The following is a 57,671-nucleotide window of genomic DNA, read 5'->3' as shown; positions in this document are numbered from 1 at the left end:
AGGCGCGCATAATAGTCGCCGCGTGATGCCCCGACCAGCGGTTTTCGATCAGAGGCTTTGCATTCCGAGCGATGAGGGGTTAACATCCGCAACCCTTAAAAACCGACGTCTTCAAGTGCTCTTTTGCCGCGAGGATGTTGACCCCGGTAATGAATGAAGGTAGCTCTGGATGCCAGCCGTCAAAGTTAAAGAGAACGAACCCTTCGACGTAGCTCTGCGTCGTTTCAAGCGCTCCTGCGAAAAAGCCGGTGTACTGGCTGAAGTTCGTAGCCGCGAATTTTACGAGAAGCCAACTTCTGAGCGTAAGCGCAAAGCAGCAGCCGCTGTTAAGCGTCACGCCAAGAAAGTTCAGCGCGAACAGCGCCGCGCCGTTCGTCTGTACTAATACACAGACGTTCGTAGCAAGCTTCTTGCCTAAGCCCGGCTCTCAGCCGGGCTAATGGCATTTGCGTAAAACGCTTGATGCTTCACCGTCGAAGCCGCACACGCGACCGAGACAAATCTGCTTCACGCGTCAGACCTGGCTCTTTTGCCAGCGGTGCACGTCTTTTCTGACGAGCCTTTCAAGGCTACTGACGAGCACACCCACTGATTCCTCTTACGACGATCAGCCCAAGGCACCTGCATGCGTGCCCGCTTTATTGAGCTATCCGAGGCCCTTTATCGGCCGCCAGCGGATTCAGCGCAACACTTTCAAATAGTCGAAGACTGATTGGTACTAACGTCAGTGGATTTTCGGCAGATACACTTCCCGACAGCGATTACGCAGACGACACCGGTCGAGCCGCATATTTTGCGTGCCTACAGTAACGACCCGCGTCCGAATGCCCTTCGTATCGGACCATTTACAGCGCAGACGATGAGAACGCCATGGCCGGGCTGATACCCCAGAGCTTCATTGACGACCTGCTGAACCGCACCGACATCGTCGACGTGGTCAGCTCGCGCGTGCAATTGAAGAAGGCCGGCAAGAACTACACCGCCTGCTGCCCGTTCCACAAAGAGAAAACCCCGTCATTCAGCGTCAGCCCCGACAAGCAGTTCTACTACTGCTTCGGCTGCGGCGCCGGCGGCAATGCCCTCGGTTTTCTCATGGATCACGACAACCTGGATTTCCCCCAGGCTGTTGAAGATCTGGCCAAAGCCGCCGGCATGGAAATTCCCCGCGAAGAAAGCGGCCGCGAGCGCAAGCCACGGCAACCGACCGATTCGCCGCTCTACCCGCTGCTCAACGCCGCCGCTGACTTTTACAAGCAGGCGCTCAAGAGCCATCCCGCCCGCAAGGCTGCCGTGGATTACCTCAAGGGCCGCGGCCTGACCGGCGAAATCGCCCGCGACTTCGGTCTCGGCTTCGCGCCGCCGGGCTGGGACAACCTGTTCAAACACTTGAGCAGCGACACACTTCAGCAAAAAGCCATGATCGACGCCGGCCTGCTGATCGAGAACGCCGAAACCGGCAAACGCTATGACCGCTTCCGCGATCGCGTGATGTTCCCGATCCGCGATACCCGTGGGCGGATAATCGCTTTCGGCGGCCGCGTACTCGGCGACGACAAGCCGAAGTACCTGAACTCACCGGAAACCCCGGTCTTCCATAAAGGCCAGGAGCTCTACGGCCTTTATGAAGCGCGCAAGAACAACCGCAACCTCGACGAAATCATTGTCGTCGAAGGGTATATGGACGTCATCGCCCTCGCCCAGCAAGGCCTGAAGAATGCCGTCGCGACGCTGGGCACCGCGACCAGCGAAGAACATTTGAAGCGTCTGTTCCGCGTCGTACCGAACGTATTGTTCTGTTTCGACGGCGACCAGGCCGGCCGTAACGCCGCATGGCGAGCTTTGGAAGCAACGCTGTCGAGCCTGCAGGATGGGCGCCGGGCGCGATTCCTGTTCCTGCCGGAAGGCGAAGACCCGGATACCCTGGTGCGCGCCGAAGGCACTGACGCCTTCAAGGCCCGGATCAATCAGCACGCGCAACCGCTGGCGGATTATTTCTTCCAGCAACTGACCGAAGAGGCCGACCCGCGCTCGCTCGAAGGCAAGGCCCATATGGCTACCCTCGCCGCACCGTTGATCGACAAAGTGCCGGGCGCCAACCTGCGTATCCTGATGCGTCAGCGCCTGACCGAAATCACCGGCCTGAGCAGCGAAACTGTCAGCCAGCTCGCACAAAATGCGCCGCAGGAAGCGCCGCCCGCCTACGATCCTGGCATCGATTACGACGCAATGCCGGACTACAGCGACTACCATCAGCCGCAGGCACAAGACATGTATGTGCCGCAGCAGGAGTGGACGCCAAAGAAACCCGGCGCCGGCGGCAAGAAGTGGGACAAGAAGCCCTGGGACAAAAACGGCAAGCGTGGCGGCGATCGTGACCAACAACGCCCGCGCACGCCGATCGGCGTCGAATCGCCGACCCTGACCGCCCTGCGCACCTTGCTGCATCACCCGCAATTGGCCGAGCGCGTTGAAGACGCCGGACACATTGCGGACGAAAATCAGACCAACGCCCAGTTGCTTGTGGCGCTGCTCGAAGCCGTACAGAAGAATCCCAAGCTAAACTCATTTCAGTTGATCGCGCGATGGCACGGCACTGAACAGGGTCGCCTGCTCAAGGCACTGGCAGAAAAGGAATGGCTGATTGACGGAGATAACCTTGAACAACAGTTTTTCGACACCATTACTAGCTTGTCAGCCCGCCAACGCGAGCGAAATCTGGAACAGTTGCTCAGGAAAGCGCGTCAAAGCGAACTGAGCATTGAAGAGAAAAACCAACTGCGCGACCTATTAAGTCGCAATGTTTCCGCATCAAACCCGACCTCAACTGGCGCGTGAGGTCATAGCTCAGGTATAATCCTCGGCTTGTTTTTTGCCCGCCAAGACCTTCAGTGGATAGGGTGTTATGTCCGGAAAAGCGCAACAGCAGTCTCGTATTATTGAGTTGATCAAACTGGGTCGTGAGCAGAAGTATCTGACTTACGCCGAGGTCAACGACCACCTGCCCGAGGATATTTCAGATCCTGAGCAGGTGGAAGACATCATCCGCATGATTAACGACATGGGGATCCCCGTACACGAGAGTGCTCCGGATGCGGACGCCCTTATGTTGGCCGACGCCGATACCGACGAGGCCGCTGCGGAAGAAGCAGCCGCCGCGTTGGCAGCGGTGGAGACCGATATCGGTCGCACCACTGACCCAGTGCGCATGTACATGCGTGAAATGGGTACGGTCGAGCTTCTGACTCGTGAAGGCGAAATCGAAATCGCCAAGCGTATCGAAGAGGGCATCCGTGAAGTGATGAGCGCAATCGCGCACTTCCCTGGCACGGTTGACCACATTCTCTCCGAGTACACTCGCGTCACCACCGAAGGTGGTCGCCTGTCCGACGTTCTGAGCGGTTATATCGACCCGGACGACGGCATTGCGCCGCCTGCCGAAGTGCCGCCGCCTGTCGAAGCGAAAGTGGCGAAAGCCGACGACGAGACCGACGACGATGAAGCCGAATCTTCCGATGACGAAGAAGAAGCCGAAAGCGGTCCCGATCCGGTCATCGCTGCCCAGCGCTTTGGCGCCGTGGCTGACCAGATGGAAATCACCCGCAAGGCCCTGAAAAAGCACGGTCGCAACAACAAGGCAGCGATTGCCGAGTTGCTTGTACTGGCCGAGCTGTTCATGCCGATCAAACTGGTACCGAAGCAATTCGAAGGCCTGGTCGAGCGTGTTCGCGGCGCCTTGGATCGTCTGCGTCAGCAAGAGCGTGCGATCATGCAACTGTGTGTACGTGATGCACGTATGCCACGCGCCGATTTCCTGCGTCAGTTCCCGAGCAACGAAGTCGACGAAAGCTGGTCCGACGCCCTGGCCAAAGGCAAGAGCAAGTACGCCGAAGCCATCGGTCGCGTGCAGCCGGACATCATTCGTTGCCAGCAGAAACTGATCGCGCTGGAAACCGAAACCGGTCTGACCATCGCAGAAATCAAGGACATCAACCGTCGCATGTCGATCGGTGAGGCCAAGGCCCGCCGCGCGAAGAAAGAGATGGTTGAAGCCAACTTGCGTCTGGTGATCTCGATCGCCAAGAAGTACACCAACCGCGGCCTGCAATTCCTCGATCTGATCCAGGAAGGCAACATCGGTCTGATGAAAGCGGTGGACAAGTTCGAATACCGTCGTGGTTACAAGTTCTCGACGTATGCCACCTGGTGGATCCGTCAGGCGATCACTCGCTCGATCGCCGACCAGGCCCGCACCATCCGTATTCCGGTGCACATGATCGAGACGATCAACAAGCTCAACCGCATTTCCCGGCAGATGTTGCAGGAAATGGGTCGCGAACCGACCCCGGAAGAGCTGGGCGAACGCATGGAAATGCCTGAGGACAAGATCCGCAAGGTATTGAAGATCGCTAAAGAGCCGATCTCCATGGAAACGCCGATCGGTGATGACGAAGACTCCCATCTGGGTGACTTCATCGAAGACTCGACCATGCAGTCGCCAATCGATGTCGCCACTGTTGAGAGCCTGAAAGAAGCGACTCGCGAAGTACTGTCCGGCCTCACTGCCCGTGAAGCCAAAGTACTGCGCATGCGTTTCGGTATCGACATGAACACCGACCATACGCTCGAAGAAGTGGGCAAACAGTTTGACGTAACGCGTGAGCGGATCCGTCAGATCGAAGCCAAGGCGTTGCGCAAGCTGCGCCACCCGACGCGAAGCGAGCATCTGCGCTCCTTCCTCGACGAGTGATACCAGAACCCCCGGCCCAGGCCGGGGGTTTTGTTTATATGGCAGATTAAATCCTTCGCAACACCCCTCCCCCGCATACCCCGTCTACACTCGAAACAATCATCCCCGAGCCATAACGAGAGCGTTATGCCCAGATTGGCGTCCGTGCTTTTTTTGCTGTCACTGATGACCTGGACCGCAACGGCTGACGCGCTGACTCTGACCGATGAAGAACGTAGCTGGCTGGCGGCTCACCCGGACTTGCGCCTCGGCGTGGACGCGTCGTGGCCGCCGTTTGAGTTTCGTGACGATCAAAACCGTTATCAAGGGCTGGCGTCCGATTACATTGATGTCATTCGCCAACGCCTGGCAATCAAGCTCACCCCTATTGAGCCGGTGAGCTGGACGGTTGTGCTGGAACAGGTGAAACAGGGCAAGATCGACCTGTTGCCGGGGATCATGTCCACACCGGAGCGCCAGACCTATCTGTCATTCACCCGCCCTTATCTCGACTTCCCGATTGTCATCCTCGCTCACATCGGCGGTGTACAACCGCGCAAGCTCGATGATCTGTACGGTCTGAAGATCGCCGTGGTGGAAAACTACGCGCCTCACGAATTGCTGCGTACCCACCATCCGGATCTGAATCTGGTCGCCATGCCCAACGTCAGTTCAGCATTGCAGGCACTGGCGACCGATGAAGTGGATGCCGTGGTCGGCGACCTTGCATCCAGCGTCTGGAGCTTGCGCCAGTTGAAACTTGACGGCTTGTACGTCAGCGGTGAAACCCCGTATCGCTACCAACTGGCAATGGGCGTGCCCCGTGACAACAAAATGCTGGTGGGGATTCTGGACAAAGTCCTGGCCGATATGACCCCGGCTGAAATCAGCAGCATTCAAGAGCACTGGGTGGGCAACGTCCTCGATCATCGGACATTCTGGTCTGATCTTCTGATTTACGGCTTGCCCGGTCTGGTATTGCTAGTCATCATTCTGGCGGTGGTGATCCGTATCAATCGCCGCCTGAGCTCGGAGATCGCCCGACGCATTGACCTCGAACAGGAACTGCGCAGCAGCGAATATCACTATCGCGGCCTGGTGGAGAGCCTGTCAGCCATTGCATGGGAAGCGCGAATGAGCGACTTCACCTACAGCTATGTTTCGCCGCACGCCGAAGACCTGCTCGGCTATCCGCTGGCGCATTGGCTGATTCCAGGGTTCTGGCGCAACATCATCCATCCGGCGGACCTTACCCGCGCCCAAAGCTTTTGCGATCACGAAGTATTGGCCGGGCGTGATCACAGCCTCGATTACCGAGTGATCACAGCCGATGGTCGCTGCCTGTGGGTGCGCGACATCGTCAGCCTGATCGAACACGGCCACGAACCGGTGATGCGCGGGTTGATGATCGACATCAGCGAAACCAAGCGCACCGAAGAAGCCCTGCGTCTGTCGGAGCAGAAATTCGCCTCGGTGTTCCAGCAATGCCCGGACATTCTGGTGATTGCGCGACTCTCCGACGGCTGCTTGCTGGAAGTCAACGAGGCGTTCGAGGAGCAGATCGGACTGAAAGCCGAGGACGTCATCGGCCAAACTGCTACTGACTTGAATATCTGGGGCATTCCCGGCGTTGGGCCCGGGCTGTTGCAGCGCTTGCAGGCTGGCAGCATCCGCAACCTGGAAATGCCCTTCCGGCGCAACAATGGTCAAGTGTTCACCGGACTGATCTCCGCCGAACCGTTCGACCTCGACACCACACCAGCGCTGGTTGTAGTGGTGCGCGACATCTCCCAACTCAAGGAAACCCAACAGCAACTGCAGACGTCGGAAGAGAAGTTTGCCAAGGCATTCCATGCGTCGCCGGACGGCCTGCTGCTGTCGCGTCAAAGCGACGGACTGCTGCTGGAAGTCAACGAAGGTTTCAGCCGCATCACCGGCTTCAACAGCGCGATGTCGGTGGATCGCTCGGCACTGGACCTGGGAATCTGGGTCAACCTCAACGAACGCAAGCAGATGCTCGACCTGCTGCATCGCGACGGCTTTGTCCGTGATTTCAGCTGTCATATCCGCCGCAGTGACGGGCAGATCCGCCTCTGCGAAGTGTCCGCCCGTCCGCTACCGATCGGTGACGAAGACTGCATGCTGACCATCGCCCGGGACATTACTGAACGCCATCTGATGCAGGAAAAGTTGCAACAGGCCGCGACTGTATTCGAAAGCACAGCCGAAGGTGTATTGATCACCGATACCCAACAGCACATCAGCGCAGTCAACCGGGCTTTCACCGAGATCACCGGCTACAGCGAAAGCGAAGCACTCGGCCACACACCGCGCCTGCTCGCTTCAGGCCTGCACGACAGCGCGTTTTATGCGGCGATGTGGCACCAGTTGACCGACGAAGGTCACTGGCAAGGCGAGATCTCCAACCGGCGAAAAAACGGCGAGTTGTACCCCAGTTGGCTGACCATCAGCGCCGTACGTAACCGCGACAGATTCATCACCCACTTTGTCGCAGTATTTGCCGATATCTCCAGCCTCAAGCATGCACAGGCCAAACTCGATTATCAGGCTCACCACGACCCGCTCACCGGCCTGCCGAACCGTACGTTGTTCGAAAGCCGCTTGCTGATGGCACTGAACAGTCAGCAAGAAAACGGCGGTCAGGGCGCGGTACTGTTCCTTGATCTTGACCGCTTCAAACACATCAACGACAGCCTCGGCCATCCGGTCGGCGATCTGCTGCTCAAGGGCATCGCCGTGCGCCTGAAAGAACAGCTGCGCGACATCGACACCGTTGCCCGCCTGGGCGGTGACGAATTCATCATTCTGCTCCCCGGGCTGCAGCAAGCCAGTGACGCCGACAATCTCGCCACGAAACTGCTCAACTGCTTCGGTGCGCCGTTCCAGGCCGGCGAACACGAGTTTTTCATCAGCGCCAGCATCGGCACCAGCCTCTATCCGCGCGACGGTTGCGACGTGGCCACTCTGGTCAAAAACGCCGATGCGGCGATGTACCGCTCCAAAGCCAAAGGTCGCAATCGCGTCGAGAGCTACACCCGCGATCTGACAGCGCAAGCCATCGAACGCGTGGCACTGGAGCACGAATTGCGCCGCGCCATCGAGCGTGATGAGCTGTTCCTCTACTACCAACCGAAAATAAGCCTCGAAGATCACAGCCTGGTCGGCGCCGAAGCGCTGATTCGCTGGCGTCATCCGACCTTTGGCGAAGTGCCGCCAGAGCATTTCATTCCTTTGGCCGAAGAGAACGGGATGATCCTGCAGATCGGCGACTGGGTGCTGGAGACTGCCTGCCGGCAGATGTTCGAATGGAACCAGATCTACGACAGCCTCGGGCCACTGTCAGTCAACCTCGCTGGTGCGCAACTACGCCAGCCCAATCTGCTTGGGCGCATTGAACAACTGCTTAAGGAAAACCGCCTCAGACCAGATTTACTGCAACTGGAAATTACCGAAAATTTCATCATGAGTCAGGCTGAAGAGGCATTGTCGGTGCTGCATCAACTCAAGCACCTGGGCGTACAACTGGCAATCGACGACTTCGGCACCGGCTACTCCTCACTCAGTTACCTGAAACGCCTGCCGTTGGACATCCTCAAAATCGACCAGTCCTTCGTCCGCGGGCTGCCCGACGACCCCCACGATGCGGCGATTGTCCGAGCCATCATCGCCCTGGGCCGCAGCATGCAATTCACCGTGATCGCAGAAGGTGTGGAAACCCAGGCGCAACAACAATTCCTCGCGGCCGAGGGCTGCGAACAGATCCAGGGCTATATCGTCAGCCTGCCCCTGCCACCTGAAGAATTCGCTGCAACGTTTCTTCGTATTGCCGTATCGGATTTTTCGGATAGCACAGCCGAGAAACCGTCGCTATAATCCGCGACCTACTGAGGGCCTATAGCTCAGTTGGTTAGAGCAGAGGACTCATAATCCTTTGGTCCACGGTTCAAGTCCGTGTGGGCCCACCAAACCTGAAAGCCGCGCAAATGCGCGGCTTTCGTCGTTTCTGGGGCCTGAAAGAAATACGCGGATGAACTGTTCCCGTGTCCGTGCTTGCGTCTGTGTCGCGTAAATTTCAGAATGCCGGCAAAGGATGCCAGTCGGCTTCAGGGACGAATAATCGTGTACAAACTTTCCTCGCTACAAGCGGCCAGAGGACTGGCAGCTCTTTTTGTCGTAGCGTTTCACTCACTATTCATCAATGCCAAGTATGTAAAAGGTGAACGCCTGTTGCCGGAGCTGTTTGTTTTTGGACAAACCGGTGTAGATCTGTTTTTTGTCATCAGTGGTTTTGTGATGATTATCGCTTTCCGTAACAAGTTCGGTCTCAAGGGCGAAGTTGCTGAGTTTCTCAAAGGGCGATTCTTTCGAATTTACCCAATTTATTGGGTTTATTTTCTCGCTATCTTCTTTGTCGCTCAGGTCAAACCTGAACTGGTGAACGGTTCTCAGGGAGGGGCTGTCGACATGACCTGGTCATTTTTCCTGCTCCCGCACTCGGCGTTACCGTTGTTAATGGTCGCCTGGTCACTTATCCATGAAGTCTGGTTCTATCTCGTATTTGCCTTGATCCTGATGCTCCCGGCCAAGCGGATAACTCATGCGTTTGCGCTGTGGTTAATCACGATTATCGGCGTTTCAATTTTTTCGGATACGCCGGAAAATCCTTATCTTCGGGTGATGTTCCATGAGTTCTCCATTGAATTCATTCTCGGTGCCTTGGCGGGAATCACATACCTGAGGCTTTCATCGGTTTCTTCTGCGTCTCCTTTTACCATTCCCTTGATGGGTCTGACTGGGCTGGCTGGTCTTGTCTACGCATTGACCACCGATGTAGTCGGCGACGCCGATGTCATTCAATCCATACCCCTGGAACGAGCCTTTGCGATCGGTGGCGGTTACACGCTTTTACTGTTGGCATTTGCCCTGCAAGAAGCGAAAGGTCGATTAAAGTCATTCGGTTTTCTCAAATCAGCTGGGGATATGTCCTATTCGCTGTACCTTTCGCACGTGCTGACACTCAGTGTTTGCGGGCGCCTATGGGTTATGACGGGGCTCAGCGGTAACAACTTCTGGCATGCAACTTTGTTCTGGACAGTTTCCTACACGGCAGTCCTGGTGGTTGCTTACTGCAGTTATCAGTTGATAGAGCGCAAACTGCTGAATCTCTCGCGCAACATTCAACTCCCTGTACGAACGTAAAAAAAACCGCACATCCGCGCGGCTTTTTCATTGCCTGTAACATGTGCAGGCCAAAGATCCGCGCCAATGGAGTCGCCCCTTGCCAGATATTCGCCCGCCCGTACTTGATGAAGTCGACCGCCAGTTGATCGCCGCTCTGCAAATCAATGCCCGTGAGAGCGTGGCCATGCTCGCCCGGCAATTGGGCATAGCGCGCACCACCGTAACGTCGCGGCTGGCGCGGCTGGAAAAGGCCAAAGTGATCACCGGGTACGGCGTACGCCTGGGCCAGCGCGTAGTCGATGGCGGCCTGCAGGCGTATGTCGGGATCAAGGTGCAGCCGCGTTCCGGCAAAGAGGTGGTGCGCCGGTTGAGTGCGATGGCGCAGGTGCAGCAGCTGTGTGCGGTGAGTGGCGAATTTGATTATGTGGCGTGGTTGCGTACGGATTCGCCGGAGCAACTGGATCAGTTGCTGGATCAGATTGGCAGCGTGGACGGGGTGGAGAAGACTACGACGTCGATCATTTTGAGTAGCAAGATTGATCGGGGGCAGCCGGTTTAAGATTTTGATCGGGCTTCTCGGGTGAATTTCAGGACCTCTTCGCGAGCAGGCTCGCTCCCACATTTTGGTCGGTGTGCAGCCTCTAATCGTCATATTGATCGTTAATCTGGCAAAACGACGACACTTTGCGTCTTATTAACGTGTTCTACGCTCCCTAGAATGGCTGGCATCTTTTCCTATACTCAGACGCGCATCCCGCGTCGGGTCGCCAGCAAGGTCAGCCATGAACAAGAACAATCGCCATCCTGCAGACGGTAAGAAACCCGTCACCATTTTCGGTCCGGACTTTCCGTTCGCCTTTGACGACTGGATCGAACACCCGGCCGGCCTCGGCACCATTCCTGAACACAATCACGGCGCCGAAGTGGCAATCGTTGGCGCAGGTATTGCCGGTCTGGTCGCCGCTTACGAGTTGATGAAACTTGGCCTGAAGCCAGTGGTTTACGAGGCGTCGAAACTGGGTGGCCGTCTACGTTCACAAGCCTTCAACGGCACGGACGGTATCGTCGCTGAACTCGGCGGCATGCGTTTCCCGGTGTCGTCCACCGCGTTCTATCACTACGTCGACAAGCTCGGTCTCGAGACCAAACCCTTCCCGAACCCACTGACGCCGGCCTCCGGCAGCACCGTGATCGACCTCGAAGGTAGAACCCATTACGCACAGAAACTGGCGGATCTTCCTGCACTGTTCCAGGAAGTGGCTGACGCCTGGGCGGATGCGCTGGAGGCCGGCTCGCAGTTTGCCGATATCCAGCAAGCCATCCGCGACCGCGATGTGCCACGCCTGAAAGAGCTGTGGAATACCTTGGTGCCACTGTGGGACGACCGCACCTTCTATGACTTCGTCGCCACCTCGGAAGCCTTCGCCAAACTGTCGTTCCATCACCGCGAAGTGTTTGGTCAGGTCGGTTTCGGCACCGGCGGCTGGGACTCGGACTTCCCCAACTCGATGCTGGAAATCTTCCGCGTGGTGATGACCAACTGCGACGATCACCAACACCTGGTGGTCGGCGGCGTCGAGCAAGTCCCACAAGGCATCTGGCGGCATGTGCCGGAGCGCTGCGTGCACTGGCCCGAAGGCACCAGCCTGAAATCCCTGCACCGTGGCGCACCGCGTTCCGGCGTGAAGAAAATTGCCCATGCACCGGATGGCCGCTTCGCGGTCACCGACAACAATGGCGACACCCGCGAATACGCCGCCGTACTGACCACTTGCCAGAGCTGGCTGCTGACCACCCAGATCGAATGCGACGAAACCCTGTTCTCGCAGAAGATGTGGATGGCCCTCGACCGCACCCGCTACATGCAGTCGTCGAAAACCTTTGTGATGGTCGACCGCCCATTCTGGAAGGACAAGGACCCGGAAACCGGCCGCGACCTGATGAGCATGACCCTCACTGACCGCCTGACCCGTGGCACCTATCTGTTCGACAACGGCGACGACAAACCGGGGGTGATCTGCCTGTCGTACTCGTGGATGAGCGATGCGTTGAAGATGCTGCCGCACCCGGTGGAAAAACGCGTTGAGCTGGCGTTGAACGCATTGAAAAAGATCTACCCGAAAGTCGACATCGCCGCGCGAATCATTGGCGATCCGATCACCGTGTCGTGGGAAGCCGACCCGTACTTCCTCGGCGCCTTCAAAGGTGCCCTGCCCGGCCACTATCGCTACAACCAGCGCATGTACGCGCACTTCATGCAGGACGAGATGCCGGCCGAACAGCGCGGGATTTTTATCGCTGGCGACGACGTTTCGTGGACACCGGCGTGGGTCGAAGGCGCAGTGCAAACCTCGCTCAACGCGGTGTGGGGGATCATCAAGCATTTCGGCGGTTCGACACATAAAGCGAACCCGGGCCCGGGTGATGTGTTCAAATACATCGGCCCTATCGCCCTGCCCGAGTAAGAGGAATCCCTGATGCGTGTAGCCCTTTACCAATGTCCGCCACTGCCCCTGGCCCCCGCCGCCAACCTGCAACGCCTGCATCAGGTGGCGATGGAGGCCAAGGGTGCCGACCTGCTGGTGCTGCCGGAGATGTTCATGACCGGCTATAACATTGGCGCCGAAGCGGTCAGCACCTTGGCCGAGGTCTACAACGGTGAATGGGCGCAGCAGATCGGCCGGATCGCCAAGGCTGCGGGTCTGGCGATTGTTTACGGCTATCCGGAGCGCACCGCCGACGGGCAGATTTACAACGCCGTGCAGTTGATCGATTCGCACGGCGAACGCCTGTGCAATTACCGCAAGACGCATCTGTTCGGCGATCTGGATCGCTCGATGTTCAGCCCCGGTGATGATGATTTCCCCATTGTTGAGCTCAACGGCTGGAAGCTGGGTTTCCTGATCTGCTACGACCTGGAGTTTCCGGAAAACACTCGCCGTCTGGCACTCGCCGGCGCCGAACTGATTCTGGTGCCGACAGCGAACATGATCCCGTTCGATTTCGTCGCTGACGTCACCGTGCGTTCGCGCGCCTTCGAAAATCAGTGCTATGTGGCTTACGCCAACTACTGCGGCCACGAAGGCGACATCCACTATTGCGGGCAAAGCAGCCTCGCCGCGCCGGACGGCAGCCGTATCGCCCAGGCCGGACTCGACGAAGCACTGATCATCGGCGAGCTCGACCGGCAGTTGATGCTCGACTCCCGCGCGGCCAATCGCTACCTCAGCGACCGCCGCCCGGAGCTTTACGGCGCGCTCAACCAGCGCTAATCCGCTAGCATTGGCACTTCACTGTTCTGGAAGTGCCCATGCCTGCGCCGACTCACCCCCGTCCTCACACCGAAACCCTGGCCAACGGCTTGCGCGTGACCCTGCGTCATGCGCCCGACCTTAAGCGCAGCGCCGCTGCCTTGCGCGTGGCCGCCGGTAGCCATGACGTGCCGTTGGCGTGGCCGGGGCTGGCGCATTTTCTCGAGCATTTGCTGTTTCTCGGCACCGAGCGTTTCCCAGCGAATGAAGGGCTGATGGCTTACGTTCAAGGTCACGGTGGCCAGGTGAATGCCAGCACGCGAGAGCGGACCACTGACTTTTTCTTTGAGTTGCCGACACAGTCGTTCAGCGCGGGGCTGGAGCGACTGTCAGACATGCTCGCCAATCCGCGTATGAATCTGGACGATCAGTTGCGGGAACGGGAAGTGTTGCAGGCGGAGTTTGTCGCTTGGTCGCAGGATCCTGCGGCGCAGCAGCAGTTTGCCCTGTACGAAGGATTACCGGCAGAACATCCGTTGCGCGGGTTTCATACGGGGAATCGCGACAGTCTCCAAGTCGAGCAACCTGCGTTTCAACAAGCGTTGAAAGATTTCCACCAGCAGTTTTATCGGACCGGGCAAATGACTCTGAGTCTGGTAGGACCGCAGAATCTTCAAGAACTAAAAGCACTGGCTGAACAGTTTGCGGCGGTTTTGCCCGTTGGGGATAAAGTTGTGCAAGCGGCATCCATACCGCTGGCGATAAAAAGTTATCAACAGGTCGGTGAGCGACGCGGCAACCTGATGTTTGCGTTCGATGCCTTGCCTGAGTCGTCTGTCGAGGCTTTGGCGTTTCTCTGCCATTGGTTAAACAGCGCCAAACCCGGCGGGTTACTGGCGCATATGCAGCAGCAGAATCTGGCTGATGGATTAAAATCTGCGCCGGTCTATCACTTTGACAGGCAAGCGTTGCTGCATCTGGAGTTCATCGCAGCTTCCGGATCGTTAAACGCCATTGGCGAGCAGGTCCTGGATTGGCTGAGTTTCTTTGCTCAACAAGATTGGGCGCCACTGCGCAAAGAATACGCAGCTCTGCTGCAGCGCCAGCAGCAAGTCGCAGGTGCGCTGCAGTTGGCGCGACTCGACAGTGAACAGTTGGAAAATGGCCTGTCCGATGCAGGCGTTGAGACCCTCGCTCACATCCTCGGTGAAATCGGCACTGTGGATAACTGCAGCGATCACTGGATCCTGCCTGCTGCCAATCCTTTTCTGCGAGCCAGCGAACCCTTGGCCAACGCCGGACTGATTCGCGGCCAGACCAGCGCCCATAGAGGGCTGCGCACATTTGCTCAGGATCGCTCACGCGGCCGTCGCGAGCGCTCGCCGATGCAGTTCAGTCAAGCGTTGCCGGACAGCACCGATGAAGGTGCGATCTATCTGCGATGGCAAGTAGAGGCCGCAGCCGGTGCTGATCTTCAATCGCGGTTGCAGCGCAGTCTTCAGCAAACTCAGCAAGACGCGCGGGAGGCCGGTGTCGATCTGTCTTTCAACGTCTCTGGCAATCAATGGCTGCTGAAGCTCACCGGCCTGCAAGAGCCAATGCCCTGCGTCCTCGAGCATGCGCTGAAAAGTCTGGCGCAAGTTGACCCTGATTCGCCGAGCAGCGAGCTGGAAACGCCACTGATCGCCATCCGCCAACTGCTTAAAGCGCTGCCGGAACATATTCTGCAATCAGCAAGAACCGGCGACGACGCCAAACACCTGTGGACAACTTCGCGCTGGGACGGCCTCGCTCTGGGACTTAACCAGCAGACGCAATCCGCCATGGGCCTGGCCTTGAGCCGTATTCCCGGGATCCCTGACAATCAGTTGCCTGCGCCGACGAAGATTCCCGCGCAAAAACACTGGCGACATATCGATACCGCCTCCAGTGAACACGCCTTGTTGCTGTGCTGCCTGACCGCCAGCCGCGACATCGCCGACGAAGCCGCGTGGCGACTGTTGGCGCAGTTGTGCCAGACACCTTTCTATCAGCGCCTGCGCGTCGAGTTGCAATTGGGCTATGCGGTGTTCAGCACACTGCGCCAGATTCACGGGCAAGCGGCGATACTGTTCGGCGTGCAATCCCCGAGCACCGCACCTGGGGATCTGCTAGGCCACATTCAGCAATTCCTCGAAAGCCTTCCAATGCGAATCGAACAATTGGATGAAGCGAGTTTTGAACAGCAGCGCAAAAGCCTCGCCGATCAATTCGATGACGCCAGTCTGTCCAGCAAAGACGCCACCGAACTGTTTTGGCAGGCCAAGCTCGCTGGCCACTCATCGGATTATCTTGAGCAATTGATCATTGCGATCCGCCAACTGGATCGCCAGGCATTGCTTAGCGCTGCCCAGCGTTTAATCAACGCCGAAGGCGGCTGGCTCTGCCTCGCCAGCGATCCGAAGCCCAACACCCCATGGCGAGCGGCAAATTGATCATTACCGAGGCTGCAAGGAGCTTTCTCAAAGATTCACGGGCATTTACCCGGAAATTTTGAGTAACATAGCAGCCTAACTATTTGGAACATCTTTGCGCTGCCGTGGACTATAACTATGGACAGCGCTATCCCACCTACCCTGAGGAGACACACCATGTCCTGGACAAAACCTGCTTACACCGACCTGCGTATCGGCTTCGAAGTCACCATGTACTTCGCCAGCCGCTGAGTTCTGCTTACGTAGAATTGCAGTGCAACGCCTCGGCTCGCCGGGGCGTTTTATTTTCCGCGTTGAAATGATGGAGTGTTCATGTTCGTCCAGATTCTGGGTTCGGCCGCTGGCGGCGGTTTTCCGCAGTGGAACTGCAACTGCGTCAACTGCGCAGGTTTTCGCGACGGCAGCCTGAATGCCAAGGCCCGCACCCAATCGTCCATCGCGATTTCCGATGACGGCGTGAACTGGGTGCTGTGCAACGCCTCGCCGGACATCCGCGCGCAGCTGCAAAGCTTCGCTCCGATGCAACCGGGCCGCGCCCTGCGTGACACTGGCATCAGCGCGATCATCCTGATGGACAGCCAGATCGACCACACCACCGGTCTGCTCAGCCTGCGCGAAGGCTGCCCGCATCAGGTCTGGTGCACGGACATGGTTCACGAAGACCTCAGCAGCGGTTTCCCGTTGTTCAAGATGCTCACGCACTGGAATGGTGGGCTGGACTGGAACCGCATCGAACTCGACCAGAGCTTCACTGTGGCAGCGTGCCCGAACCTGCGTTTCACTCCGTTGCCATTGCGCAGCGCCGCGCCGCCGTACTCGCCGCACCGCTTCGATCCGCATCCGGGCGACAACATTGGTCTGATCGTTGAAGACCTGAACACTGGCGGTAAATTGTTCTACGCACCGGGTCTGGGCAAGGTCGATGCGCCGTTGCTGGAGATCATGGCCGGCAGCGATTGCCTGTTGGTCGACGGCACGATGTGGGATGACGATGAGATGCAGCGCCGTGGCGTTGGCACTCGCACTGGTCGCGAGATGGGCCATCTGGCACAGAACGGCCCCGGTGGCATGCTGGAAGTGCTGGAGCAACTGCCAGAGCAGCGCAAAGTGCTTATCCACATCAACAATACCAACCCGATTCTCGATGAAGATTCGCCGGAGCGTGCCGAACTGGCGCGACGTAATGTTGAAGTGGCGTTCGATGGCATGAGTATTGTGCTGTAGCGACCGACCTCTTCGCGAGCAAGCTCGCTCCCACATTGGATCTGTGGCGTTCACAAACCCTGTGGGAGCGTGCTTGCTCGCGAAGGCGTCCGAATAGACACCCAGGATTCCAACGGTTGTTCCCCGGAGAACCGCAATGACCGACACCCCGCTGTCCCCCGCCGAATTCGAAGCGGCCCTGCGCGCCAAAGGCGCCTACTACCACATCTACCACCCGTATCACGTGGCGATGTATGAAGGCCGCGCCACTCGCGAGCAGATCCAGGGCTGGGTCGCCAACCGCTTCTACTATCAGGTGAACATCCCCCTGAAAGACGCGGCGATCCTCGCCAACTGCCCCGATCGGGAAATCCGCCGCGAGTGGATTCAGCGCCTGCTCGACCACGACGGCGCTCCCGGCGAAGATGGCGGTATCGAAGCCTGGCTGCGCCTTGGCCAAGCGGTCGGTCTCGACCCGGACCAACTGCGCTCCCAGGAGCTGGTGCTGCCCGGCGTGCGTTTCGCCGTCGACGCCTACGTCAACTTTGCCCGTCGCGCCAGTTGGCAGGAAGCCGCCAGCAGCTCGCTGACCGAACTGTTCGCGCCGCAGATTCACCAGTCGCGCCTCGACAGCTGGCCGCAGCATTACCCGTGGATCGATCCGGCCGGTTACGAATACTTCCGCACCCGCCTCGGTCAGGCGCGGCGTGATGTCGAGCATGGTCTGGCGATCACACTTGAACATTACAAGACCCGCGAAGGCCAGGAGCGCATGCTGGAGATTCTCCAGTTCAAACTGGACATTCTTTGGAGCATGCTCGATGCCATGAGCATGGCCTACGAACTGAACCGCCCGCCGTACCACAGCGTCACCGAACAACGCGTCTGGCATAAAGGAATCACCTTATGAGTTTCGACCGCAGCAAAGTCCCGACCTGGCGTCCCGGCTACCGCTTCCAGTACGAACCGGCGCAGAAAGGTCACGTGCTGCTTTACCCGGAAGGCATGATCAAGCTCAACGACAGCGCCGCACTGATCGGTGGGCTGATCGACGGTGAACGCGATGTCGCCGCGATCATCGCCAAACTCGATGAGCAGTTCCCCGGTGTGCCCGAGCTCGGTGACGACATCGAGCAATTCATGGAGGTTGCCCGTGCGCAGCACTGGATCGAACTTGCCTGATCTGCCGCCCAAGCCTGAAGTCGGCCTGCCGCTGTGGCTGCTCGCCGAGCTGACGTATCGCTGCCCGCTGCAATGTCCGTACTGCTCCAATCCGCTGGACTTCGCCGAGCAGGGCAAAGAGTTGAGCACCGAGCAGTGGATCAAGGTCTTCCGCGAAGCGCGGGAGATGGGCGCGGCGCAACTGGGCTTTTCCGGCGGCGAACCGCTGGTGCGTCAGGATCTCGCCGAGCTGATTCATGAAGCGCGGCAGCTGGGTTTCTACACCAATCTGATCACCTCCGGCATCGGCCTGACCGAGCAGAAAATCAGCGATTTCAAAAAGGCTGGCCTCGATCACATCCAGATCAGTTTCCAGGCCAGCGACGAGCAAGTGAACAATCTGCTCGCCGGCTCGAAAAAAGCCTTCGCGCAGAAACTGGAAATGGCTCGTGCGGTGAAGGCCCACGGCTATCCGATGGTGCTGAACTTCGTCACCCATCGGCACAACATCGACAAGATCGACCGCATCATCGAGCTGTGCATTGCGCTTGAGGCCGACTTTGTCGAACTCGCCACCTGCCAGTTTTACGGTTGGGCGCAGCTCAATCGTGTCGGCCTGTTGCCGACCAAAGAGCAACTGGTCCGTGCCGAACGCATCACCAACGAATACCGGGCGAAGCTGGAAGCCGAAGGGCATCCGTGCAAGCTGATTTTCGTCACCCCGGATTACTACGAAGAACGCCCGAAAGCCTGCATGAACGGCTGGGGCAGCATCTTTCTGACAGTCACCCCGGACGGCACCGCCCTGCCCTGCCATGGCGCCCGACAGCTGCCGGTGCAATTTCCCAATGTGCGCGACCACAGCATGCAGCACATCTGGTACGACTCGTTCGGCTTCAACCGCTTCCGTGGTTACGACTGGATGCCCGAGCCGTGCCGCTCCTGCGACGAGAAAGAAAAAGATTTCGGCGGCTGTCGCTGCCAGGCGTTCATGCTCACCGGCGATGCGAGCAATGCCGACCCGGTGTGCAGCAAGTCCGAACATCACGGTGTGATTCTCAAGGCCCGCGAAGAAGCCGAGACCGCCACCCAAACCATCGAACAATTGGCCTTTCGCAATGAACGAAACTCACGCCTCATCGCCAAGGGCTGAGCCTTTCAGCGCCTCGCAAGCCGTCGCGGCCGGCATGGATTTCGCCGAGTTGCAGCTCGGTGCCAATGGGCTGTTCTGGAATGAATATCGCCCGGAAGATGCCGCATGCCGGATCTGGCATTGGCGCGATGGCGTGGCGAGATGTCTGACGCCGGATGGCTTCAGTGTGCGCAGTCGCGTGTACGAATATGGCGGTGGCGCGTTTTGTCTGACGCCGGATGGGGTGGTTTTCGTCGCTGAGGCGGATCAGCAGTTGTACCGCCAGAAGCTCGGTGGCGAGCCGGAGGCATTGACGTCGGGCGAGTGCCGTTATGGCGATCTGCATTTTGCTTTCGGCCAAGTGCTGGCGGTCGAAGAACAGCAAGATCAGCATCGGCTCGTAGCAATCGATCTGGCTGACGGGACGCGGTATTTATTGGCTGAAGGCGCGGATTTTTATGCGGCGCCAATCCTCAGTGCGGATGGCCTGCGTTTAGCGTGGATCGAGTGGAGCCGGCCGCATCAGCCATGGACGTCGACGCGGTTGATGGTGGCGGAACGCTTGGCTGACGGCGCCTTTGGTTCGCCGCGCTGCGTTGCTGGCGATGAGGTTGAAGAGTCCATTCAACAACCACGATTTGATGCTGAAGGTCGACTGTATTGCCTGACTGATCGCGGTGGATTCTGGCAGCCGTGGGCTGAGACTTCGGACGGTTTGGCGCCACTGCCTGCCGCGCCGGCCGATCATGCGCCGGCGCCTTGGCAGTTGGGCGGCTGCACCTGGTTGCCTGTTGATAATTCGTTTTTGGCGAGCTGGAGCGAAGGTGGTTTTGGTCGCCTGACGCTCGCTGACGAAGATTTCACTGGTGACTACAGCCGCTTCCGTCATCTCGCTGTGGATGAGCGATTTATCTACTGCATCGCCGCCTCACCGATCAGTCCTTCGGCGGTCATCGCCATTGATCGAACCACGCGAGAAGTGAACGTGCTGGTGGGTGGCGTGGCGCCCCTGCCCGCTAAGCGCATCAGCCGTCCGCAAACCCTGTGCTACCCAAGTGGTTCCGGCGAAGCGCACGGGTTCTTTTATCCAGCCATGAGCGGTGAGACAAAACCGCCCCTGGTGGTGTTCATCCACGGCGGCCCGACGTCGGCCTGCTACCCGATTCTCGACCCGCGCATTCAGTACTGGACGCAACGTGGCTTCGCCGTCGCTGATCTCAACTATCGCGGCAGCAGCGGTTATGGCCGCGAATATCGGCAAGCGCTGCACTTGAGCTGGGGCGAGGTGGATGTCGAGGATGCTTGCGCGGTGGTGAGCTATCTCGCCGAGCAGGGTTTGATCGACGGTGAGCGCGCATTTATTCGGGGTGGCAGCGCAGGCGGCTACACCACGTTGTGTGCGCTGGCGTTCCAACAGGTATTCCGAGCGGGTGCCAGTCTTTACGGAGTCAGCGATCCGGTCGCTCTGGGCCGGGCGACGCATAAGTTCGAAGGTGATTATCTTGACTGGCTGATCGGTGATCCTGAGCAAGACGCCGAACGCTACGCGGCCCGCACACCGCTGCTGCATGCTAGCAACATTGGCGTGCCGGTGATTTTCTTTCAGGGTGAGCTGGATGCGGTCGTTGTTCCGCAACAGACCCGCGACATGGTCACGGCACTTGAGGAGAACGGCATCCCGGTCGAAGCACATTACTACCCGGACGAACGCCACGGTTTCCGCCGTGCGGCCAATCAGGCGCATGCGCTCGAGCAGGAGTGGAAGTTCTATCGCCAGGTAATGGGATTGGCGGACTGATCATCGCGCCCCGTTCAAAACCGAGGTGCCCCATTCGCGAGCAGGCTCGCTCCCACATTGGATCTGTGTTGTTCACAAATCCCCTGTGGGAGCGAGCCTGCTCGCGAAAGCTATCTACTTGGCGCCGCAGAACTCAGCGCTTGGCGATGATGTACACCGCATGCACGATCCCCGGAATATACCCGCACAGCGTCAGCAGAATGTTCAACCAGAACGCCCCGCCAAACCCGACCTGCAGAAACACGCCCAGTGGTGGCAACAGAATAGCGATGATGATGCGAATGAAATCCATGGGGCAGCTCCTGTATGGGGGTTGGCTCACTTGAGCCATACAAGCTAATCGACCTGCGCCGTTCGTCAGGGTTCAGTGCAACTGCCATTTGATCGCCATCACCTCACAAAAAAACGCCCCACGCCAAAAGAATCAGGCGTGGGGCGTGCGTTATACCGCGAGACGGTTCTGGAAATCGGGTAGGAAACTTCAGCTCAGACGGCAATCCCTTTGCGGCATTGCAGTTGTGCGGTACGCACTCGCGAGAACGCGCGGCCCAGGCGCAGGAGCATTTCGTCGATGTTGGTTTTGCTTACGGTGAGGGCCGGAGTGAAGCGCAAACAGTTGGCTTGCGGGGCGTTGAGCAGCAGGCCTTCGTGGAGGGCGGCGTGGACCACAGCTTCGGCGGAATCGTCTGACAGGGTCAATCCGTAGAACAGGCCCTGGCCGCGCAACTCACCGTGGTCGTAACGGTGCGCCAATCGGGCCAGACCTTCACGCAGGTGCTGACCGTTATCGTTGATCTGCTGGAGAAAGCTGCGGTCGTGCACGCTGTCGAGAACTACCAGACCGGCCGCCGTCATCAATGCATTGCCGTGATGCGTGCCGCCCAATTCGCCGGCCTCGAAACAGCATGCTTTGCCCCGCGCCAGCAGCGCCGCCAATGGCACACCGCCGCCAAGTCCTTTGCCGAGCACGACGATATCGGCGCGCACGCCGTAGGATTGTTCGGCGAGCAAAGTACCGCAACGGCCGATGCCGGTTTGTACTTCGTCGAGGATCAGCAGAAGGCCCAGCTCACGGCAGAGACGTTCGACACCCTTGAGGTAATGCTCGGTGGCCGGAACGACGCCGGCATCGCTCTGGATCGGCTCCAGCATGATCGCTACTGTCTGCGCATCGACCGCCGCGTGCAACGCCGGCAAGTCGTTGAACGGCACCAGATCGAAACCCGGCAGCAACGGCGCAAAACGGTTGTGCAGGTTGCAACTGTCGGAGGCGGAAATCGTCGCCAGGCTGCGACCATGACAACCCTGCTTCGCAACGATAATCCGCGAGGCGCCGCCGCGATGCAGTTGGCCCCATTTACGCGCCAGTTTGATCGCCGCTTCACAGGCTTCGCTGCCGCTGTTGAGCAAGTAGGCCTGATCGCTGGAAGTGGCAGCGCACAGACGCTCGGCAAGGCTGAGCATGCCGCGATTATGCAGATTGAAACCGGGATTGATCAGCGCTTGCGCCTGACTGTTGATGGCTTTGACCAGCGCCGAAGGGCTGTGGCCAAGACTGTTGGCGCCACCGGCCTGGGAAAAATCGAGGTACGCGCGGTCGTTACTGTCCCACAACCACGAACCCTGCCCCCGGACGAACACCTGCTGCGGCCGTTCGACGCTGGGCATCAGCCTTTCAACGCTAAGATTTTCGCTGCTTTCAGCAGGATTGGCCTCGAAGGCGAGGTCATCAAGACTCGGCGTCTGGCGCCGCAAACCGAACAGATTCATTGAAAAACACCTCGTTTCAGGTGTTTTGAACTGCCTATGCAAACACTGTCGAAGCGAACGCTATTCATCGCGCTTTCTGGCCCTGTAAGCCTTATGAATGCGGTTAGACTAGGCGCACTGACGCCTGGGGGCCATTTCGATTTCCCAGCATTTTCGATAAGCATTACTTATGGATTTCAAGCAACTGCGTTATTTCGTCGCGGTCTACGAGGAAGGTCATGTCGGCCGGGCGGCGGAACGCCTGTCGATTTCGCAACCGGCGCTCTCGCAGCAGATCCGCCAGCTCGAACAGAACCTCGACGTCACCCTGTTCGAACGCAGCAGCAAGCGCCTGCTGCCTACCCTAGCAGCGCACACCTTGTACAACCACGCGTTGCCGTTGCTCGATGGTTTGCAACGGGCGCGCGAGGCGTTGGGAAATTTCAAAGGACAGGCCTTGCGTACGCTGGCGATTGGCGTGCTGCAAACGGTTCACACCAGTCTGGTGCCGCAAATGCTCGAACGGGTGCGCAAGGCGCAGCCGCATCTGGTGGTGCAGATTTATGAGTTGACCGGACTTGAGATCGAGCGGCGACTGCTCAACGGTTCATTGGACATCGGCATCAGTTATCTACCGCCGCGCCAACCGGGTCTGCACGGCGTGATGCTCTACGAAGATGAACTGACGCTGGTGATCCCGGCGGATCATCCGTTGCGTGAATTCAAGAAAGTCTCAATGCGCCAGGCCGCCGAGTTGCCAATGTTGCTATTGGGCGAAGAGTTCCAGATCCGCCAGATTTGGCAGGCACAACTGACCGCCCTCGGACGCCGCCCGCAGGTGCAAGCCGAGCTGAACAATATGGTGGGAATTCTCGACAGTCTGCCGCACACCAGACTGGTGACGGTGCTGCCGGGGCGTTCGCAGAAGGAATACGACGATCAGGATCTGCTGTGGAAACCGCTGAGCGAGCCACGGGTGCCGCTGAAGGTTGGGTTGGTCTGTCGCGATGTGCAGCGTCAGCAGGCGCCTTTGGCGCTGTTGCAGACACTGCTGGAAGAAGTGATGGAGCGCGAAGTGAAGCCGACGCTTGATCCGATGGCCTGACTACTTTTCTGCAGGCAAAAGAAAACCCCGCCGAAGCGGGGCTTTGCAGACTGTTTCCCTGACATCCATTTCACTCCGCCACCCTGGCAGAATCCTACGTGTCCGTGTTGTTGCTTTGCGCTTCCTGCGCGACGTCCATGAAATGTAGATTAGCCGTGGATCCAATCTACGCATATGGGAGAACAGCAGCACGTCATGTAAGAGAATGCTTACATAACGTCATCGCATCAGAATTGCGCCGCATCCAGCAGGAACAGCGATTCGCTACCGGCCTTCACCGACGCACTCAACGAGTGAATACGCGGCAGCAAACGGGCGAAGTAGAAGCGCGCGGTGCCCAGTTTGCTGGCATAGAAATCGTCCTGTGCTTCTTTGCCCAGTGAGGCTTTGGCCATCAATGCCCACATGTAGGCGTAGGAAACGTATCCGAACGCTTGCAGATATTCGACCGAAGCCGCGCCGATTTCGTTCGGGTTGTTTTTTGCCCGATCCAGCAACCACGAGGTCAGTTCGTCGAGAGTGTCGACGGCATCGTTCAGCGGCTTGGTGAATTCGCCCAGATCGGCACTGGCGGAAGCGGTGAAGTGGCGAATCTCGTCAGCGAACAGCTTGTAGAACGCGCCGCCACTGCCGACGATCTTGCGCCCGACCAGGTCCAGTGCCTGAATGCCGTTGGTGCCTTCGTAGATCTGGGTGATGCGCACGTCGCGCACCAGTTGCTCCTGGCCCCACTCGCGGATGTAGCCGTGGCCGCCGAAAATCTGCTGGCCGTGCACCGTGGTTTCCAGTCCCAGATCGGTGAGGAATGCCTTGGCCACAGGCGTCAGCAACGCGACCAGATCTTCCGCACGCTTACGGGTGGTGGCATCTTCGCTGAACTTGGCGGTGTCGAGTTGCATCGCCACGTACGTGGAGAACGCCCGGCCGCCTTCGTTCGAGGCTTTCATGGTCAGCAGCATGCGACGCACGTCCGGGTGAACGATGATCGGGTCAGCGACCTTGTCTTTGTTCTGCGCGCCAGTCGGCGAACGGCTTTGCAGACGGTCGCGGGCGTATTCAACGGCGTTCTGATACGAACGCTCACCGGTGGCCAGGCCTTGGATGCCGACGCCGAGGCGCTCGTAGTTCATCATGGTGAACATCGCGGCCAGACCTTTGTTCGGCTCGCCGACCAGATATCCCACGGCTTCGTCGAAGTTCATCACGCAGGTCGCGGACGCCTGGATGCCCATTTTGTGTTCGATCGAACCGCAGTTCGCCGGGTTACGCGCGCCCAGGCTGCCGTCGGCATTGACCATGAATTTCGGCACGAGGAACAGCGAGATGCCCTTCGGGCCCGCCGGGGCGTCCGGCAGTTTCGCCAGTACCAGATGGATGATGTTTTCGGTGAGGTCGTGTTCGCCACCGGTAATGAATATCTTGGTGCCGCTGACCTTATAGGAACCGTCGGCCTGAGGCTCGGCCTTGGTACGAATGATCCCAAGGTCGGTGCCGGCGTGCGGCTCGGTCAGGCACATGGAACCTGCCCAGACGCCGGCGTACATGTTCGGCAGGTACGCGGCTTTCAGTTCTTCACTGGCGTGAGCGTTGATCGAGAGACACGCGCCGGCGGTCAGCATCGGGTACAGACCGAAGGACAGGCTGGCGGAGTTGACCATTTCTTCAACCTGCGCCGATACGGCTTTGGGCATGCCCATGCCGCCGTATTGCGGATCGCCACCGACGCCAACCCAGCCGCCTTCGGCGTAAGTCTGATAAGCCTGTGGGAAACCGGCTGGAGTGGTGACGGCGCCGTCAGCCCAATGGCAACCTTCTTCGTCAGCGGCACGGCTCAGCGGCGCGATGCTTTTGCTGGTGACCTTGCCGGCCTCTTCGAGAATGGCTTCAACGGTTTCGGCGTCGACGGTCTCGGCCAGCGCTGGCAGTTCAGCCCAGAGTTTGGCGACTTCGAACACTTCATTGAGGACGAAGCGCATATCGCGCAGCGGCGCTTTGTAGTCAGCCATGGCAAACCTCGCAAGATCTAAACGGTGATTCGTGGAAGGGTGTTTTCGTTGAGCCGGAGTGTACCTCAACAACTTTTGCGACACATAGGGTCAACCAGTGACTGTTTTGTTGTTTTTAGTCATCAAAAAAAGATCACAGCCTTCGCCAGCGCCTACAGGTAAAACACGATCCTATGTAGGAGCTGCCGAAGGCTGCGATCTTTTGATCTTCCTTAAAGCGCAAACAGTTCAGCAGGCAACTTCATCAAACAATCACTCCCCGCCTCAATCGCCGACCGATGCGCCGCCGTACGCGGCAACAGACGCTTGAAGTAAAACTCGCACGTCGCCAATTTCCCGCGCAGGTAATCCGCCTCGCCCTCGCCCGCCTCCAGTTGCGCCTGCGCCACCAATGCCATACGCAACCACAAATAGCCGAGAATGATGTAACCGCTGTACATCAAATAATCCACAGACGCCGCGCCCACTTCATCCGGGTTCTTCATCGCCGCCATGCCGACCTTCATGGTCAGGTCGCCCCACTGTTGGTTCAGCTCATTGAGCTGCGCAACGAAATTGCCCAGTTGTGGATGCTCAGCATTGGTCACGCAGAACTTGTGGACGATCTTGGTGAAACCGCGCAGCAACTTGCCCTGACTGCCCAGCACCTTGCGCCCGAGCAGGTCCAGCGCCTGAATGCCGTTGGTGCCCTCGTAGATCGGTGCAATCCGGCAATCGCGCACCAACTGCTCCATGCCCCATTCACGAATGAAACCGTGGCCGCCAAACACCTGCATGCCGTGGTTGGTCACTTCCAGCCCGGTATCGGTCATGAATGCTTTGCAGATCGGCGTGAGGAACGCCAGCAAGTCCTCAGCCTCCTGACGCGCCTCGGCATCGCTGCTCAGATGCGCGACATCAAGCAACTGCGCGGTGAAATACGTCAGCGCACGATTGCCCTCGTTGAAGGCCTTCATGGTCAGCAGCATACGCCGCACGTCAGGGTGGACGATGATCGGGTCGGCGGCTTTGTCCGGGGCTTTGGCACCGGTCAGCGAACGCATCTGCAAACGGTCGTTGGCGTATTTGATCGCGCCCTGGAAACTCGCTTCACCCAGACACAAACCCTGCATCCCGGTGCCAAGGCGTGCATGGTTCATCATGGTGAACATGCAGTTCAGGCCCTTGTTCGGCTCGCCGATCAGGTAACCCTTGGCGCCGTCGAAGTTCAACACGCAAGTGGCCGACGCCTTGATGCCCATTTTATGTTCAATCGAACCGCAGGAAACGCCGTTGCGCGCGCCCGCCTCGCCTGCAGTATCCGGCAAGAATTTCGGCACGATAAACAGTGAAATGCCCTTGGTCCCGGCCGGCGCATCCGGCAACTTGGCCAACACCAAATGGATGATGTTGTCGCTCATGTCGTGCTCGCCGGCGGAGATGAAAATCTTGCTGCCGGTGACCGCATAACTGCCGTCAGCCTGAGGTACGGCGCGGGTCTTGATGATGCCCAGGTCGGTGCCGCAATGGGCTTCGGTCAGGCACATGGTGCCGGTCCATTGCCCGGCGGTGAGTTTGCTCAGATAAGTCTTTTTCTGTTCAGCGCTGCCGTGGGCATGGATCGCCGACATCGCGCCGTGGGTCAGCCCCGGGTACATGCCCCAGGACGTGTTGCTGGAGCCGACCATTTCGCTGATCACCAGCCCCAGCGAACTTGGCAGGCCTTGGCCGCCGTAGGTCGGGTCTGCGGCCAGACCGTGCCAGCCGCCCTCGACGTATTGTGCGAAGGCCTGCTTGAAGCCTGTAGGCGTTGTCACCACACCGTTGTCGAAATGGCAGCCCTCTTCGTCGCCGCTGCGATTGAGCGGCGCCAGAACGTTCTCGCAGAACTTCGCGCCCTCTTCGAGGATCGCGTTGATCATGTCCGGGCTGGCGTCGTGGGCGCCGAGGATGGCGTAATTGGCGTGGAAGTCGAAGACGTGGTCGATCAGAAAGCGCATGTCGCGCAGGGGAGCTTTGTACTCAGGCATGGTGGCTTCTCCGTCAGCAGATTTCCTCAACCTACTGCCGGCCACCACGCCAAACAATCATTGTGCAGACGCTGAATGCGCCGTCATCACTCAACCTGCGGCCGTGTCCATGCGCACCGCGCCACGGCGGTTTTGTCCGTACGCCATCACGCAGTTACGCCCCGCGCCTTTAGCGGCGTAGAGCGCCTCGTCGGCGGACTTCAGCACTTGTTCCGGGTTGCGCTGCTCCACTCGCTCGGCGACGCCGATGCTCACTGTCACCGACACACTGGACGCACCCGAGCCGGCGCGGCGCTGACGACCTTGCTGATCGTCCTGTGGACGGTTTTCCTGATTGCGCAGTTGAATGCTGTAGGAGGCAATCGACTCGCGGATCACCTCAAGATGCGGCATGCACTCTTCAAGGGTTTTGCCTGCGAACACCAGGGCAAATTCCTCACCACCGTAGCGATAGGCCCTACCGCCACCGCTGATTTTCGACAGCTTGCTGGCGACCAGACGTAGTACCTGGTCACCGACATCGTGACCGTGGGTGTCGTTGAATTTCTTGAAGTGGTCGACGTCGCTCATGGCCAGCACATAGTTGCGGCCCAGGCGCTGCATGCGTTCGTTGAGCGCACGACGTCCCGGCAGACCGGTCAGTTCGTCGCGGAAGGCCATTTGATAAGCCTCGTGCGCAACGGCGGCGGCGATCATCAACATCACCTGACTGCACATGATGTTCAGGGTGAACGGCAGGATGAAGGTTTTCGGCAGCATCCAGAACACGCCGAGCAGGCCAACCAATTGTGCCGCATGCAGTGGACGCGGATTGCGCCAGTACTGCCAGGCCAACAGCAGGAACGCCGAGATGAATACCGGATAGGAAAGCTGGATCAGACTCATCCATGCGCCATGCAGCGCCGGCCAGCGGATTTCCGACAGCCACATCAGCAGCGCCTGGGGATAACTTTGCTCAAGGCCCAGCGCCACGCTGCCGAAGGCCAGCAGCACGGCGAAGCGCGCAACCATGTCCTGAAACAGATGCGTACGTTCCTGCCACGCAGCGAACAGGCCGAACAATAACGGCAGCAGCAAACACACAAGATGAAAGACCACCGCAGCGTCTTCACGGACCTTGCCGTTATCGCGGTAATAGTCGGTCTGGGTGTCGAGCAAAAAGTAGGCGATGTACACCGTGAGCATCAGAAACAGTTCGCGCTGACGTCGGTAAACCGCGCAATAAGCGCCACCCAACAGCAGCACCAAGGTCGGCAACACATTGAACAGCGAAGTGAAGAACACGCTGAGGTCTTTGACGTACGCAGCCGCCAACCCCGCGAGTAACAACAGCAGTGAAGGTAGGAAATGACTGAAACGTACAGCGGAAGAACGCGGCAAGGGTAAAGCTCCGACCCGTCATATCAAAGAGATGGCATTGTGCCTGCAATGTGGCCAGTTAAGCACACACAATGTGATCCACATCACACGCAGTCTCTTTAACGGCAGAAAACCTGACTATCTGAGCGATTTGCCAAGTTTTTTGCCCGATTTGCCATGCTGGCCACCATCACTGATGGCCAGGCCTGGAAATATTCCTCACAAATCGTTGTAGAACGGCAGTAATGGCCCCTCCGCCGTGCTGCGCCCCTCGGCGCCGTAAGGCTTGAGATTGAGCGAAGCGTCCGCTGCCTGGCGGGTGGTGACTTTCGGGCTGGCGGGCCGTTGGGTCACCGCGTTTTCATCACCGATATGGCCTTGCGGGATGACCAGTGACGGATGATCGAACGGCGCCCGTTCCCAGGCCACACGCGGATCGGTCAGGCCGACTTCCATGAATTTCACCAACGCGTCGATCTCATCGGGAGTCAGGTTGAGGTTGGTCATGTCCGGATCGAGGTTCGACGTATTGTGCTGATTCGCCGAAGGATGCTCGAAACCGCTGGTGTTGTTGGCGTCCTCGCCGCGACGGTCGCCGCCACGGTTGTAGAACTCCATCACCTGTTTGAGCGTCGCGCGGCTGCCGTTGTGGAAGTACGGGCCGGTCAGCGCGATGTTACGCAAGGTCGGCGTCTTGAAGGCGCCGTCGACCGAATCACGGAAGTTGACGTTGGGTTTGAGCGTCGCGTCGCACGGAATCGCTGCGCTCAGCGGTGCCTCGAAGGTGCAGACATCGACGTCCAGCGGATCGGGAATGCTGCCGCCTTGCAACAGCTTGTTGTACTGGCGGCTGAAAGACCATGGGTTACCCCAGGCATCCGAGCCACCGAGCGCGAGGTCTTCTGAGGTCGGACGCACACCGGTGTTGTAGAAACCGTTGTCGTAAAGGGTGATCAGGTTATCGGCCATGACCATGCGTTCAATGCGCTCACGCGGGTGCATCAGCAGGCGGCTGGCGGCATTGGTCAGCTCCGCGCCGCCATGGCAGTTCACACATTTACCTTTGCCGAGAAACAGGTTCATGCCTTGGACCTGCTGCGCGTTCATGGCGGTTGAATCGCCTTGCAGATAGGCATCAATCGGCGCCTGGTCAGAGATCAGGGTGGATTCGTACATCTGAATCGCCAACCCGAAGAACAGCGGGAAGTTGGCTTCCATCTGCGTATACGGCGCACCGCCCACCAGCACATTTTGCGTGGCGTTCCACAGGCGTGGCTGGAAGGCGTTTTTGATCAATTCGCGATAGGTCGGACGCCGTGCGCCGGATACCGAAGCGAGCACCGAGTCGTTGGAAGAAATCCGCTGTTGCTTGAGCATCAACTGATCCAGCATGCGCCGGCCGATGTCGGCGAAAGTGCGGCCGCCGCAGGACATTTCCACCCCGCTACCCGGCGGTCCCACCGCTTGCGACGCGGCAGATGCGTCGTTGAGTGCCAGCCGGACTTTGCTTGCCACGGTGTTGCGCTCGCTGGTCACGTAAATGCCCGCATCGGGATCACGATTACCGAACGGCGAAAAACCGTTGAACACGTTGTTCGCGCGGCCATCCCAGAAGTTGCGCACGTTGAACGCAGCATTGATCACCGACGGCGCGTTGCGCCCGGTGCTGCGGCGTACGTTGATGCCGCCGACCTGGAAGATGCCGTCCGGTTGCTGGGTGCACTTGTCGAAGCGCGGTTGATTGGGTTTGACGAAGTTGGCGTCGAATACGCCTTGGGAGCCGACCACGTCATCGCTCGAGTAAACGATCGGCGAGTTGCGCTCCAGTGGGTTGCTCAGCACATGGGTCGGGAAATCGATTTTCTTCAGTGTGTAGTTAGGCCCGCCCTTGCCACCGGACAGCGTCGCGTAGGACGCCACGTCACCGGGAATGTCCGAAGCGACAAAAGGTTTGTTGAAGATCGAGGCGACGTTGGCATTGGTGTGCGCCTGGCCGGGGTTGAGTTGGTTGGTGATGCGGTGATCGACGCCAGCATGATAGTGGCAGGACGCGCACGCGGTGGCGCCATCGCTGCCGACTTCCATGTCCCAGAACAACGCCTTGCCCAGCAGGATAGCGGCGGAGCGGTTGAGCACGTAGTCGGTCATCAGGTCGACCTTGCGTCCGCCCTCGGTTCCGGAGGGATCGGGCGGCAGCATGCCACGCAAGGATTGCAGGCTTGGCACTTCCGGTACCGGCGGATCGACTTCGGCCGGTGTAGCGGCCATCGTGTTGAAAGTGGCGAGTGCAAGGGCTAACCAGACAAGTCGGCAGATGTTCATGTGCTTCACCCTGACGTTGTTGTTATGCGTTTTGCCGGGCGAGAGGCGTCGTGGAACAGCACAGGATTTCTCGTGAGCGCCGGTTAATCAGCGCAGTGCAATTAATTGGCCATCCTTCCGAGAAACATTTTGAATCAATAAACACGGAGAAGGCGCGCTGTCAGCTCACCGTTTCTGCTGGGGAAACATCCCCAGTGTTGGGGATAAATTCAGCGCAAAAAAAACCGCCGCCCCCAAAGGAGCAGCGGTTTTTCAAAAGACTGCGTTAAGGCTTAGTAGCCCAGTGCGAAGTCTTCTTCTTTCATGTCCATCAGGTTGTTGGCGCCCGACAGCATGGTGGCCACGTGCGTACGGGTACGCGGCAGAATGCGCTGGAAGTAGAAGCGCGCGGTTTGCAGCTTGGCGGTGTAGAACGCCGCGTCGCCACTGCCTTCTGCCAGCTTCTCGGCTGCTACACGAGCCATGTCGGCCCAGAAGTAAGCCAGGCAGGCATAACCGGAGTACATCAGGTAGTCCACGGAGGCCGCGCCGACTTCTTCGCGATCCTTCATGGCGGCCATACCGACCTTCATGGTCAGCTCGCCCCACTCTTTGTTGATTGCCGCCAGCGGTGCGACGAATTCTGCAACGGCTTCGTTGCCTTCGTTGTTCTGGCAGAACTTGTGGACGATCTTGGTGAAGCCTTTCAGAGCCTCGCCTTGAGTCATCAGCACTTTACGGCCCAGCAGGTCGAGTGCCTGGATACCGGTGGTGCCTTCGTACAGCATCGAAATGCGGCTGTCGCGAACGTTCTGCTCCATGCCCCACTCGGCGATGAAGCCGTGGCCGCCGTAGATCTGTACGCCGTGGTTGGCGGATTCAAAACCGACTTCGGTCATGAACGCTTTCGCGATCGGAGTCATGAAGGCCAGCAGTGCGTCGGCTTTCTTTTTCTCTTCTTCATCGACGCCGTATTTGACGATATCGACCTGTTTGGCGGTGAAATACACCATCGCACGGTTGCCTTCGGCGAACGCCTTCATGGTCAACAGCATGCGGCGTACGTCAGGGTGCACGATGATCGGGTCAGCGGCTTTTTCCGGCGCTTTCGGGCCGGTCAGGGAGCGCATTTGCAGACGATCACGAGCGTATTTCAGACCGCCCTGGAAACCGATTTCGGCGTGGGCCAGACCTTGCAGCGCGGTACCCAGACGTGCGGTGTTCATAAAGGTGAACATGCAGTTCAGGCCTTTGTTCGCCGGGCCGATCAGGTAACCGGTGGCCCCGTCGAAGTTCATCACGCAGGTGGCGTTGCCGTGGATGCCCATCTTGTGCTCCAGCGAACCGCAGGTCACCGCGTTGCGTGCACCGACGGTGCCATCAGCATTGGGCATGAACTTTGGAACGATGAACAGCGAGATGCCTTTGGTGCCAGCCGGTGCGTCCGGCAGGCGGGCCAGCACGATGTGGACGATGTTGTCGGCCATGTCGTGTTCGCCGGCCGAAATGAAGATCTTGGTGCCGGAGACTTTGTAGGAACCATCAGCCTGAGGTTCGGCCTTGGTGCGCAGCATGCCCAGGTCGGTGCCGCAGTGCGGCTCGGTCAGGCACATGGTGCCGGTCCATTCGCCGGACACCAGTTTGGTCAGATAGGCTTCTTGCTGCTCTGGGGTGCCGTGCTCGGAGATGGTGTTCATCGCGCCGTGCGACAGGCCTGGGTACATGCCCCACGACCAGTTGGCTTCGCCAACCATCTCGCTCACGGCCAGACCCAGCGACTCAGGCAGGCCTTGGCCGCCGTGCTCGACGTCATGCGCCAGGCTTGGCCAGCCGCCTTCAACGAATTGCTTGTAAGCCTCTTTGAAGCCCGTCGGGGTTTTCACGCCGGACTCGCTCCAGGTGCAACCTTCGAGGTCGCCCACGCGGTTCAGCGGTGCCAGTACCTGCTCACAAAACTTGGCGCCTTCTTCGAGAATGGCGTCAACCATGTCCGGAGTTGCGTCTGCGCAAGCCGGAAGGCTCTGATAGTGCGCTTCGTAGCCGAGCAGTTCGTCACGAACGAAGCGAATATCACGCAAGGGGGCCTTGTAGTCAGGCATAGCGATAAACCTCTGCTGATGTAACCGGGAATGAACGACCGTGTTGATTTGTTGTGACGGTCAAACAGTTGTTTGAAACATACGTTTACGCCGAAATCTTGTCAAGCATCGATCTTTTGCCGTTCGTCATCACATTTTTGAAAAGCCGGACACAGCAAACCGCCACGAACTCGAACGAGCCACGGGCGCTGAAAAAAGATTAGTTGAGAGAGAAGGACTTACAACGAAAAACGCCGCGACAAGGCGCGGCGTTCAGGGATGCGATGGCGAAAAATCAGGCGAACGTATCGATGATGGTACCGAGCACTTCGTCGGAAGCCTTGGCGACTTTCACGCCCAGCTCCACTTGAAATTTGCCTTGGGCCATCTGGACCATGTCGCTGCCCAGGTCCATTTGCTGACTGCGATCCACGCCACGCAGACGATCGACCTGCGCTTCCGAAGACTGGCTGGTGACCGAACGCTCAATAGTATTGTTGGCAATCTGGCTGGCAGCCTGATCAACGCGGTTCTGCCCGCTCTGAATCGAGCTCAGACCTGCATAAAAAGCTGTGTTACCGGAGATTTCCATAACAGTTCTCATCCTTGGGAAGGATCAATGGCTGCCATTGAACCAGAGGCGCCAGAAAAACACCCGTCAAAAACACTAATGGCACAGTGCCTGCCCATAGAGAAAAGCTTAGTCGAGCAGATCCAGTTGCAAATGATCCGCCACCGCTTCTGCGCTCAACGCCTTGAGTTTCGGCACGCGCCCCAAACACGGCGCCGGAATTCGCTCGGCCAGCGTCGCGAGGTTTTCTTCCAGCCGCGAAGTCTTCGGATCGATGATATTCGCCACCCACCCCGCTAATTGCAGGCCATCCCGAGCAATCGCCTCAGCCGTCAGCAACGCATGACTGATGCAACCCAGGCGCACGCCCACCACCAGAATCACCGGCAGCTTCAACGCAATCGCCAGATCCGACAAATTGTCCTGATCCGCCAACGGCACCCGCCAGCCACCCGCGCCTTCGATCAAAGTGAAATCGGCATTCATCGCCAGAATCTCGCGCATCGGCGCCAGCAACGATTGCACGGTCAAGGCCACTCCCGCCTCGCGCGCCGCCAGATGCGGAGCAATCGCAGGCTCGAACGCCACGGGATTGACCTGTTGATAACTCAGCGGCAACGAGCATTCGGCCAACAGTGCCAACGCATCGGCATTGCGCAAACCTTTGGGCGTGACTTCGCAACCGGACGCCACCGGTTTGCCCGCCGCTGTACTCAACCCGGCAGAACGTGCCGCATGCAGCAACCCGGCGGCCACCGTGGTCTTGCCGACATCGGTGTCGGTTCCGGTGATGAAATAGGCTGCGCTCATACGGGTTTCTCCAACACGGCGTAGACCACCTGATAAGTTGCCGGCAATCCCGACGCCTCACGGAACTGCTCGTAAGCTTCGACCAGCCCGAGAATCCGCGCGCGGCCGGTCAAACCGCCCGGCCGCCCCGGATTCAGATTGTGCGCACCTAAAGCTTTCAATTCATGCGTCAAGCTGCGCACATCCGGGTAATGCAGCACGTGAGGCTGATTTTCCAGGCTCAACGTACGCAAGCCACTGGCTGCACACAATTGCTCGTAGCGGGCGAACTCGCGGAAGCGATTGACATGCACCATCCCGTCGACTTGGCGCCAGCTGTCGCGCAACTCAAACAGCGTCCCTACACAAAGACTAGCAAACGCAAAAATCCCACCCGGTTTCAACACGCGAAACGCTTCGCTGAGCACTGTCTCGAAGTCCGCACACCACTGTACCGCGAGGCTGGAGAAGATCAGATCGCAAGTCGAATCCTGCAACGGCAGGCGCTCGGCATCGCCAGCAATGAAGTGCTCCGCGCCGCCCAGCGGGCGCGCGTGATCGAGCATACCCTCGGCAATGTCCAGTGCCACACCGTGGCCCTCGGCAAACCGCGAAGCCAACGCGCGGGTGAAATAACCCGTGCCACAACCCAGATCCAGCCAACGCGCCGGCACGAACTCCTGCGGCAAACGCTCAATCAACTGTGTACCGACATCACGTTGCAACTCGGCGACGCTGTCGTAACTGGCCGCCGCGCGGGAGAAAGAGGCCGCGACCTGACGCTTGTCAGGCAAGCCGCCAGGCAGCACTAGAGACAAATCAGTCATCACCGCACTCATGTAAAAAAGCCTGGATAGCACCCGCCAGTCCGTGGGGGTCTTCCAGAAGAAACGCATGACAGGCCTGTTCGATCAGACCGATTTCGATATCCGGCAACAGGACGAACAACGCCCCCGCCGCTTCCGCCGGGACCAGGCCGTCCTGTCCGGCGAACAGATGAAATTGCGGGCCGCGAAATGCTTGCAGTGCTTCGCGGGTGTCCAGTTGCGCGAGCAATTCCAGGCCCGCCATCAACGCCGACGGCGCCGTGTGCGGTGCGCCGCCGAGCATCAACCGCGACAAGCCGCGCGCATCTTGTGCACCTTGAGCACAGAGCAGCGAAAAACGTTTGAGGGTCAGCCGGGGATCGGCTTGGCAACCGGCGAGAAACGCATCGAAAGTCTCGCCGGGCATCGCGGTCGGCCACTGTTCATGGGCAACGAAGGAAGGATTGCTCGCCAGCGTCAGCAATCCGCAGCAACGCTCGCCACGGCGTGCCGCCAGTTCGGACGCGAGCATGCCGCCCAGCGACCAGCCACCGAGCCAGACGTCTTGTGGAATGCGTTCATCGAGTTCATCGAGCCAGTCTTGCAGGTCACTGGAATCCAGCTCCGGCAGCGGCTCGATTTCCACTTTCAGATGCTCGTCGAGCCCTTGCAAAGCGGCGGCCAGAGGCTCCATCGGCGACACACCGAGGCCCCAGCCGGGCAGCAGAATCAGGCGATCACGCATGGCTTGGCTCCGACGACAGTTGGGCAAAGCAATCGGCCAGTCCCTCTAACAATAGCTGCACCTGCGCTTCGTTGTGGGCGGCGGTCAGGGTCACGCGCAAGCGCGCGCTGCCGGCGGGCACGGTCGGAGGGCGGATGGCGGTAACCATCAGCCCGCGCTCGCGCAACATTTGCGAGAACCGCACCGCACGACCGGCATCGCCGATCATGATCGGCTGGATCGGCGTGAAGCTGTCCATCAACTCCAGGCCGATCTGCTCGGCGCCCTGGCGGAACTGGCGGATCAAGGTCTGCAGATGCTCACGGCGCCAGTGTTCAGTGCGCAGCAGCTCCAGACTTTTCAGGGTCGCGCAGGCCAGCGCTGGTGGCTGGCTGGTGGTGTAGATGTACGGACGGGCGAACTGGATCAGGCTTTCGATCAGCTCTTCGCTGCCCGCGACGAAGGCGCCAGCGGTGCCGAAGGCTTTACCAAGGGTGCCGACCAGTACCGGCACGTCCTCCTGACTCAAACCGAAATGCTCGACGATGCCGCCACCGTTCGCACCGAGCGGCCCAAAACCGTGAGCGTCATCGACCATCAGCCACGCGCCTTTGGCCTTGGCTTCACGAGCCAATGCCGGCAGGTCAGCGAGATCGCCGTCCATGCTGAACACACCGTCGGTGACTACCAGCGTATTGCCGCTGGCTTTCTCAAGACGCTTGGCCAGGCTCACCGCGTCGTTGTGCAGATAACGATTGAAACGCGCGCCGGACAACAGACCCGCGTCCAGCAGCGAAGCGTGATTGAGGCGATCTTCCAGCACCGTATCGCCCTGCCCGACCAGCGCCGTGACCGCGCCGATATTAGCCATGTAGCCGGTGGTAAAGAGCAATGCACGCGGTCGACCGGTGAGATCGGCCAGCGCTTCTTCCAGAGCGTGGTGCGGGCCGCTGTGGCCAATCACCAGATGCGAGGCACCGCCACCGACGCCCCAGCGTTCAGCACCGGCGCGCCAGGCTTCGATCACTTGCGGATGATTGGCCAAGCCCAGGTAATCGTTGTTGCAGAACGCGAGCAATGGTTTGCCGTCGACCACCACTTCAGGCCCCTGCGGGGACTCAAGCAGCGGTCGCTGGCGATAGAGATTTTCGGCACGACGGGCAGCAAGGCGTGCGGCGAGATCGAAAGACATGCAGGCCTCGACTTTCAAGTGACACAGATCCCTTGTGGGAGCGAGCCTGCTCGCGAATAGGCCTTCACATCCAACATCAATGTCGACTGAGGCACCGCTTTCGCGAGCAAGCTCGCTCCCACAGGGGTTTTGCATTCCTTCAGAGGAATCCGCGCAGCTTTTTACACTGCGGCGTTGTAGAACTGCTCACTGCTCTTCTGCTCCACCAGCGCCTGCTCGATCGCGGCCTGATGCACCTCATCGGAATGCTCTTCACGGGCTTCCGGTTGAATACCCAAACGCGCAAACAACTGCATGTCCTTGTCCGCCTGCGGGTTGGCGGTGGTCAGCAGTTTGTCGCCGTAGAAAATCGAGTTGGCGCCGGCGAAGAAGGCCAGGGCCTGCATCTGCTCGTTCATCGCTTCGCGGCCGGCGGACAGGCGTACGTGGGATTGCGGCATGAGGATACGGGCCACGGCGAGCATGCGGATGAAGTCGAACGGGTCGATGTCTTCGGCGTTTTCCAGCGGCGTGCCGGCGACTTTCACCAGCATGTTGATCGGCACCGATTCGGGATGCTCCGGCAGGTTGGCCAACTGGATCAGCAGATTGGCGCGGTCGTCCAGTGATTCGCCCATGCCGAGAATGCCGCCGGAACAGATCTTCATCCCCGATTCACGCACGTAGGCCAGCGTTTGCAGGCGCTCGCTGTAAGTGCGGGTGGTGATGATGCTGCCGTAGAACTCAGGCGAAGTGTCGAGGTTGTGGTTGTAGTAATCGAGGCCGGCCTTGGCCAGCGCCTCGGTCTGATCCTGATCGAGACGGCCCAGGGTCATGCAGGTTTCCAGGCCCAGGGCTTTCACGCCCTCGACCATTTTCAGCACGTACGGCATGTCTTTGGCCGACGGATGTTTCCACGCTGCCCCCATGCAGAAACGCGTCGAGCCGATGGCCTTGGCGCGTGCCGCCTCTTCGAGGACCTTCTGCACTTCCATCAGCTTTTCTTTTTCCAGGCCGGTGTTGTAGTGACCGGACTGCGGGCAGTACTTGCAGTCTTCCGGGCAGGCGCCGGTCTTGATCGACAGCAGGGTCGAGACCTGCACGCGGTTGGCGTTGAAATGTGCGCGGTGCACCGTTTGCGCCTGGAACAGCAAGTCGTTGAATGGCTGTACGAAGAGTGCTTTGACTTCGGCCAGAGACCAATCGTGACGCAGGGTGGCGGTGGTGCTCGCGCTCATGGGTAGTTCCTTGGTTATGCTTGGCTGGCGGCTGCGGGAACGGAATACCCACAGGCGCGACACGGATGTTCGGCATATTTAAGGAAGAGTCATGCGCTGTCAACCACGACACGAAGGACAGGTTTACATCTGTTTAAATAACGTACAATCCTGCTTGCTTTGCGATGAGCCGGCAGAAGCAGAAATGCCAATATGCGTGGCTTGCGAAACCGATCTGCCGTGGCTCGGCGATCACTGCGTCACCTGCGCTTTGCCTTTAGCCGCAGCGGGCCTGACCTGCGGCGAGTGCCAACTAGAGCCGCCAGCTTTCGAAGAGGTGGTGGTGCCATGGCTTTATGGCTTCCCGGTCGACAGTCTGATTACGCGGTTTAAACACAACGCGAAATGGCCGTTTGGCCACCTGCTCGCCGACGTTCTCGGGCAATACCTGCAACATCGCTTCGATGAGGGCTTGCCGAGGCCGGATGTGTTGTTGCCGGTGCCGCTGGCGCGTAAACGTCTGCGTCAAAGGGGCTTCAACCAGGCGGCGATGCTGGCGCGCTGGTTGAACAAGTCGCTTGATCTGCCAATTGAGGAAACTGTTCTGCGTCGTATCAAAGACACTGATGCCCAACAGGAGCTCGACGCCAAGTCGCGTAAACGCAATCTGCATAAAGCCTTCGACCTCATGCCTGACGCGCAGGTGAAAGGCCGGCATCTGGCGCTGGTTGATGATGTGTTGACCACTGGCGCCACTGCGCAGGCGCTTGCGCGTCTATTGATCGACGCTGGCGCTGCGCGGGTCGATGTCTATTGCCTGGCGCGCACGCCAAAGCCCGGAAGCTGAAGCCAACACATACTCCCTGTGGGAGCGAGCTTGCTCGCGAAGGGGCCAGAACATTCAAAATCAATGTTGACTGACACGCCGCTTTCGCGAGCAAGCTCGCTCCCACAGGGTTCTGTGTCGGGCTTGACTCTCGCGTCGCTAGCGGCCAACTTCATCCCCCACCGCCACAGCTAAAAAGCACCCATCCATGTCCATGCCCTCCCTGCTGTCCCAGCACATCGTCCGCCGTCCGCAGCGTATCGCGCTGCTGCAACATATCGCCGAACAGGGCTCGATCACCCGCGCGGCGAAAAGTGCTGGCCTGAGCTACAAAGCGGCATGGGACGCCATCGATGAGCTGAACAACCTCGCGCAGAAACCGCTGGTCGAGCGCGCCGTCGGTGGTAAGGGTGGCGGCGGCGCGAAACTCTCCAGCGAAGGCGAGCGCGTTTTGCGCCTGTACCAAAAACTGCAGGCCTTGCAGGCCCAGGTGCTGGAGGCAGCGGAAGACGCCAGTGATCTGGATCTGCTCGGTCGTTTGATGCTCAGAACCAGCGCACGCAATCAGTTGCACGGCAAGGTCGTGGCGATCGAAGCGCAGGGCCGCAATGACCTGATCCGTCTCGAACTGGCCGAAGGCCTGTGCCTCGACGCGCAGATCACCCATGACAGCACCGTGCACCTGGAGCTGCAAGCCGGCACCGAAGTGGTCGCCCTGATCAAGGCCGGCTGGCTGGAATTGCTCAGCAATGAGCAGCCTGCAACGTTTGGTCACAATCTTCTCAACGGCACCATCGAAGCGATCCTCGACGCCGAGGATGGCCCGAGCGAAGTGCGCATTGCCCTGCCCAACGGCCATATCCTCTGTGCCCTAGCGGAACCGTTGGACCTGCGCACTCGCGGGTTGGGCATCGCACAACCAGTGCAGGTGCAGTTTTCGCCGTCCAACGTGCTGCTCGGCACGCAGCTGTAATCAGGCGCTGCAACGAAAGCGTCATCGACGCTCATTAAGGTGGCTGCCAAAACCAAGCAGGGAGCCTGATGTGAGCCTATTAGAAGAAAACCAATCCACTGACCTGGAAAAAATGGTCGGCCTCAGCCGTCGCGGTTTCATCGGCGCCGGCGCGCTGTGCGGCGCGGCGATGTTCCTCGGCGGCAGCCTGTTGAGCCGCAGCGCGCTGGCCACTGGCGTCAGTGCCGGCAACAGCCGTCTGCTCGGTTTCGAGAGTATTCCGGCGGCAACCACCGACGTCATCACACTGCCCAAAGGCTACAAGTCTTCGGTGCTGATCAGTTGGGGCCAGCCCCTGCAAAAGAACGGCCCGGCCTTCGACCCGAGTGGCAACGGCACCGCTGCCGCACAGGAAGTGCAATTCGGCGACAACAACGACGGCATGAGCCTGTTCGCCTTCCCCGACGACCGCAATCGCGCGCTGATGGCGATCAACAACGAATACACCAACTACCGCTACCTCTATCCGCACGGCGGCATGCCGCAATCGGCCGAAGACGTGCGCAAGGCGCTGGCATGCGAAGGCGTCTCGGTGATTGAAGTGCAACGCAAGAACGGTCAATGGCAGTTCGTTCAGGGTTCGCGCTACAACCGCCGCATTCACGGCAACTCACCGCTGCGCATCAGCGGCCCGGCTGCCGGTCACGACTTGATGAAAACGGCGGCCGACAAACACGGCAAGAAAGTCCTCGGCACCTTCCAGAACTGCGCCAACGGCAAAACGCCGTGGGGTACTTACCTGACCTGCGAAGAAAACTTCACCGACTGTTTCGGCAGCAGCAATGCCCAGCAACAGTTCGACCCGGCGCAGAAGCGTTACGGTGTCTCCGTCGCCAGCCGCGAGATCAACTGGCACCCGTACGACCCGCGCTTCGACATGGCGAAAAACCCCAACGAACTCAACCGACACGGCTGGGTGGTCGAGATCGATCCGTTCGATCCGCAATCGACCCCGGTCAAGCGCACAGCGCTGGGCCGCTTCAAGCATGAAAACGCCGCACTGGCCGAGACCGACGACGGTCGCGCCGTGGTGTACATGGGCGACGACGAGCGTGGCGAGTTCATCTATAAATTCGTCAGCCGCGACCGCATCAACCATCGCAACGCCAAGGCCAACCGCGACATCCTCGATCACGGCACCCTGTACGTGGCCAAGTTCGATAATGGCGACAGCAACCCCGACCACCCGAAAGGCCAGGGCCAGTGGATCGAACTGACCCACGGCAAAAACGGCATCGACGCCAGCAGCGGTTTTGCCGATCAGGCTGAAGTGCTGATCCACGCGCGCCTCGCCGCCAGTGTTGTTGGTGCGACGCGCATGGACCGTCCGGAATGGATCGTCGTCAGTCCGAAGGACGGTCAGGTCTATTGCACCCTGACCAACAACGCCAAGCGTGGCGAAGACGGCCAGCCAGTCGGTGGGCCGAATCCGCGCGAGAAGAACGTCTACGGGCAGATCCTGCGCTGGCGCACCGAACGCGATGATCACGCTTCGAAGACGTTTGCCTGGGATCTGTTTGTGGTCGCTGGCAACCCGGGCGTGCACGCCGGCACGCCGAAGGGCGGCTCGAAGAACATCACCCCGCAGAACATGTTCAACAGCCCGGATGGTTTGGGCTTCGACAAGGCCGGACGCTTGTGGATTCTCACTGACGGTGATTCGAGCAATGCCGGGGACTTTGCCGGGATGGGCAACAACCAGATGCTCTGCGCCGACCCCAAGACTGGCGAGATTCGCCGGTTCATGGTCGGGCCGATTGGTTGTGAGGTGACGGGGATCAGCTTCTCGCCGGATCAGAAGACTTTGTTTGTCGGCATTCAGCATCCGGGGGAGAACGGTGGTTCGACGTTCCCAGAGCATTTGCCGAATGGCAAGCCGCGGTCGTCGGTGATGGCGATTACCCGAGAGGACGGCGGGATCGTCGGCGCCTGATCCACCGCCTTCGCGAGCAAGCTCGCTCCCACATTGGGAATGCGATCCCCTGTAGGAGTGAGCCTGCTCGCGATAGCGTCAGCACAGACACCAAACCCCTAAGGGCCTGCCATCTGCGCTACCATGCTGGGCCGGACGCGGCAGCCTGCTGCGCGCAGGAGTCAGCATGGCCCACCCGTTTGAAACCCTCACACCCGACCTCGTCCTCGATGCCGTTGAAAGCATCGGCTTCCTCAGTGATGCGCGCATTCTGGCGCTCAACAGCTATGAAAACCGCGTTTATCAAGTCGGCATCGAAGACTCCGAGCCGCTGATCGCCAAGTTCTACCGCCCACAGCGCTGGACCAACGAAGCCATCCTCGAAGAACACAAATTCACCTTCGAACTGGCTGACGTCGAAATCCCCGTGGTGGCGCCGCTGATCCACAACGGCGAAACCCTGCACGAGCACGCAGGTTTCCGCTTCACCTTGTTCCCGCGTCGTGGCGGCCGTGCGCCAGAGCCGGGCAATCTCGATCAGTTGTACCGCCTCGGTCAGTTGCTTGGGCGGATTCACGCGGTCGGCGCGACCAAACCGTTCGAACACCGTGAAGCCCTCGCCGTGCAGAACTTCGGCCACGCTTCGCTGAACACCTTGCTCGAAGGCAATTTCATTCCGAAAAGCCTGCTGCCGGCCTACGAGTCCGTCGCCCGCGACCTGCTCAAGCGCGTGGAAGATGCCTACGCCAACACACCGCACCAGAACATCCGCATGCACGGCGATTGCCACCCCGGCAACATGATGTGCCGTGACGAGATGTTCCACATCGTCGACCTCGACGACTGCCGTATGGGGCCGGCGGTGCAGGACATCTGGATGATGCTCGCCGGGGATCGTCAGGAATGCCTGGGGCAGTTGTCGGAACTGATGGACGGCTACAACGAGTTCCACGACTTCGATCCGCGCGAACTGGCGCTGATCGAACCGTTGCGCGCCCTGCGCCTGATGCACTACAGCGCCTGGCTGGCGCGGCGCTGGGATGACCCGGCGTTCCCGCACAGCTTTCCGTGGTTCGGCACCGAGCGTTATTGGGGCGATCAGGTGTTGGCCTTGCGTGAGCAACTGTCCGCGCTGAATGAAGAGCCACTGAAACTCTTCTGATCCGCCTCCATCCTCTGTAGGAGTGAGCCTGCTCGCGAAGGCGTCATGTCAGTCAGCTTAATGTTGAATGTCAGTCCGTATTCGCGAGCAAGCTCGCTCCCACAGGGGGTGTGTGTTCACAAATTTCTGACCAATCAGCTACGGCACTCGCCGGCAAACCTCCTTACAATCCCTCCTTTGTCAGCTGCCTGAGCAAGGATTCTGCATGCAAGCCGCCAACCCGCGTCGCGGGTACATTCTGGGCCTGAGTGCCTACATCATCTGGGGCCTGTTCCCGATCTACTTCAAAGCCATTGCCGAGGTGCCGGCGGTCGAGATCATCATCCATCGGGTGCTGTGGTCGGCGCTGTTCGGGGCGCTGCTGCTGATGGTGTGGAAACATCCGGGCTGGCTGCGCGAGCTGCTCGACAACCCCAAGCGACTGGCGATTCTGGCCTTGAGCGGCACGCTGATCGCAGCCAACTGGCTGACCTACGTGTGGTCGGTAAACAACGGGCGCATGCTCGAAGCGAGCCTCGGTTACTACATCAACCCGTTGGTAAACGTGCTGTTGGGGATGTTGATTCTCGGCGAACGCCTGCGGCGGATGCAGTGGCTCGCGGTCGGTCTGGCGGCGGTCGGTGTGGCGCAACAGGTGTGGCAGGTCGGCAGTCTGCCGTGGGTATCGCTGGTGCTCGCGTTGACCTTTGGCTTCTACGGTCTGATCCGCAAACAGGCGCCGGTCAAGGCGTTGCCGGGGCTGGTGGTGGAAACCTGGATGCTGGTGCCGATCGCGATCGCCTGGCTGCTGTTCAACCAGACCGCAACCAGCGCTCAACCAGAGTTCTGGACTACGTCCCAAGCGTGGTGGCTGGTGGCCGCCGGACCGGTCACGTTGGTCCCGCTGGTGTGCTTCAACGCCGCCACGCGCCACTTGCCGTACACCACGATCGGCTTCCTGCAATACCTCGCACCGACCCTGGTGCTGTTGCAAGCGGTGCTGTTGTTCGGCGAGCACTTGTCGTCGAGCACGCTGGTCGCGTTTATCTTCATCTGGGCCGGTCTGGCCGTTTACAGCGTCGATGCGGTGATCAGTTTACGCCGGCGCAGCTGATCAAAAAACGCACAAACCTTCACAGGCCACGGTTCTCGTGGCCTGCATCGTTCCTTCCCAAGGTTATCCACAGCGTGATCCCCGCCGTTTGTGTGCAAGTCACTGAATGTTGGCGGTTTTTTGATCAGGTAGCGCAAAGCCACGGCGGGCCTGGCGTGGCGGGCTGTCTCTACAGGTTATCCACAGGCAGGTGCACGTTTAAACTGGATAACCTGATCGGCGCTTAAACGTCTGTGCGTAACACCAGTTCCACCATCAGATCATCGGCCAGGGTTTCCAGACGCGACTGCAAGACATCGAGCGACAAGGTCAGCGGCACCGCGAGAATCGCCTCGGCGTGAAACAACGGCTCGCTGCTCATCGGCGCCGGACGCACTTCCGTGACCAGCCTTTCCAGATTTACACCCTGCTCGCTCAACAACCGCGTGATATCGCGCACGATCCCCGGACGATCATTGCCCACCAGTTCCATGGCGATCGGTTTCCAGGTACAGGATTGCTCAATGCCACTCTCGGCAATCAGTACGCGAATGCCATGCGTCGACAATGCTTGTAGGGAATCGACTAATTCATCGTAAGCCTCCGCCGGCACGCCCACCCGAAGAATCCCGGCGAACTGCCCGGCCATCCGTGACATGCGGCTTTCCAGCCAGTTGCCGCCATGCTCGGCAATGCATTGGGCGATGCGCTCGACCTGTCCGGGCTTGTCCGGGGCAAAAACGGTGAGTACGAGATGGTCCATGGCGTCGCCCTCTTGTCATGACTTTTGTTATAGAAGGGGAAGTATAGGCAAGGGATGGTCAGGCGCCTCAGACGCCCGAAAAGACAAATCGTGTACAACTTTTTATATTTAGCTGGAACAATCCATCTGTTTTTTGAGAACATCCCGTTCCGCGATGTGACCGCAATGCGACATGAGGTCGCAGAACGACGTAATTAGTCTGATTTTCACAAGCGCAACTCATCATGTAGTATGCCGCAGCGCGCACTACATAACGCTGGATCGATGTCTGCCCAAGGCCTGTTCGCAACCCTGAAAGCCCCGTCAGCAAGGCCCCCAAGCCGTTGATTGGTCCCAGCCCAGCCGCCAGCAATGGCATGTACTGGTCGGCAGGTTTGTGGTTTAAATGGCCAGAGGCTTCATTGTCAAATTGAAGAGCTGAAAAGCGAAATAGCTGAGCAGAGTGAGGCAAGCAATGACTGAACACGTTCAAGTCGGTGGCCTGCAGGTCGCCAAAGTCCTGTTCGACTTCGTGAACAACGAAGCCATTCCCGGTACCGGCCTCACCGCCGAAAAATTCTGGGAAGGTGCCGACAAGGTCATTCATGACCTGGCGCCGAAGAACAAAGCCCTACTCGCCAAACGCGATGACTTCCAGGCTCGTATCGATGCCTGGCACCAGGAACGCAACGGTCAGGCGCACGACGCCGTGGCCTATAAAGCCTTCCTGCAAGAAATCGGTTATCTGCTGCCAGAAGCGGCTGATTTCCAGGCAACGACACAAAACGTCGATGATGAAATCGCCCGTACCGCCGGTCCGCAACTCGTTGTACCGGTGATGAACGCCCGCTTCGCTCTCAATGCTTCGAACGCCCGCTGGGGTTCGCTGTACGACGCCCTCTACGGCACCGACGCGATCAGCGAAGACGGTGGCGCGGAAAAAGGCAAAGGCTACAACAAGGTGCGGGGCGACAAAGTCATCGCCTTTGCCCGTGCCTTCCTCGACGAAGCTGCGCCATTGGCTGCTGGCTCCCATGTCGATTCGACCGCCTACAAAATCGCTGACGGCAAACTGCTGGTCACCCTTAAGGGCGGCAGTAACACTGGCTTGCGCGATGACGCACAACTGATCGGTTTCCAGGGCGACGCCAACGCGCCAATCGCCATTCTGCTGAAACACAACGGTCTGCACTTCGAAATCCAGGTCGACGCCACCACCCCGGTCGGCCAGACCGACGCCGCCGGCGTCAAAGACATCCTGATGGAAGCCGCGCTGACCACCATCATGGACTGCGAAGACTCCGTGGCCGCCGTCGATGCTGACGACAAAGTGGTGATCTACCGCAACTGGCTCGGCCTGATGAAGGGTGATTTGTCAGAATCCGTGTCCAAGGGCGGCCAGACGTTCACCCGCACCATGAACCCGGATCGCACCTACGCCGCGCCGAATGGCGGTGAAGTGACGTTGCACGGTCGTTCGCTGCTGTTCGTGCGTAACGTTGGTCACCTGATGACCATCGACGCGATCCTCGACAAAAACGGTAACGAAGTGCCGGAGGGCATTCTCGACGGTCTGGTCACTTGCCTGGCGGCGATGCACAACCTCAACGGCAATACCTCGCGTCGCAACACCCGTACCGGCTCGGTCTACATCGTTAAACCGAAGATGCACGGCCCGGAAGAAGCGGCGTTCACCAACGAGCTGTTCGGTCGCATCGAAGACGTGTTGGGCCTTACGCGCAATACGCTGAAAGTCGGGATCATGGACGAGGAACGCCGTACCACGGTCAACCTCAAGGCCTGCATCCAGGCTGCCAGCGAGCGCGTGGTGTTCATCAACACCGGTTTCCTCGATCGCACCGGCGACGAAATCCACACCTCCATGGAAGCCGGCCCGGTTGTGCGCAAGGCTGACATGAAGGCTGAGAAGTGGATCGGCGCGTACGAAAACTGGAACGTCGATATCGGTCTGAGCACCGGCCTGCAAGGTCGCGCGCAAATCGGTAAAGGCATGTGGGCAATGCCCGACCTGATGGCAGCGATGCTGGAGCAGAAAATCGCCCACCCGCTGGCCGGCGCCAATACCGCTTGGGTACCATCGCCGACTGCTGCTGCGCTGCACGCGCTGCACTACCACAAGGTCGACGTGTTCGCCCGCCAGGCCGAACTGGCCAAACGTGCTCGCGCTTCCGTCGACGACATCCTGACCATCCCACTGGCGGTTAACCCGAACTGGACGCCAGAGCAGATCAAGAACGAACTGGACAACAACGCTCAGGGCATTCTTGGTTACGTGGTACGCTGGATCGACCAGGGTGTCGGTTGCTCGAAAGTGCCGGACATCAATGACGTCGGCCTGATGGAAGACCGTGCCACGCTGCGTATCTCCAGCCAGCACATCGCCAACTGGCTGCGCCACGGCGTGGTCACCGAAGCGCAAGTGATGGAAAGCCTCAAGCGCATGGCGCCGGTGGTTGATCGTCAGAACGCCAACGACCCGCTGTACCGTCCGCTGGCACCGAACTTCGACAGCAACATCGCCTTCCAGGCGGCGGTCGAACTGGTGATCGAAGGCACCAAGCAGCCGAACGGTTACACCGAGCCGGTGCTGCACCGTCGTCGTCGCGAGTTCAAGGCTGCCAATGGCCTGTAAATTTGCGTAGATGGTGGATGTGAAAAAGCCCTGATCGAAAGATCAGGGCTTTTTTGTTTGTGCGCTGGGATTGGGTTTTGTAGTCGACTTGAGATCCATCCCCCTCACCCCAGCCCTCTCCCCCATGGGGTAGAGGGGAAAGGGAGCAGATCTGCATGCTTTTCAAAATCTGAGCTCGGCTCAGGAATTGCCAAGGGTTGAGGGGCAAGGGAGCAGATATTGGTGCTTTTCAAAACCTGAGTTCGACTGAGGAGTTTCAAGTCGGTGTACCTCGACCATCCACCTCGGTCAGTCCCCTCTCCCTCTGGGAGAGGGCTAGGGTGAGGGGCTTTTAAGGATCGATACCCAACTCGTGTTTGACCAGACCGAGCAACTTGCCCGTATCAATCGGCTTGAGCAGAAAATCCACCACGCTCAAATGCATCGCCGCAATCGCATCCTTCACATCGGCATCACCGGAAACAATGATGATCGGCATCGCCGCCCGTACCGATTCGCGTACTTGCCGTATCAGTTCAAGCCCACCGACGTGGCCCATGCGCAAATCGGTGATGACCAGCCCGATCGAAGGCTTTTCTTCAAGCATCTTCAACGCTGTCTCACCACTGGCTGCAGTCATGCAACGAATGCCATCCAACGCAAGAATCTCCGACAACAGCTCACGAGCATCCTTGTCGTCGTCAACGATCAATACACGCTGCGGCGGCAGATCAGGTTCGAGCATGACTGCACTGAGCGCTTCCCGCTCGGCATCGCTCAAAATATCGTGGTCGGACATGGCGTTCTCTAAATGTTCAAAACAATCCCTTGGCAAGTGGTCAGACATCGCTGGGCAGAGCTTCAATGTGCACTTCGTCGGATTTTTTTCCAAGGGGGTAGACCAGGGAATTTCCGACTGTTTGCGTAGGGCATCTCCGAAACTGCACCAATGGTGGCAAAACCTAGACTTACGTCCAATGGGCACCCTGCCCGCAGGGGTCGACCATGGCTGCAACGATCCGACAACAACAATTCGTAAAAGACTGCGGTAATGGTTATGAGTAAAGCGGACGCCTTCACCCAGGCAGGGAAAACCGCGGTATTGCAGAACATTCAGGGCACCCTGCAATTCCTCCAGCGCTTCCCGCCCTTCAATCAGATGGAACACGCCCACCTGGCTTATCTGGTGGAGCAATGTCAGCTGCGTTTCTACGGCCAGGGCGAGAGCATCATCAAACCCGCCGACGGCCCGGTCGAACATTTCTATATCGTCAAACAAGGTCGGGTGGTTGGCGAACGCCAGCACATCACCAAACCCGGCACCGAAACCACGTTTGAAATCACCACCGGCGAATGCTTTCCGCTGGCGGCACTGCTCGGTGAACGCGCGACCCGTACCGAACATCTGGCGGGCGAAGACACCTTCTGCCTGCAACTGAACAAACTGGCGTTCATCAAGCTGTTCGCCCTCTCCAACGCCTTTCGCGATTTCGCCTTGCGCGGGGTCAGCAGCCTGCTTGATCAGGTCAATCAGCAAGTGCAGCAGAAAGCCGTGGAAACCCTCGGCACGCAGTACTCGCTGAACACCCGCCTGGGCGAATTGGCGATGCGTCACCCGGTGACCTGCAGCCCCGACACGCCGTTGCGTGAGGCGGTAAAGTTGATGCACGAGCAGCAGGTCGGCAGCATCGTTGCGGTGGATGAACACAGGGCACCGCTGGGCATTTTTACCCTGCGCGATCTGCGCCATGTCGTGGCTGAAGGCGTCGGCAATTTCAGTGAAGCCATCGAGCAACACATGACGCCCGCGCCCTTCTATCTGTCGCCGGATCACAGCGCGTTCGATGCGGCGATTGCCATGACCGAACGGCACATTGCGCACGTCTGTCTGGTCAAGGATCAGCGCCTGTGTGGCGTGGTTTCCGAGCGCGATCTGTTCTCGCTGCAACGGGTCGACCTGGTGCATCTGGCCCGGACGATCCGCAGCGCCCAGCGTGTCGAACAACTGGTGAGTCTGCGCGGCGAGATCGGCCAACTGGTTGAACGCATGCTCGCTCACGGGGCCTCTTCGACGCAGATCACCCACATCATTACCCTGCTCAACGATCACACCGTGTGCCGGGTGATCGAACTGACCCTCGCGGAAAAAGGCGACCCCGGTGTGCCATTCAGCTGGCTGTGTTTCGGCAGCGAAGGTCGCCGCGAGCAGACACTGCACACCGATCAGGACAACGGCATTCTGTTCGACGCGCGAGACGCGGCGCATGCCGCGGAGATTCGCGGCAAGCTGCTGCCGATTGCCCAGCAGATCAACCAGAGTCTGGCGCTGTGCGGCTTCACCCTGTGTAAAGGCAACATCATGGCCGGCAATCCCGAGCTGTGTTTGTCGCGAGCGGAATGGGCACGGCGTTTTGCAGCTTTTATTCGAGAAGCGACGCCGGAGAATCTGCTCGGGTCGAGTATTTATTTCGACCTGCGCGTGGTCTGGGGTGATGAACAAGGTTGTGAACAACTGCGCCGGGGCATTCTTGATCAGGTCGGCGACAACCGCTTGTTCCAGCGCATGATGGCCGAGAACGCTCTGCGCAACCGTCCACCGGTGGGGCGTTTCCGCGAGTTTGTCCTGGCGCGCAAGAACGGCGAGAAAGCCACGCTGGATCTCAAGGTTCAAGGCCTGACGCCGTTTGTGGACGGCGCACGCTTGCTGGCGTTGGCCAACGGTATCGACGCCAACAACACCCTTGAGCGCTTCCGTCAGTTGGTCGAAAAAGAAGTCATCGAGCGTCTGGATGGTGCGGCGTATGAAGAGGCCTATCACTTCATTCAGCAGACGCGCATGCAACAGCATCAACTGCAGACGCGGGAGAACCTGCCCTATTCCAACCGCGTCGACCCGGACAGCCTCAATCATCTCGACCGGCGCATCCTGCGTGAATCGTTGCGCCAGGCTCAGCGCCTGCAAAGCAGCCTGACCTTGCGGTATCAGCTATGAGCCTGTTCTCGTGGCTGCGCCCGGCCAGTCCGGTGCTGTCAGCGGATTTGCAGCAGCGTCTGGCCAAGTTGCCGGCGATCACCGAGCTGAGCGAATGCACGCTGCGCGAACAGCGCTGGGTGGTGCTGGACCTGGAAACCACCGGACTCAACCTGAACAAGGATCGCGTGCTGTCGATTGGTGCGGTGGTGATCGCGGATGGCGCGATCGATTTCAGTCAGCAGTTCGAGCGCACGCTGCAGTGTCGCGAATTGAAGCTCAGCCCCAGCGTGTTGATTCACGGCTTGGGGCCGAATGCGATTGCGGCGGGCAGTGAACCGGCCGAGGCGTTGCTGGAGTTGCTGGAGTTTATTGGCGACAGCCCGGTATTGGCGTTTCATGCACCGTTTGATCAGCACATGCTTGGGCGCGCGTTGAAGGAGCATTTGGGGCACAAGTTGCAGCAGGTGTTTCTCGATGTCGCCGACATCGCCCCGCTGGTTTGCCCGCAGGCGCAGATCCGTGAGGCAGGGCTGGATGAGTGGATTGAGTGGTTCAAGCTTGAGGTGTTCGAGCGGCATAACGCGAGTGCCGATGCGCTGGCTACGGCGGAGTTGGCGTTGATTCTGTTCAGCCGGGCGCGGGGGCAGCAGATTCATAGTCCGTTGAACTTGCAGCAGCGGTTGAGTCAGTGGAAGCGGCGGCAGCAGGTGCCTTCTTTTTAGAAGCACCCTCACCCCAGCCCTCTCCCGGAGGGAGAGGGGGCCGACCGTGGTGTCGGAAGCCTCACATCGACCTGAAAGACCGAGTGGATTATGGATTCGCTGAAAATCGTTCAGCTCGGTGTACCTCCAGAATATCCCCCGATCAGTCCCCTCTCCTTCTGGGAGAGGGCTAGGGTGAGGGCCAGCCTTTAAACGCCCACCTGACCAGTGGCCAATTGCTAACCATTCCCACCTCTGCCACAATCGCGAACAATTCGCGTTAGTTAACATTTCCCAATCGGTGATGTCCGGTGTCGTCAGTCCCAAGCCCTAACAGTGAGCTCGTCGGTGCGATGTATCGCGACCATCGCGGTTGGCTGCTGGCATGGCTGCGGCGCAATGTGGCGTGCCCGCAGCGCGCCGAAGACCTGAGCCAGGACACCTTTGTGCGTCTGCTCGGTCGCGACGAAATGCTGACACCGCGCGAGCCGCGTGCCTTTCTGGTGGCAATCGCCAAAGGCTTGCTGTTTGACTACTTCCGCCGCGCGGCGCTGGAACAGGCCTACCTCACCGAACTGATGCTGATCCCCGAAGGCGAACAACCTTCGGTGGAAGAACAGCAAATGATCCTCGACGACCTCAAAGCCATCGACCGCTTGCTCGGCAAATTGTCGACCAAGGCCCGCGCCGCTTTCCTTTATAACCGCCTCGACGGCCTCGGCCATGCCGAGATTGCCGACAAGCTCGGCGTTTCGGTGCCGCGTGTGCGCCAGTATCTGGCGCAAGGCATTCGGCAGTGCTACATCGCCCTGTACGGTGAGCCGACGTGAGCCCGGCCAGTTCCAGACCGGTGCCGGCGCATGTGCTGGACGCGGCGATTGCCTGGCAACTGACCCTCGATTCGAGCAGTCCGCTGGAGCGCGAAGAGTTCGCCAAATGGCATGCGGCCAATGAAGAACACGCCCGCGCCTGGCGCCAGTTGGGCATGCTCGACCAGCGTTTCAGCGTGGCCAAAGGCCCGGCTCGCAGTGCCTTGCTGCAATCGCGCGAGGGCATTCGCCGCCGCGTGCGCAAACTTGGCAGTGGGCTGGCCAGCGTTGTGGTGCTGGTCGGTGCGGGGCTGTTTGCCAGTGAACGGTTTTTACCGCTGGACTACTGGCTCGCCGATCAACGTACCGCTACGGGTGAGCAACGCACCGTGCGCCTGGCGGACGGCACTGTTTTGAATCTGAACACTCACAGTGCGGTGGATGTGCGCTTCGATGACAAGCGCCGATTGATCGTGTTGCAAGAAGGCGAAATTCTCGTCGAGACCGGGCATGGCGATGCGCGGCCCTTCATCGTTGAAACCCGCGAAGGCAGCATGCGCGCCTTGGGTACGCGGTTTCTGGTCAAGCGTGAAGACGAAGGCACGCGTCTGAGCGTGTTGCAGTCGGCGGTCGCGGCGCACCCACAATCCAACCCTGAAGAGCAAATCCTCCATGAAGGCCAGCAAGTGCTGTTGCGCAGTGACGGGTTGGGCTCGATTGTCGCGCTCAATCCCGGCGCCGATGCCTGGACGCGCGGCATGCTGGTGGTGGATAACGCGCGCCTGAGCGATCTGGTGCATGAACTGGGGCGTTATCGTCGCGGGCATCTGGGCGTGGCGCCGGAAGTGGCGGATTTGCGGATTACCGGCAGCTTCCCGCTGCATGACACCGACAAAGCCCTGAGCGCATTGCTGCCGACCCTGCCGGTGCAGATCGAGCGGCATACGCCGTATTGGGTGACCGTCGCGAAGGCGGATATCAAGCCTGAGTAGTGTGGCGCCTGACAAATTGCCTTCGCGAGCAAGCTCGCTCCCACAGGGAAACGCATTCCAATGTGGGAGCGAGCTTGCTCGCGAAAGGGCCATTCGACGCGCGATATAAGTCCGCTCAAACGCGTCAATCAGCAGCATTCAAACTTTAATCGAAATTATTTTCATCCAGCCCTATCACTTTCTGCTTTTCATCCGGCACAGAGGCAATTGAGAAATATTTCCATTCAGGAGCCGCCGTATGTCCCGTTCGCTAGACACCTTGTTGCGCCCCAGTCTGCTGGCCGTCGCCATTGCGCTCAGCGCCCCGCTGATCAGCAGTCCGTTGCTCGCCGCTGAACAAGCGTCCAGCGTGCGTGCCTACAACCTGCCAGCGGCGCCACTGTCGACCACCCTGAACCAGATCGCCAGCCAGGGCGGCATTGCGCTGTCGCTGAATCCATCGCTGGCGGCGGGAAAGACCTCAGCACCGGTGAACGGCCAGTACGACGCGGCTGGCGCTCTGCGCGCGGCGCTGCGCGGCACCGGTCTGCAACTGGAACAAAGCAGCACCGGCACCTACACCCTCGTGGCCGTGCCTGAAGGAACGCTGGCCCTGCCGGAAACTTCCGTCATCGGTGTGGAAAACTTCGAAAGCGCCTGGGGCCCGGTCGAAGGCTACACCGCCACCCGCACCGCTGCTGGCAGCAAGACCGACACCGCACTGGTCGAAGCACCGCGTTCGATCTCCGTCGCGACCCGTCAGCAAATGGACGACCGCAGCGTGCACAGCCTCGACGACGCGGTGCGCTACATGCCGGGCATCACCGCCAGCAGCTACGGCAGTGACACCCGCGCCGACTGGCTGCGTGTGCGTGGTTTCGAACCGACCCAGTTCCTCGACGGCCTGCCGCTGCCGAAAGGCGTGTACGCCAACCCGAAACAGGAAACCTGGAACCTCGACCGCCTCGCCCTGCTGCGCGGCCCGGCCTCCTCGGTTTACGGCCAGACCCCACCGGGCGGCCTGCTCGACATGGTCAGCCGTCGCCCAAGCGCTGAAGCCAGCAACGAAATCCAGCTGCAATACGGCAGCGACAACCACCGCCAGATCAACTTCGCCAGCACCGGCAAGATCGATGACGCCGGCCAGTTTCTCTATGGCCTCAGCGGTGTGGTGCGCGACAGCGACACGCAGATTGATCATATTGAGAACAAGCGTTACAACATTGCGCCAAGCTTGACCTGGAACATCGACGAGGACACTAAACTCACCTTTTTGAGTCAGTTCACCCGCGACGATACCGGCATCACCAGCCAGTTCCTGCCGATTCAGGGCACCAAAATCAAATCGCCGTTCGGTGATATTTCCCACCACAAAAATCTTGGCGACCCAGACTGGGAATACTACGATCGCACCTACTACGCATTGGGGTATGCATTTGAAACCCGCCTGAACGATGTGTGGCAGTTCAAGCAAAACCTGCGATACACCAAATCCGATCTTTCCTTCCAGGCTTTGACAGTTGGCGCCTACGCGTTCAACCCGGTTGATGCCGAAGGCAACGTTGGCCGTACTAGCACCTCTGTCGACGAAGACATCAGCCAGTTCGCCGTAGACAACAACTTCCAGGCCGATTTCGCCACTGGTGACGTTCGCCACACCCTGTTATTGGGTCTGGATCACCAGCGAAATAACGCTAACTTTCTCTCCATCTATGGCGACGGTTTAAAAACCAACGTCAACAATCCGATCTATGGCCAACCCATCATCCGCCCGGATCGCTCGGCGGCTTATCTGGACTACAACCAAAAGACCAACCAGACCGGCCTATACGTGCAGGATCAAATGGCCCTCGACCAGTGGCGCCTGACGCTAGGCGGCCGTGAAGACTGGGTTCATACCAGCACCCTCTTCAACAAAACTGATGCAACAAACACCGATCGCGACAAGCACTTCAGCGGCAACGCGGCGATCAGCTATGTGTTCGATTCGGGCTTCGTACCTTACCTTTCGTACGCTGAATCCTTCCAGACCACCGCCGGCGCGGACGCCAGCGCCACGGGTTCGCTCAAACCGACCGAAGGCAAGCAGTGGGAAATGGGCGTCAAATACCAGCCGCCAGGCAGCAAAACCCTGTTGACTGCTGCGGTGTATGACCTGACACAGAAAAATGTCGCGGTCACCACTACCGTCGGTAATACGCCAATCACCAGCCAGACTGGTGAGGTGAAAGTAAAAGGCTTGGAGCTGGAAGCTACATCCGACCTCACAGACAATCTGAAAGTGATCGCTGCCTACACGTTGGCCAAGTCCGAAGTGCAAAAAGGTGACTTCAAAGGTAATCGTCTTCAATTGATGCCTAACCAGCAAGCGTCGTTGTGGACTGATTACACATGGCATGCCGGTATGCTCGATGGTTTCGGCGTCGGCGGCGGTGTTCGTTACACAGGCAACACCTACGGCGATCAAGCCAATACCTGGCTGGGCAAAGCGGATGCCTACACCGTGTTCGATGCCTCCGTGCATTACGACCTCGGCCGTTTGGACAACAGCCTCAAAGGCGCGTCGCTCGCACTGAATGCGACCAACCTGTTCGACAAGGATTACATTTCCACCTGCGACAGCTACAACTGCTACTACGGCGACCAGCGCAGTGTCGTCGCCAGCGCCACTTACAAGTGGTAAGCGATTGAGCTGAAACAGGCCCTGTTACCTGGCCGTCCCTCGTGGACGGCTTTGGTGTTTTTGAAGGTCATGAAATGAAAAGTAAAACAATCCGCCGCTGGTCGTTCATACACACCTGGACCAGCCTGGTTTGCACTGTGTTTCTGCTGATGCTGGCCTTGACCGGTTTGCCGCTGATTTTCCATCACGAGATCGAACATCTGCTCGGCGATGCGCCCGAAGTGCGCGAGATGCCGGCCGACACGCCGCGGCTGAATCTGGCGCAGCTGGTCGAGGCCGCCGAAAAGCATCGCCCCGATGAGGTCGTGCAGTACTTCGGTTTCGATGACGATGAGCCGAATGCCGTGCTGACGATCATGGCGAAAACCGCCGGCACCGAACCGAACTCCTCGCACACCTTCATGCTCGACGCACGTACCGGTGAAGCGCTGGAAACCCCATCGGCCAATGGCGGCTTGATGCTGTTTATCCTGCGCCTGCACGTCGACATGTTCGCCGGGCTGCCGGGCAAATTGCTGCTGGCGTTCATGGGGCTGCTGTTTGTCGTGGCCATCGTGTCCGGAACGGTGCTGTATTTGCCGTTCATGCGCCGCTTGAAGTTCGGCACGGTGCGGCAGGATAAATCCACCCGCCTGCGCTGGCTCGACCTGCATAACCTGATCGGTGTTGTCACCCTGACCTGGGCGCTGGTGGTCGGCGTGACCGGTGTGATCAGCGCCTGCGCCGACCTGCTGATCGCTGCCTGGCGCAATGACGCACTGACTGCGCTGATCGAACCGTATCGCGATGCGCCACCGCTGACCCACTTGGCGCCGGCCACACGTTTGCTCGACATCGCTGCTGAAGTTGCGCCGGAGATGAAACCGGATTTCATTGCCTTCCCCGGCACACGCTTTTCCAGTGAACACCATTACTCGGTGTTCATGAAGGGCGGCACGCACCTGACTTCGCATCTGCTGACGCCAGTGCTGATCGATGCGACCACGCTGCAGGTCACCGCCGTGGCCGAACGGCCGTGGTACATGGACGCCATGGGCATGTCGCAGCCGTTGCACTTTGGTGACTATGGCGGCATGCCGATGAAAATTCTCTGGGCCACACTCGATGTGCTGACCATTATTGTGCTCGCCAGTGGCGTGTATTTGTGGGTAGTGCGGCGCAAAGCAGCGAAGCCTGTGCTGGAAACGGCGGAGGCGTCTGCATGAAGCCGCGTCAGTCGAGTTTCTGGAAAGTCTTCAGCACGCCGATCGTGATTGCGCTGCTCAGTGCAGCGGGGTTGTTTGCGGCGTTGCTGGGGGATGGGATTTGGGATGCGTTGAGCTGGGTTGGGCTGGGTGTCCCGG

44 protein-coding genes and 1 tRNA gene (1 of these 45 cut by a window edge) are annotated in these 57,671 nt (G+C 59.2%); 30 read left to right on the top strand and 15 right to left on the bottom strand.

Annotated features, from left to right (window positions below; genetic code table 11):
• Nucleotides 1-169 precede the first annotated feature (169 nt).
• From rpsU to GTU76_RS19175, 16 genes are all read left to right on the top strand, one after another.
• Nucleotides 170-385 (top strand): 30S ribosomal protein S21, encoded by a 216-nt coding sequence (gene rpsU, locus GTU76_RS19250; protein ID WP_002551877.1) that lies wholly within the window; start codon nucleotides 170-172, stop codon nucleotides 383-385.
• A 485-nt stretch (nucleotides 386-870) separates the two neighbouring features.
• Nucleotides 871-2,835, top strand: a complete 1,965-nt coding sequence (gene dnaG / locus GTU76_RS19245) for a DNA primase (protein WP_180699350.1) — start codon at nucleotides 871-873, stop codon at nucleotides 2,833-2,835.
• 67 nt (nucleotides 2,836-2,902) lie between these two features.
• Nucleotides 2,903-4,747, top strand: a complete 1,845-nt coding sequence (gene rpoD, locus GTU76_RS19240) for an RNA polymerase sigma factor RpoD (protein WP_137217364.1) — start codon at nucleotides 2,903-2,905, stop codon at nucleotides 4,745-4,747.
• Between the two features lie 126 nt (nucleotides 4,748-4,873).
• A complete protein-coding gene (locus GTU76_RS19235; protein WP_180699349.1) occupies nucleotides 4,874-8,620 on the top strand; it encodes a bifunctional diguanylate cyclase/phosphodiesterase in 3,747 nt (1,248 codons plus the stop codon).
• A 15-nt stretch (nucleotides 8,621-8,635) separates the two neighbouring features.
• Nucleotides 8,636-8,712, top strand: a tRNA-Ile gene (locus tag GTU76_RS19230).
• A gap of 154 nt (nucleotides 8,713-8,866) precedes the next feature.
• Nucleotides 8,867-9,946, top strand: a complete 1,080-nt coding sequence (locus tag GTU76_RS19225) for an acyltransferase family protein (RefSeq protein WP_180699348.1) — start codon at nucleotides 8,867-8,869, stop codon at nucleotides 9,944-9,946.
• A 79-nt stretch (nucleotides 9,947-10,025) separates the two neighbouring features.
• A complete protein-coding gene (locus GTU76_RS19220; RefSeq protein WP_016983153.1) occupies nucleotides 10,026-10,487 on the top strand; it encodes an Lrp/AsnC family transcriptional regulator in 462 nt (153 codons plus the stop codon).
• Nucleotides 10,488-10,710: 223 nt separating this feature from the next.
• A complete protein-coding gene (locus tag GTU76_RS19215; RefSeq protein WP_180699347.1) occupies nucleotides 10,711-12,393 on the top strand; it encodes a flavin monoamine oxidase family protein in 1,683 nt (560 codons plus the stop codon).
• Nucleotides 12,394-12,405: 12 nt separating this feature from the next.
• The gene (locus tag GTU76_RS19210; protein ID WP_180699346.1) at nucleotides 12,406-13,200 is read left to right on the top strand and encodes a carbon-nitrogen hydrolase family protein; all 795 of its coding nucleotides are present in this window, start codon (nucleotides 12,406-12,408) and stop codon (nucleotides 13,198-13,200) included.
• 38 nt (nucleotides 13,201-13,238) lie between these two features.
• Nucleotides 13,239-15,653, top strand: coding sequence for a pyrroloquinoline quinone biosynthesis protein PqqF (gene pqqF / locus GTU76_RS19205; protein WP_180699345.1), 2,415 nt, complete (start codon nucleotides 13,239-13,241; stop codon nucleotides 15,651-15,653).
• 156 nt (nucleotides 15,654-15,809) lie between these two features.
• On the top strand, nucleotides 15,810-15,884 hold the full coding sequence (pqqA, locus tag GTU76_RS19200; RefSeq protein WP_003422658.1) for a pyrroloquinoline quinone precursor peptide PqqA: 75 nt from the start codon (nucleotides 15,810-15,812) through the stop codon (nucleotides 15,882-15,884).
• A gap of 81 nt (nucleotides 15,885-15,965) precedes the next feature.
• On the top strand, nucleotides 15,966-16,877 hold the full coding sequence (gene pqqB, locus GTU76_RS19195; protein ID WP_016983156.1) for a pyrroloquinoline quinone biosynthesis protein PqqB: 912 nt from the start codon (nucleotides 15,966-15,968) through the stop codon (nucleotides 16,875-16,877).
• Nucleotides 16,878-17,013: 136 nt separating this feature from the next.
• Nucleotides 17,014-17,766, top strand: a complete 753-nt coding sequence (gene pqqC / locus GTU76_RS19190) for a pyrroloquinoline-quinone synthase PqqC (RefSeq protein WP_042606685.1) — start codon at nucleotides 17,014-17,016, stop codon at nucleotides 17,764-17,766.
• Nucleotides 17,763-18,038 carry a pyrroloquinoline quinone biosynthesis peptide chaperone PqqD gene (gene pqqD, locus GTU76_RS19185; protein ID WP_007910068.1) on the top strand — a complete coding sequence of 92 codons (276 nt, stop codon included), beginning with the start codon at nucleotides 17,763-17,765 and terminating at the stop codon, nucleotides 18,036-18,038. Before pqqC ends, pqqD begins: the two co-directional genes overlap by 4 nt.
• Nucleotides 18,031-19,170, top strand: coding sequence for a pyrroloquinoline quinone biosynthesis protein PqqE (gene pqqE / locus GTU76_RS19180; RefSeq protein WP_016983158.1), 1,140 nt, complete (start codon nucleotides 18,031-18,033; stop codon nucleotides 19,168-19,170). Before pqqD ends, pqqE begins: the two co-directional genes overlap by 8 nt.
• Entirely contained in the window at nucleotides 19,136-20,947 is a 1,812-nt protein-coding gene (locus GTU76_RS19175; protein ID WP_180699344.1) for a S9 family peptidase, read from the top strand. Before pqqE ends, GTU76_RS19175 begins: the two co-directional genes overlap by 35 nt.
• A gap of 133 nt (nucleotides 20,948-21,080) precedes the next feature.
• Here GTU76_RS19175 and GTU76_RS19170 read toward each other — a convergent pair whose 3' ends face one another.
• Entirely contained in the window at nucleotides 21,081-21,239 is a 159-nt protein-coding gene (locus tag GTU76_RS19170; RefSeq protein WP_003228885.1) for a YqaE/Pmp3 family membrane protein, read from the bottom strand.
• Nucleotides 21,240-21,433: 194 nt separating this feature from the next.
• A complete protein-coding gene (locus tag GTU76_RS19165) occupies nucleotides 21,434-22,717 on the bottom strand; it encodes an aspartate aminotransferase family protein (protein WP_180699343.1) in 1,284 nt (427 codons plus the stop codon).
• A 169-nt stretch (nucleotides 22,718-22,886) separates the two neighbouring features.
• Between GTU76_RS19165 and GTU76_RS19160 the strand changes: the two genes are divergently transcribed.
• Nucleotides 22,887-23,801 carry a LysR family transcriptional regulator gene (locus GTU76_RS19160; RefSeq protein ID WP_180699342.1) on the top strand — a complete coding sequence of 305 codons (915 nt, stop codon included), beginning with the start codon at nucleotides 22,887-22,889 and terminating at the stop codon, nucleotides 23,799-23,801.
• A gap of 227 nt (nucleotides 23,802-24,028) precedes the next feature.
• On the opposite strand, the gene GTU76_RS19155 is transcribed toward GTU76_RS19160, so the two are convergent.
• The 11 genes from GTU76_RS19155 to bioB form a co-directional block, all read right to left on the bottom strand.
• Nucleotides 24,029-25,807, bottom strand: coding sequence for an acyl-CoA dehydrogenase C-terminal domain-containing protein (locus GTU76_RS19155; RefSeq protein ID WP_016983162.1), 1,779 nt, complete (start codon nucleotides 25,805-25,807; stop codon nucleotides 24,029-24,031).
• Nucleotides 25,808-26,019: 212 nt separating this feature from the next.
• The gene (locus GTU76_RS19150) at nucleotides 26,020-27,816 is read right to left on the bottom strand and encodes an acyl-CoA dehydrogenase C-terminal domain-containing protein (protein WP_180699341.1); all 1,797 of its coding nucleotides are present in this window, start codon (nucleotides 27,814-27,816) and stop codon (nucleotides 26,020-26,022) included.
• 90 nt (nucleotides 27,817-27,906) lie between these two features.
• Nucleotides 27,907-29,196 (bottom strand): GGDEF domain-containing protein, encoded by a 1,290-nt coding sequence (locus GTU76_RS19145; protein ID WP_016983164.1) that lies wholly within the window; start codon nucleotides 29,194-29,196, stop codon nucleotides 27,907-27,909.
• 198 nt (nucleotides 29,197-29,394) lie between these two features.
• Nucleotides 29,395-31,497, bottom strand: a complete 2,103-nt coding sequence (locus GTU76_RS19140) for a cytochrome-c peroxidase (RefSeq protein WP_180699340.1) — start codon at nucleotides 31,495-31,497, stop codon at nucleotides 29,395-29,397.
• 272 nt (nucleotides 31,498-31,769) lie between these two features.
• A complete protein-coding gene (locus GTU76_RS19135) occupies nucleotides 31,770-33,575 on the bottom strand; it encodes a phenylacyl-CoA dehydrogenase (RefSeq protein WP_016983167.1) in 1,806 nt (601 codons plus the stop codon).
• A 274-nt stretch (nucleotides 33,576-33,849) separates the two neighbouring features.
• Nucleotides 33,850-34,146, bottom strand: a complete 297-nt coding sequence (locus GTU76_RS19130) for a hypothetical protein (RefSeq protein ID WP_016983171.1) — start codon at nucleotides 34,144-34,146, stop codon at nucleotides 33,850-33,852.
• Nucleotides 34,147-34,254: 108 nt separating this feature from the next.
• Nucleotides 34,255-34,935 carry a dethiobiotin synthase gene (gene bioD, locus GTU76_RS19125; RefSeq protein ID WP_016983173.1) on the bottom strand — a complete coding sequence of 227 codons (681 nt, stop codon included), beginning with the start codon at nucleotides 34,933-34,935 and terminating at the stop codon, nucleotides 34,255-34,257.
• Nucleotides 34,932-35,741, bottom strand: coding sequence for a malonyl-ACP O-methyltransferase BioC (gene bioC / locus GTU76_RS19120; RefSeq protein ID WP_180699339.1), 810 nt, complete (start codon nucleotides 35,739-35,741; stop codon nucleotides 34,932-34,934). The genes bioD and bioC overlap by 4 nt, the downstream gene beginning before the upstream one ends.
• Entirely contained in the window at nucleotides 35,734-36,465 is a 732-nt protein-coding gene (locus tag GTU76_RS19115) for an alpha/beta fold hydrolase (protein WP_180699338.1), read from the bottom strand. The genes bioC and GTU76_RS19115 overlap by 8 nt, the downstream gene beginning before the upstream one ends.
• Entirely contained in the window at nucleotides 36,458-37,636 is a 1,179-nt protein-coding gene (bioF, locus tag GTU76_RS19110) for an 8-amino-7-oxononanoate synthase (protein WP_180699337.1), read from the bottom strand. The genes GTU76_RS19115 and bioF overlap by 8 nt, the downstream gene beginning before the upstream one ends.
• A 161-nt stretch (nucleotides 37,637-37,797) precedes the next feature.
• On the bottom strand, nucleotides 37,798-38,853 hold the full coding sequence (gene bioB, locus GTU76_RS19105; RefSeq protein ID WP_180699336.1) for a biotin synthase BioB: 1,056 nt from the start codon (nucleotides 38,851-38,853) through the stop codon (nucleotides 37,798-37,800).
• A gap of 91 nt (nucleotides 38,854-38,944) precedes the next feature.
• Here bioB and GTU76_RS19100 point away from each other — a divergent pair, with 91 nt between their 5' ends.
• The 5 genes from GTU76_RS19100 to rarD all read left to right on the top strand — a co-directional run bounded on the left by GTU76_RS19100 (nucleotide 38,945) and on the right by rarD (nucleotide 44,837).
• Nucleotides 38,945-39,679 carry a ComFC family protein gene (locus GTU76_RS19100; protein ID WP_180699335.1) on the top strand — a complete coding sequence of 245 codons (735 nt, stop codon included), beginning with the start codon at nucleotides 38,945-38,947 and terminating at the stop codon, nucleotides 39,677-39,679.
• A 187-nt stretch (nucleotides 39,680-39,866) separates the two neighbouring features.
• Nucleotides 39,867-40,631: a TOBE domain-containing protein gene (locus GTU76_RS19095; RefSeq protein WP_180699334.1), complete on the top strand. Its 765-nt coding sequence runs from the start codon at nucleotides 39,867-39,869 to the stop codon at nucleotides 40,629-40,631.
• A 70-nt stretch (nucleotides 40,632-40,701) separates the two neighbouring features.
• The gene (locus GTU76_RS19090) at nucleotides 40,702-42,603 is read left to right on the top strand and encodes an alkaline phosphatase PhoX (protein ID WP_016983181.1); all 1,902 of its coding nucleotides are present in this window, start codon (nucleotides 40,702-40,704) and stop codon (nucleotides 42,601-42,603) included.
• Nucleotides 42,604-42,769: 166 nt separating this feature from the next.
• Nucleotides 42,770-43,744 carry a serine/threonine protein kinase gene (locus GTU76_RS19085; protein ID WP_016983182.1) on the top strand — a complete coding sequence of 325 codons (975 nt, stop codon included), beginning with the start codon at nucleotides 42,770-42,772 and terminating at the stop codon, nucleotides 43,742-43,744.
• Nucleotides 43,745-43,949: 205 nt separating this feature from the next.
• A complete protein-coding gene (rarD, locus tag GTU76_RS19080; RefSeq protein ID WP_093429936.1) occupies nucleotides 43,950-44,837 on the top strand; it encodes an EamA family transporter RarD in 888 nt (295 codons plus the stop codon).
• 223 nt (nucleotides 44,838-45,060) lie between these two features.
• Here the strand turns inward: rarD and GTU76_RS19075 are convergent, their stop codons facing one another.
• A complete protein-coding gene (locus tag GTU76_RS19075) occupies nucleotides 45,061-45,579 on the bottom strand; it encodes a glycine cleavage system transcriptional repressor (protein ID WP_007910018.1) in 519 nt (172 codons plus the stop codon).
• 454 nt (nucleotides 45,580-46,033) lie between these two features.
• Between GTU76_RS19075 and GTU76_RS19070 the strand changes: the two genes are divergently transcribed.
• Nucleotides 46,034-48,211 (top strand): malate synthase G, encoded by a 2,178-nt coding sequence (locus GTU76_RS19070; RefSeq protein ID WP_180699333.1) that lies wholly within the window; start codon nucleotides 46,034-46,036, stop codon nucleotides 48,209-48,211.
• Nucleotides 48,212-48,542: 331 nt separating this feature from the next.
• Here GTU76_RS19070 and GTU76_RS19065 read toward each other — a convergent pair whose 3' ends face one another.
• Nucleotides 48,543-48,989, bottom strand: a complete 447-nt coding sequence (locus GTU76_RS19065; protein WP_016983746.1) for a response regulator — start codon at nucleotides 48,987-48,989, stop codon at nucleotides 48,543-48,545.
• A gap of 258 nt (nucleotides 48,990-49,247) precedes the next feature.
• On the opposite strand from GTU76_RS19065, the gene GTU76_RS19060 reads away from it, so the two are divergent.
• From GTU76_RS19060 to GTU76_RS19030, 7 genes are all read left to right on the top strand, one after another.
• Nucleotides 49,248-51,182 (top strand): putative nucleotidyltransferase substrate binding domain-containing protein, encoded by a 1,935-nt coding sequence (locus GTU76_RS19060; protein ID WP_343057564.1) that lies wholly within the window; start codon nucleotides 49,248-49,250, stop codon nucleotides 51,180-51,182.
• A complete protein-coding gene (locus GTU76_RS19055; protein ID WP_016983744.1) occupies nucleotides 51,179-51,886 on the top strand; it encodes a 3'-5' exonuclease in 708 nt (235 codons plus the stop codon). The genes GTU76_RS19060 and GTU76_RS19055 overlap by 4 nt, the downstream gene beginning before the upstream one ends.
• Before the next feature lie 332 nt (nucleotides 51,887-52,218).
• Nucleotides 52,219-52,695 carry an RNA polymerase sigma factor gene (locus GTU76_RS19050; protein WP_219342205.1) on the top strand — a complete coding sequence of 159 codons (477 nt, stop codon included), beginning with the start codon at nucleotides 52,219-52,221 and terminating at the stop codon, nucleotides 52,693-52,695.
• Nucleotides 52,692-53,666, top strand: coding sequence for a FecR domain-containing protein (locus GTU76_RS19045; RefSeq protein WP_016983742.1), 975 nt, complete (start codon nucleotides 52,692-52,694; stop codon nucleotides 53,664-53,666). The genes GTU76_RS19050 and GTU76_RS19045 overlap by 4 nt, the downstream gene beginning before the upstream one ends.
• A 238-nt stretch (nucleotides 53,667-53,904) precedes the next feature.
• Complete coding sequence (locus GTU76_RS19040; protein WP_180699330.1) at nucleotides 53,905-56,328, top strand: TonB-dependent siderophore receptor; 2,424 nt, start codon at nucleotides 53,905-53,907, stop codon at nucleotides 56,326-56,328.
• Nucleotides 56,329-56,402: 74 nt separating this feature from the next.
• Nucleotides 56,403-57,533, top strand: a complete 1,131-nt coding sequence (locus tag GTU76_RS19035; RefSeq protein ID WP_180699329.1) for a PepSY-associated TM helix domain-containing protein — start codon at nucleotides 56,403-56,405, stop codon at nucleotides 57,531-57,533.
• On the top strand, nucleotides 57,530-57,671 hold the 5' portion of the coding sequence (locus GTU76_RS19030; protein ID WP_016983739.1) for a hypothetical protein. The gene runs 38 nt beyond the window's last position; the window shows 142 of its 180 coding nt (coding positions 1-142); its start codon is at nucleotides 57,530-57,532; its stop codon lies beyond the right edge, outside the window. The genes GTU76_RS19035 and GTU76_RS19030 overlap by 4 nt, the downstream gene beginning before the upstream one ends.

The organism is Pseudomonas crudilactis (assembly GCF_013433315.1).
GTDB lineage: Bacteria > Pseudomonadota > Gammaproteobacteria > Pseudomonadales > Pseudomonadaceae > Aquipseudomonas > Aquipseudomonas crudilactis.
The sequence above is the reverse complement of the archived record's forward strand: the minus strand, read 5'-3'. Positions and strand labels throughout refer to the sequence as shown.

Coding starts and splice junctions, on each gene's coding strand:
- rpsU (WP_002551877.1), top strand. CDS start 170: ATGCCAGCCGTCAAAGTTAAAGAGAACGAACCCTTCGACGTAGCTCTG.
- dnaG (WP_180699350.1), top strand. CDS start 871: ATGGCCGGGCTGATACCCCAGAGCTTCATTGACGACCTGCTGAACCGC.
- rpoD (WP_137217364.1), top strand. CDS start 2,903: ATGTCCGGAAAAGCGCAACAGCAGTCTCGTATTATTGAGTTGATCAAA.
- GTU76_RS19235 (WP_180699349.1), top strand. CDS start 4,874: ATGCCCAGATTGGCGTCCGTGCTTTTTTTGCTGTCACTGATGACCTGG.
- GTU76_RS19215 (WP_180699347.1), top strand. CDS start 10,711: ATGAACAAGAACAATCGCCATCCTGCAGACGGTAAGAAACCCGTCACC.
- GTU76_RS19210 (WP_180699346.1), top strand. CDS start 12,406: ATGCGTGTAGCCCTTTACCAATGTCCGCCACTGCCCCTGGCCCCCGCC.
- pqqF (WP_180699345.1), top strand. CDS start 13,239: ATGCCTGCGCCGACTCACCCCCGTCCTCACACCGAAACCCTGGCCAAC.
- pqqB (WP_016983156.1), top strand. CDS start 15,966: ATGTTCGTCCAGATTCTGGGTTCGGCCGCTGGCGGCGGTTTTCCGCAG.
- pqqC (WP_042606685.1), top strand. CDS start 17,014: ATGACCGACACCCCGCTGTCCCCCGCCGAATTCGAAGCGGCCCTGCGC.
- pqqD (WP_007910068.1), top strand. CDS start 17,763: ATGAGTTTCGACCGCAGCAAAGTCCCGACCTGGCGTCCCGGCTACCGC.
- GTU76_RS19175 (WP_180699344.1), top strand. CDS start 19,136: ATGAACGAAACTCACGCCTCATCGCCAAGGGCTGAGCCTTTCAGCGCC.
- GTU76_RS19170 (WP_003228885.1), bottom strand. CDS start 21,239: ATGGATTTCATTCGCATCATCATCGCTATTCTGTTGCCACCACTGGGC.
- GTU76_RS19165 (WP_180699343.1), bottom strand. CDS start 22,717: ATGAATCTGTTCGGTTTGCGGCGCCAGACGCCGAGTCTTGATGACCTC.
- GTU76_RS19160 (WP_180699342.1), top strand. CDS start 22,887: ATGGATTTCAAGCAACTGCGTTATTTCGTCGCGGTCTACGAGGAAGGT.
- GTU76_RS19155 (WP_016983162.1), bottom strand. CDS start 25,807: ATGGCTGACTACAAAGCGCCGCTGCGCGATATGCGCTTCGTCCTCAAT.
- GTU76_RS19150 (WP_180699341.1), bottom strand. CDS start 27,816: ATGCCTGAGTACAAAGCTCCCCTGCGCGACATGCGCTTTCTGATCGAC.
- GTU76_RS19140 (WP_180699340.1), bottom strand. CDS start 31,497: ATGAACATCTGCCGACTTGTCTGGTTAGCCCTTGCACTCGCCACTTTC.
- GTU76_RS19135 (WP_016983167.1), bottom strand. CDS start 33,575: ATGCCTGACTACAAGGCCCCCTTGCGTGATATTCGCTTCGTTCGTGAC.
- GTU76_RS19130 (WP_016983171.1), bottom strand. CDS start 34,146: ATGGAAATCTCCGGTAACACAGCTTTTTATGCAGGTCTGAGCTCGATT.
- bioD (WP_016983173.1), bottom strand. CDS start 34,935: ATGAGCGCAGCCTATTTCATCACCGGAACCGACACCGATGTCGGCAAG.
- bioC (WP_180699339.1), bottom strand. CDS start 35,741: ATGACTGATTTGTCTCTAGTGCTGCCTGGCGGCTTGCCTGACAAGCGT.
- GTU76_RS19115 (WP_180699338.1), bottom strand. CDS start 36,465: ATGCGTGATCGCCTGATTCTGCTGCCCGGCTGGGGCCTCGGTGTGTCG.
- bioF (WP_180699337.1), bottom strand. CDS start 37,636: ATGTCTTTCGATCTCGCCGCACGCCTTGCTGCCCGTCGTGCCGAAAAT.
- bioB (WP_180699336.1), bottom strand. CDS start 38,853: ATGAGCGCGAGCACCACCGCCACCCTGCGTCACGATTGGTCTCTGGCC.
- GTU76_RS19100 (WP_180699335.1), top strand. CDS start 38,945: ATGCGCTGTCAACCACGACACGAAGGACAGGTTTACATCTGTTTAAAT.
- GTU76_RS19095 (WP_180699334.1), top strand. CDS start 39,867: ATGTCCATGCCCTCCCTGCTGTCCCAGCACATCGTCCGCCGTCCGCAG.
- GTU76_RS19085 (WP_016983182.1), top strand. CDS start 42,770: ATGGCCCACCCGTTTGAAACCCTCACACCCGACCTCGTCCTCGATGCC.
- rarD (WP_093429936.1), top strand. CDS start 43,950: ATGCAAGCCGCCAACCCGCGTCGCGGGTACATTCTGGGCCTGAGTGCC.
- GTU76_RS19075 (WP_007910018.1), bottom strand. CDS start 45,579: ATGGACCATCTCGTACTCACCGTTTTTGCCCCGGACAAGCCCGGACAG.
- GTU76_RS19070 (WP_180699333.1), top strand. CDS start 46,034: ATGACTGAACACGTTCAAGTCGGTGGCCTGCAGGTCGCCAAAGTCCTG.
- GTU76_RS19065 (WP_016983746.1), bottom strand. CDS start 48,989: ATGTCCGACCACGATATTTTGAGCGATGCCGAGCGGGAAGCGCTCAGT.
- GTU76_RS19060 (WP_343057564.1), top strand. CDS start 49,248: ATGAGTAAAGCGGACGCCTTCACCCAGGCAGGGAAAACCGCGGTATTG.
- GTU76_RS19055 (WP_016983744.1), top strand. CDS start 51,179: ATGAGCCTGTTCTCGTGGCTGCGCCCGGCCAGTCCGGTGCTGTCAGCG.
- GTU76_RS19050 (WP_219342205.1), top strand. CDS start 52,219: ATGTATCGCGACCATCGCGGTTGGCTGCTGGCATGGCTGCGGCGCAAT.
- GTU76_RS19040 (WP_180699330.1), top strand. CDS start 53,905: ATGTCCCGTTCGCTAGACACCTTGTTGCGCCCCAGTCTGCTGGCCGTC.
- GTU76_RS19035 (WP_180699329.1), top strand. CDS start 56,403: ATGAAAAGTAAAACAATCCGCCGCTGGTCGTTCATACACACCTGGACC.